General features: G+C 65.3%; 48 protein-coding genes (1 of these 48 running past the window's edge). 28 read left to right on the plus strand and 20 right to left on the minus strand.

The window, feature by feature from the left end:
• Nucleotides 1–341 precede the first annotated feature (341 nt).
• On the minus strand, nucleotides 342–2024 hold the full coding sequence (locus ACZ60G_RS21830; RefSeq protein ID WP_465811876.1) for an FAD-dependent monooxygenase: 1683 nt from the start codon (nucleotides 2022–2024) through the stop codon (nucleotides 342–344).
• 107 nt (nucleotides 2025–2131) lie between these two features.
• The gene (lon, locus tag ACZ60G_RS21835; RefSeq protein WP_465812136.1) at nucleotides 2132–4474 is read right to left on the minus strand and encodes an endopeptidase La; all 2343 of its coding nucleotides are present in this window, start codon (nucleotides 4472–4474) and stop codon (nucleotides 2132–2134) included.
• Nucleotides 4475–4658: 184 nt separating this feature from the next.
• On the opposite strand from lon, the gene ACZ60G_RS21840 reads away from it, so the two are divergent.
• From ACZ60G_RS21840 to ACZ60G_RS21880, 9 genes are all read left to right on the plus strand, one after another.
• Complete coding sequence (locus tag ACZ60G_RS21840) at nucleotides 4659–5108, plus strand: MerR family transcriptional regulator (protein ID WP_465811877.1); 450 nt, start codon at nucleotides 4659–4661, stop codon at nucleotides 5106–5108.
• Between the two features lie 115 nt (nucleotides 5109–5223).
• Nucleotides 5224–5751: a hypothetical protein gene (locus tag ACZ60G_RS21845; RefSeq protein WP_465811878.1), complete on the plus strand. Its 528-nt coding sequence runs from the start codon at nucleotides 5224–5226 to the stop codon at nucleotides 5749–5751.
• Nucleotides 5748–6770: a PrsW family intramembrane metalloprotease gene (locus tag ACZ60G_RS21850; RefSeq protein WP_465811879.1), complete on the plus strand. Its 1023-nt coding sequence runs from the start codon at nucleotides 5748–5750 to the stop codon at nucleotides 6768–6770. Before ACZ60G_RS21845 ends, ACZ60G_RS21850 begins: the two co-directional genes overlap by 4 nt.
• Before the next feature lie 84 nt (nucleotides 6771–6854).
• A complete protein-coding gene (locus tag ACZ60G_RS21855; protein ID WP_465811880.1) occupies nucleotides 6855–8210 on the plus strand; it encodes a hypothetical protein in 1356 nt (451 codons plus the stop codon).
• Between the two features lie 130 nt (nucleotides 8211–8340).
• Nucleotides 8341–9126 carry a TIGR03084 family metal-binding protein gene (locus tag ACZ60G_RS21860; protein WP_465811881.1) on the plus strand — a complete coding sequence of 262 codons (786 nt, stop codon included), beginning with the start codon at nucleotides 8341–8343 and terminating at the stop codon, nucleotides 9124–9126.
• A 340-nt stretch (nucleotides 9127–9466) separates the two neighbouring features.
• Nucleotides 9467–10174 carry a hypothetical protein gene (locus ACZ60G_RS21865; protein ID WP_465811882.1) on the plus strand — a complete coding sequence of 236 codons (708 nt, stop codon included), beginning with the start codon at nucleotides 9467–9469 and terminating at the stop codon, nucleotides 10172–10174.
• A gap of 19 nt (nucleotides 10175–10193) precedes the next feature.
• Nucleotides 10194–11372 (plus strand): L-2-hydroxyglutarate oxidase, encoded by a 1179-nt coding sequence (gene lhgO, locus ACZ60G_RS21870; protein ID WP_465811883.1) that lies wholly within the window; start codon nucleotides 10194–10196, stop codon nucleotides 11370–11372.
• 151 nt (nucleotides 11373–11523) lie between these two features.
• Nucleotides 11524–11994 carry an SRPBCC family protein gene (locus tag ACZ60G_RS21875; RefSeq protein ID WP_465811884.1) on the plus strand — a complete coding sequence of 157 codons (471 nt, stop codon included), beginning with the start codon at nucleotides 11524–11526 and terminating at the stop codon, nucleotides 11992–11994.
• Between the two features lie 10 nt (nucleotides 11995–12004).
• Nucleotides 12005–12583, plus strand: a complete 579-nt coding sequence (locus ACZ60G_RS21880; RefSeq protein ID WP_397043029.1) for a ribonuclease H — start codon at nucleotides 12005–12007, stop codon at nucleotides 12581–12583.
• Between the two features lie 103 nt (nucleotides 12584–12686).
• On the opposite strand, the gene ACZ60G_RS21885 is transcribed toward ACZ60G_RS21880, so the two are convergent.
• The 9 genes from ACZ60G_RS21885 to ACZ60G_RS21925 form a co-directional block, all read right to left on the minus strand.
• On the minus strand, nucleotides 12687–13430 hold the full coding sequence (locus ACZ60G_RS21885; RefSeq protein ID WP_465811885.1) for a hypothetical protein: 744 nt from the start codon (nucleotides 13428–13430) through the stop codon (nucleotides 12687–12689).
• Between the two features lie 183 nt (nucleotides 13431–13613).
• Nucleotides 13614–14792 carry an MlaD family protein gene (locus ACZ60G_RS21890; RefSeq protein ID WP_465811886.1) on the minus strand — a complete coding sequence of 393 codons (1179 nt, stop codon included), beginning with the start codon at nucleotides 14790–14792 and terminating at the stop codon, nucleotides 13614–13616.
• Nucleotides 14789–15895, minus strand: coding sequence for an MCE family protein (locus tag ACZ60G_RS21895; RefSeq protein WP_465811887.1), 1107 nt, complete (start codon nucleotides 15893–15895; stop codon nucleotides 14789–14791). Before ACZ60G_RS21895 ends, ACZ60G_RS21890 begins: the two co-directional genes overlap by 4 nt.
• Nucleotides 15892–17004 carry an MlaD family protein gene (locus ACZ60G_RS21900; protein ID WP_465811888.1) on the minus strand — a complete coding sequence of 371 codons (1113 nt, stop codon included), beginning with the start codon at nucleotides 17002–17004 and terminating at the stop codon, nucleotides 15892–15894. The genes ACZ60G_RS21895 and ACZ60G_RS21900 overlap by 4 nt, the downstream gene beginning before the upstream one ends.
• Before the next feature lie 5 nt (nucleotides 17005–17009).
• Entirely contained in the window at nucleotides 17010–18005 is a 996-nt protein-coding gene (locus ACZ60G_RS21905) for an MCE family protein (RefSeq protein ID WP_465812138.1), read from the minus strand.
• A complete protein-coding gene (locus ACZ60G_RS21910; RefSeq protein ID WP_465811889.1) occupies nucleotides 18005–19048 on the minus strand; it encodes an MCE family protein in 1044 nt (347 codons plus the stop codon). Before ACZ60G_RS21910 ends, ACZ60G_RS21905 begins: the two co-directional genes overlap by 1 nt.
• Nucleotides 19045–20538, minus strand: a complete 1494-nt coding sequence (locus ACZ60G_RS21915) for an MCE family protein (protein WP_465811890.1) — start codon at nucleotides 20536–20538, stop codon at nucleotides 19045–19047. The genes ACZ60G_RS21910 and ACZ60G_RS21915 overlap by 4 nt, the downstream gene beginning before the upstream one ends.
• Nucleotides 20539–20544: 6 nt before the next feature.
• Nucleotides 20545–21408, minus strand: coding sequence for an ABC transporter permease (locus tag ACZ60G_RS21920; RefSeq protein WP_465811891.1), 864 nt, complete (start codon nucleotides 21406–21408; stop codon nucleotides 20545–20547).
• A gap of 4 nt (nucleotides 21409–21412) precedes the next feature.
• Nucleotides 21413–22231, minus strand: coding sequence for an MlaE family ABC transporter permease (locus ACZ60G_RS21925; RefSeq protein WP_174566228.1), 819 nt, complete (start codon nucleotides 22229–22231; stop codon nucleotides 21413–21415).
• Between the two features lie 600 nt (nucleotides 22232–22831).
• On the opposite strand from ACZ60G_RS21925, the gene ACZ60G_RS21930 reads away from it, so the two are divergent.
• Nucleotides 22832–23503: a S1 family peptidase gene (locus tag ACZ60G_RS21930; RefSeq protein ID WP_465811892.1), complete on the plus strand. Its 672-nt coding sequence runs from the start codon at nucleotides 22832–22834 to the stop codon at nucleotides 23501–23503.
• Nucleotides 23504–23546: 43 nt separating this feature from the next.
• Here the strand turns inward: ACZ60G_RS21930 and ACZ60G_RS21935 are convergent, their stop codons facing one another.
• Together ACZ60G_RS21935 and lppU are read right to left on the minus strand one after the other, a co-directional pair.
• Complete coding sequence (locus tag ACZ60G_RS21935; RefSeq protein WP_465811893.1) at nucleotides 23547–24995, minus strand: MFS transporter; 1449 nt, start codon at nucleotides 24993–24995, stop codon at nucleotides 23547–23549.
• Between the two features lie 38 nt (nucleotides 24996–25033).
• A complete protein-coding gene (gene lppU, locus ACZ60G_RS21940; protein WP_465812139.1) occupies nucleotides 25034–25669 on the minus strand; it encodes an LppU family putative lipoprotein in 636 nt (211 codons plus the stop codon).
• Between the two features lie 273 nt (nucleotides 25670–25942).
• Between lppU and ACZ60G_RS21945 the strand changes: the two genes are divergently transcribed.
• The 8 genes from ACZ60G_RS21945 (at nucleotide 25943) to ACZ60G_RS21980 (ending at nucleotide 35054) form a co-directional block, all read left to right on the plus strand.
• Entirely contained in the window at nucleotides 25943–26497 is a 555-nt protein-coding gene (locus ACZ60G_RS21945) for a DUF6764 family protein (protein WP_465811894.1), read from the plus strand.
• A 37-nt stretch (nucleotides 26498–26534) separates the two neighbouring features.
• Nucleotides 26535–27809, plus strand: a complete 1275-nt coding sequence (locus ACZ60G_RS21950) for a serine hydrolase domain-containing protein (protein WP_465811895.1) — start codon at nucleotides 26535–26537, stop codon at nucleotides 27807–27809.
• A 16-nt stretch (nucleotides 27810–27825) separates the two neighbouring features.
• Nucleotides 27826–29217, plus strand: a complete 1392-nt coding sequence (locus ACZ60G_RS21955; protein WP_465811896.1) for a cytochrome P450 — start codon at nucleotides 27826–27828, stop codon at nucleotides 29215–29217.
• Between the two features lie 385 nt (nucleotides 29218–29602).
• On the plus strand, nucleotides 29603–30508 hold the full coding sequence (locus ACZ60G_RS21960) for a L,D-transpeptidase (RefSeq protein WP_465811897.1): 906 nt from the start codon (nucleotides 29603–29605) through the stop codon (nucleotides 30506–30508).
• A gap of 175 nt (nucleotides 30509–30683) precedes the next feature.
• On the plus strand, nucleotides 30684–31613 hold the full coding sequence (locus tag ACZ60G_RS21965) for a carbohydrate ABC transporter permease (RefSeq protein ID WP_465811898.1): 930 nt from the start codon (nucleotides 30684–30686) through the stop codon (nucleotides 31611–31613).
• A 144-nt stretch (nucleotides 31614–31757) separates the two neighbouring features.
• Nucleotides 31758–32549 (plus strand): carbohydrate ABC transporter permease, encoded by a 792-nt coding sequence (locus tag ACZ60G_RS21970; protein WP_465812141.1) that lies wholly within the window; start codon nucleotides 31758–31760, stop codon nucleotides 32547–32549.
• Nucleotides 32550–32619: 70 nt separating this feature from the next.
• Nucleotides 32620–33948, plus strand: a complete 1329-nt coding sequence (locus ACZ60G_RS21975; RefSeq protein ID WP_465811899.1) for an ABC transporter substrate-binding protein — start codon at nucleotides 32620–32622, stop codon at nucleotides 33946–33948.
• A gap of 26 nt (nucleotides 33949–33974) precedes the next feature.
• Nucleotides 33975–35054 carry an ABC transporter ATP-binding protein gene (locus tag ACZ60G_RS21980; RefSeq protein WP_465811900.1) on the plus strand — a complete coding sequence of 360 codons (1080 nt, stop codon included), beginning with the start codon at nucleotides 33975–33977 and terminating at the stop codon, nucleotides 35052–35054.
• A gap of 29 nt (nucleotides 35055–35083) precedes the next feature.
• On the opposite strand, the gene ACZ60G_RS21985 is transcribed toward ACZ60G_RS21980, so the two are convergent.
• The 3 genes from ACZ60G_RS21985 to ACZ60G_RS21995 form a co-directional block, all read right to left on the minus strand.
• Nucleotides 35084–37102, minus strand: coding sequence for a M13 family metallopeptidase (locus ACZ60G_RS21985; protein WP_465811901.1), 2019 nt, complete (start codon nucleotides 37100–37102; stop codon nucleotides 35084–35086).
• Between the two features lie 79 nt (nucleotides 37103–37181).
• On the minus strand, nucleotides 37182–37559 hold the full coding sequence (locus ACZ60G_RS21990; RefSeq protein ID WP_040697841.1) for a DUF397 domain-containing protein: 378 nt from the start codon (nucleotides 37557–37559) through the stop codon (nucleotides 37182–37184).
• Between the two features lie 10 nt (nucleotides 37560–37569).
• Entirely contained in the window at nucleotides 37570–38421 is an 852-nt protein-coding gene (locus ACZ60G_RS21995; RefSeq protein ID WP_387287026.1) for a Scr1 family TA system antitoxin-like transcriptional regulator, read from the minus strand.
• A 132-nt stretch (nucleotides 38422–38553) separates the two neighbouring features.
• Between ACZ60G_RS21995 and ACZ60G_RS22000 the strand changes: the two genes are divergently transcribed.
• Nucleotides 38554–39105, plus strand: a complete 552-nt coding sequence (locus ACZ60G_RS22000) for a hypothetical protein (protein WP_465811902.1) — start codon at nucleotides 38554–38556, stop codon at nucleotides 39103–39105.
• Here ACZ60G_RS22000 and ACZ60G_RS22005 read toward each other — a convergent pair.
• Entirely contained in the window at nucleotides 39083–39562 is a 480-nt protein-coding gene (locus ACZ60G_RS22005; RefSeq protein ID WP_465811903.1) for a DUF4190 domain-containing protein, read from the minus strand. The genes ACZ60G_RS22000 and ACZ60G_RS22005 overlap by 23 nt on opposite strands.
• Before the next feature lie 73 nt (nucleotides 39563–39635).
• Nucleotides 39636–40418: a pirin family protein gene (locus ACZ60G_RS22010; RefSeq protein ID WP_465812143.1), complete on the minus strand. Its 783-nt coding sequence runs from the start codon at nucleotides 40416–40418 to the stop codon at nucleotides 39636–39638.
• Between the two features lie 294 nt (nucleotides 40419–40712).
• Here ACZ60G_RS22010 and ACZ60G_RS22015 point away from each other — a divergent pair, with 294 nt between their 5' ends.
• On the plus strand, nucleotides 40713–41180 hold the full coding sequence (locus tag ACZ60G_RS22015) for an NUDIX domain-containing protein (RefSeq protein WP_465811904.1): 468 nt from the start codon (nucleotides 40713–40715) through the stop codon (nucleotides 41178–41180).
• Between the two features lie 35 nt (nucleotides 41181–41215).
• Entirely contained in the window at nucleotides 41216–42568 is a 1353-nt protein-coding gene (locus ACZ60G_RS22020) for an MFS transporter (RefSeq protein WP_465811905.1), read from the plus strand.
• Here the strand turns inward: ACZ60G_RS22020 and ACZ60G_RS22025 are convergent.
• Nucleotides 42558–43088 carry a hypothetical protein gene (locus ACZ60G_RS22025; protein WP_465811906.1) on the minus strand — a complete coding sequence of 177 codons (531 nt, stop codon included), beginning with the start codon at nucleotides 43086–43088 and terminating at the stop codon, nucleotides 42558–42560. The two genes, ACZ60G_RS22020 and ACZ60G_RS22025, sit on opposite strands and share 11 nt — an antisense overlap.
• Nucleotides 43089–43165: 77 nt before the next feature.
• On the opposite strand from ACZ60G_RS22025, the gene ACZ60G_RS22030 reads away from it, so the two are divergent.
• The 4 genes from ACZ60G_RS22030 (at nucleotide 43166) to ACZ60G_RS22045 (ending at nucleotide 50346) form a co-directional block, all read left to right on the plus strand.
• Complete coding sequence (locus tag ACZ60G_RS22030) at nucleotides 43166–44761, plus strand: DUF4185 domain-containing protein (protein ID WP_465811907.1); 1596 nt, start codon at nucleotides 43166–43168, stop codon at nucleotides 44759–44761.
• A 76-nt stretch (nucleotides 44762–44837) separates the two neighbouring features.
• Entirely contained in the window at nucleotides 44838–48431 is a 3594-nt protein-coding gene (locus ACZ60G_RS22035) for a hydantoinase B/oxoprolinase family protein (protein WP_465811908.1), read from the plus strand.
• 94 nt (nucleotides 48432–48525) lie between these two features.
• Nucleotides 48526–49440 carry an NAD-dependent epimerase/dehydratase family protein gene (locus ACZ60G_RS22040; RefSeq protein ID WP_465811909.1) on the plus strand — a complete coding sequence of 305 codons (915 nt, stop codon included), beginning with the start codon at nucleotides 48526–48528 and terminating at the stop codon, nucleotides 49438–49440.
• 90 nt (nucleotides 49441–49530) lie between these two features.
• Complete coding sequence (locus ACZ60G_RS22045; protein ID WP_465811910.1) at nucleotides 49531–50346, plus strand: hypothetical protein; 816 nt, start codon at nucleotides 49531–49533, stop codon at nucleotides 50344–50346.
• 19 nt (nucleotides 50347–50365) lie between these two features.
• Here ACZ60G_RS22045 and ACZ60G_RS22050 read toward each other — a convergent pair whose 3' ends face one another.
• Nucleotides 50366–51796, minus strand: coding sequence for a CCA tRNA nucleotidyltransferase (locus ACZ60G_RS22050; protein ID WP_465811911.1), 1431 nt, complete (start codon nucleotides 51794–51796; stop codon nucleotides 50366–50368).
• A gap of 427 nt (nucleotides 51797–52223) precedes the next feature.
• Between ACZ60G_RS22050 and ACZ60G_RS22055 the strand changes: the two genes are divergently transcribed.
• From ACZ60G_RS22055 to ACZ60G_RS22065, 3 genes are all read left to right on the plus strand, one after another.
• The gene (locus tag ACZ60G_RS22055; protein ID WP_062981726.1) at nucleotides 52224–52760 is read left to right on the plus strand and encodes an NUDIX hydrolase; all 537 of its coding nucleotides are present in this window, start codon (nucleotides 52224–52226) and stop codon (nucleotides 52758–52760) included.
• Nucleotides 52757–55441: a DUF6049 family protein gene (locus ACZ60G_RS22060; RefSeq protein ID WP_465811912.1), complete on the plus strand. Its 2685-nt coding sequence runs from the start codon at nucleotides 52757–52759 to the stop codon at nucleotides 55439–55441. The genes ACZ60G_RS22055 and ACZ60G_RS22060 overlap by 4 nt, the downstream gene beginning before the upstream one ends.
• A 184-nt stretch (nucleotides 55442–55625) precedes the next feature.
• Nucleotides 55626–57671, plus strand: partial view of a murein biosynthesis integral membrane protein MurJ gene (locus ACZ60G_RS22065; RefSeq protein WP_465811913.1) — the 5' portion only. Its footprint extends 2394 nt past the window's final position; the window shows 2046 of its 4440 coding nt (coding positions 1–2046); the start codon lies at nucleotides 55626–55628; the stop codon falls past the right edge of the window.

Genomic DNA, 57671 nt, shown 5'->3' on the forward strand with positions numbered 1-57671 from the left:
ATCCCTCGCCGACTACCTCGTCAAAATCAACCTGCCAGCCCCCAAAACAAAACAGTAACTTACTGGCCCAATTTCAGGCGCGACACACTAGTGCCGCGTCCAGCTGGCTTCTGAGGTATCGAGATCCGTCGAGCGCAGTCATATGGCGGTGCCGCGGGCCGTGTCGTGCCGCGTTTCGACTGCGCTCAGCGAGCTGGCCGGACCGGATGTCGCGGCAACCTATCCGGACGGGGCGCTAGCAACGGCTTTACCCTCACCTACCTGCGGTCCGCCGCCGGGCCCCGGCTGCGCGGCGAGGGCACCGTCCCTACGGTCGACAGGGCCGTCGTCGCGTGCGAAATCTATGCCGGGCGCCCGGACACCGAACCGGTGCTGTGCGCGGTCGCCCAGGGCAATGCGCGATCGGTCGAGCGTGAACTCGGCAGCTGAGCATCCGCCGACCAACCCATGAGCGAACGCAACGTCGTGACCAGCGACCGGGGATACATACCCGCATCGGAGCGCGCGGCCACATGTCCGTCCGGACGCACCAGTAGCGCACCGCCCTCCGGCAGATCGGTGCGGGCACGCCATTCGCCACCCAAGCCGTGCACCGCGATCTCGATACCGGTCTCGCGCTGCGCATCGGCCGCGGCATCGCGCCAGGCAGCCGACTTTCCGGCGATCAGTATCGCGTAACCGGGTCCACAGAGATCCAAGGTCGAGGTGGTGTGCTCGGCGTCGAGCCACAGGTGCGGCAGTCGCGTTCCGACCTGCCCGGTCAGCCGATCGACATGCGGCTCGACCCATTCGACGCAATCCGCGGGTTTGCGCGATACCGCGATCGACGCGTACCGGAACCGCGACATGACCGCTCCGAAATCCAACCGACGCGACAAAATCTCCGCGTTGTCCGGGGTTTCGATGCCGTAGCGGGTTTCGAAGTCGTCTCCCAGATTGGCCTGTTCGGCGGCGATGATCGCACGTGACCACCGTTCGGCCTGATAGGAATCGAGCAATGCGGGCCCGCCGGTACCCGACAGCACGGCGGCCAACTTCCAGACCAGATTATGTGCGTCGGCGACACCGGTATTGCCGCCGAAACCACCCCACGGCGCGTGCCGGTGGGCGGCGTCACCGGCGAGGAAGACCCGGCCGCGCCGATACTCGTCGGCCACGAAACTTCCGGTGTCCCAAGCACTTCGCGCCAGCACCTCGACCTCGATATCGGGCGCGCCGATCGCGGCGCGGACCAGATCGATGCAGCGTTCGTCCGGATAGTCCGCGACCGTCTCACGGGTCGGATCGTATTCGAGCTGGAAGGACCATTCGTCGGTGTTGTTCTTGGACAACACGAGTCCGCGGACGGTGTCATTGCTGATCTCGCATTGGCTGAAGGTACGACCGCCGAGCACCCCCGTAAGATCCGTCCGCGCAAAGACATTGATGTAGTGGCGCGTCGGCGGCAGCTCCCAGCCGGCGATACCCAATGCCCCACGGATCGGACTGGCCGCACCGTCGGCCGCGATGAGGTAGTCGGCCCGGATAACCGAGCTGCGACCCGACTCGTCACGCAGGGTTGCGGTGACCCCCGCGTCATCGGCCTCGAAATCGATGAGCTCGACTCCGAATCGGAGATCACCACCGCGTTCGCGGGCCTGCTCCGCAAGCACCGGCTCGAGCAGCACCTGGGGCAGGAAGCAGAACTGCGACGGGCTGGGATCGGCCGCCGCCATCGCCGCCCGCAAGTGACTCAGGTCGAGCGCCTCAGCCGTGATCAGGCTGGTGCCCCGGCTCGCGCCGCCGAAGCTGCCCGCCCGCAATGCGGTCTCGGAGGCCTGGCGGACCCGCCCCTCGACGCCGACCTGACGGAACAGCTCGGTGGTCCTGGTGTGCAAGCCGCGAGCCTTCGGCAACGCCGATGCCTTGGTTCGTTTATCGACGAGAACATAAGGGACATCGTGATATTCGAGGAACAGCGCGGCCGATAGCCCGACCAGGCCGCCGCCGACAACGAGAACGGGAATCCGCTGCGTAGGTGTCATGCCACGATCGTGTGCGCACGAGCTTGCACCGCCCTTGCGTCGCGGTCACGGCGACCATGCATACGAAACGGGCCGTACCCGCGGGTACGGCCCGTTCGAGGCGAATATCAGGCGCTCGCCGCGAAAGCGTGGGCGTCCACGACCGGTTCGGCGACCGGCTCGATGGCGTAGGCCAGGATGTCGGCCACATCGGCGACCGGGCGCACATCCAGGGCGGCCAGCACTTCCGCGGGCACGTCGTCCAGGTCCGGCTCGTTGCGAGCCGGGATGAACACCGTCTTCAGACCCGCACGCTGCGCGGCCATCAGCTTCTGCTTGACCCCGCCGATCGGCAGCACCCGGCCGTTCAGCGTGACCTCACCGGTCATGCCGACATCCGCGCGCACCTGCCGGCCGAGTGCCAGCGACACCAGGGCGGTGACCATGGTGACACCCGCCGACGGCCCGTCCTTCGGCACCGCACCCGCCGGGAAGTGGATGTGGATATTGCGATCCAGCACGGACGGTTCGATGCCGATCTCCGCCAAGTGCGAGCGCACGTAGGTGAGGGCGATCTGTGCCGACTCCTTCATGACATCACCCAGCTGGCCGGTCAGGGTGAGCGCGCGCTCGCCCTCGGCGCCATTGGCCTCGATGTAGAGGACATCGCCGCCGAGACCGGTGACCGCCAAACCCGTTGCCACACCGGGGACCGCGGTGCGTTCCACCGAATCCGGGGTGAAGCGCGGGCGACCCAGGTAGTCCTTCAGGTTCTCCAGATCGATGGTCAACGACTCCAGCGCGTCGTAACCCAACTCGGCGTCGTAACCCAGCGACACCACGTTGTCGGCCGAACCGGTTCCGTCCTCGGACAGCCGAGTCGCGGCCTTGCGCAATGCCTTCGCGATCAACCGCTCCATCTGCCGCACACCGGCTTCCCGGGTGTAGTTGGCCGCCACCTCGCGCAATGCCTCGTCGGTGATCGAAACCTCCTCGGCGGTAAGCGCGTTGCGTTCCAGCTGCCGTGGCACCAGGAAGTCGCGGGCGATGGCCACCTTGTCGTCCTCGGTGTAACCGTCGACGCTGATCATTTCCATGCGGTCCAGCAGCGGGCCGGGAATGGTCTCCAGGACATTCGCGGTCGCGATGAACAGCACGTCGGACAAGTCCAGATCCAGATCCAGATAGTGGTCGCGGAATGTGTGGTTCTGCGCCGGATCCAGCACCTCGAGCAGTGCCGCGGCCGGATCGCCGCGGAAGTCCGAGCCGACCTTGTCGATTTCGTCCAGCAGGACAACGGGATTCATCGATCCCGCCTCCTTGATGGCACGCACGATCCGGCCCGGCAGCGCACCGACGTAGGTGCGCCGGTGACCGCGGATCTCCGCCTCGTCGCGCACACCACCGAGGGCGACGCGAACGAACTTGCGGCCCATGGCCCGTGCCACCGACTCACCGAGCGAGGTCTTGCCGACGCCGGGCGGGCCGACCAGCGCGAGCACGGCGCCGGAACCACGTCCGCCGACGACCTCGAGTCCGCGCGCCGCCCGGCGGGAGCGCACGGCCAGATACTCGACCATGCGATCCTTGACCTCGTCCAGGCCGTGGTGATCGGCGTCCAGCACCGCGCGGGCGGCCGAAACATCGGTGCTGTCGGTGGTTTTCACGGTCCACGGCAGGTCGAGGACGGTATCCAGCCAGGTCCGGATCCAGCCGGATTCCGGGCTCTGATCGCTGGCCCGCTCCAGTCGACCGACCTCGCGCAATGCCTCGGCGCGCACGTCATCGGGCAGATCGGCCTGCTCGACCCGGGTGCGGTAGTCGTCGGCGCCGTCGGGCTCGTCCTCGCCGAGTTCCTTGCGAATGGCATTGAGCTGCTGGCGCAGCAGGAATTCGCGCTGACTCTTCTCCATGCCCTCGCGGACATCTTCGCTGATCTTCTCGGTGACCTCCGCCTCGGCGATATGCGCCTTGGTCCACTCGATCAGCTTGGTCAAACGCTGTGCGGTATCGGGGGTTTCGAGCAGCTCACGCTTCTCGTCGGCGGTCAGGTACGGCGCGTAGCCCGCGGTATCGGCTATCGCCGACGGATCGGTCAGCTGATTGACCGCATCGATGATCTGCCAGGCCTCGCGGCGCTGCAGCACCGAGACGACCAGCTTCTTGTATTCGGCGGCAAGCTCTTTGGTGCGACCGTCGGCGGCTGGCGTCTCTACCGGTTCGGCCTCGACCCACAGCGCGGCGCCCGGCCCGGTGACCCCGTGGCCGATCTTGGCGCGCCGTTCGGCCTTCAGCACCGCGGCGGGCGCGCCACCGCGCATCCGGCCGACCTGTTCGATGGTGGCGACGACGCCGTAGGAGGCGTAGCCCTCGGTCAATCGGGGCGCGAGCAGCACCGCGTCGGTATTCGCGGCGCGCGCGGCGTCGATGGCGGCCTGCGCCGATTCGTCCAGTTCGATGGGCACGACCATGCCCGGCAGCACGATCGGATCGGTCAGGAACAGCACCGGCAGGTTCTGTGGTGTAGTCACGTGTTCGACCCTTCCAAAGGTTGAGCGATGTCCAGTCAACCCCGGGCCTTCCACGTTTGTTCCACACCGCTGCCCACGTTCGCTCAGAGCGATCAGCGTTCGACGCGGCACTAGAATTCAGAGCGTGTTCGAAGTCGATGCGCGGCCGGTATCTGGACCTGTTCGCTGCGACAATCCGGACGGGCTGAGTATTGGCGAGACCGCGCGTCTCACCGGGGTCAGCGTGCACACTCTGCGCTACTACGAACGCGCCGGCCTGGTCATCACCCCCGTCGACCGCACCGCCGGCGGGCGGCGGCGCTACCACCAGCTCGACCTGGACTGGATCTACGTATGCACCAGGCTGCGAGCCACCGGAATGCCCATCCAGACCATGCGTCGCTACGCCGAACTCGTGGCCGCCGGAAAGGGCAACGAGCCGGAACGCATCGCGCTGATGGAGGCGCATCGCGGCGAGGTGGTCGCCAAACTCGCCGAGATACAGGAGAATCTCGCGCTCATCGACCGCAAGCTCGATATCTATCGAGGTCGAATCGCGATCGGCGACCGCGATTTCACTGCACACCCGGGCTGATACGTCCGTCGGCAATGGCATACGTGTTGCGGCGGTGAGAACGGCGGGACCGCCCTATTGTTGGGCGGACCGTGCCGGTGTTCGCTGAGCCGCTGCATCCGAGAGGAGCACGTGGGTGTTCGGGCAGGACTGGAAGCAAGCGGGGGCGGTGCTCGTCGTTGTGGGGGCGCTGATCGGTATTCCGCCCGTACTCGCCGCGATTGTTCCGCTGCGGGAGACGGCGGTGGCGGAGGGAGCCGAGGTCGAGTTGACCGCGCCGGGGGAGAAGCCCGATACGGTCGAATTCTCGGGGGTTTCCGGTTGGGAGCGCAGCCCGACGGGGGATGCGGCTACCGCGGTGTTGGAGAGTCCGCGTGGCTCGCGACTGGTGGCGGCGGTGGTCGACGGGGTCACCGATTTCCGTGATGCGGCCGAGTGGCAGCTGAAGGTGTTGCGGGTACAGGGCTTCGACGCGGTTTTCGACGGCGGCGAGGTACACAACGCGAACGGCTTCGGCGGATTCACCTGCCGTCGGCCGACCGAGCCCGGGGTCTGCGCGATCGTCGGCAAGGACAATCTCGCGGTCACACTGATTCTCGGCGGGGACGATCCGCGGCTGAGCGAATTGCAGCCGATTCTGGATTCGCTACAGGTGACCTCGTGAGGTGGTGGCAGCCGAAATCGGCGCTGTTCTGGGTGTATTGCGCGACACTGGTCGCCGGTGCGTTCGGGCTGGCCGTGCAGATCGCCCCGGTGCTCAGCCTGACCTGGAGTGATGTGCTGGTCGGTTTGCCGTTCACGGTGGCGACGCTGGTCATCTTCGGGTGGGTCATCCTGCAGCTGGACCGGTTGCGCGCCCGGCACCGGATTCGGACGCCGCTGGTCATGGGGTTCCTGTGGGGTGCGCTGGCCGGACCGGGCATCGCCATGTGGGCCAACGACCACAACATGCGCGTTATCCAGAACCTGGCCGGTGACCCCTTCGCCCGCAACTGGCAGGCCCCGATCTCCGCGGCGATCGTCGAGGAGGGCATCAAGGGTGCGGGTGTATTCACCGTGGCTTGGCTGAGTCGCGCGCTCCTGCGACGGCCGATGCACGGACTGCTGCTCGGCGCATTCGTCGGCCTGGGCTTCCAGGTGCTCGAAGACCTGACATACGAGGCCAACTCGGGATTGCTGTCGGCACAGGGGGATGCGTCCTACGCGGTGCTGGTGGGCATCGTCCGGTTGATCACCGGCATCACCTCACACTGGCTGCTCACCGCCATCGCAGGGATCGGCATTGTGCTGGCCGTTGCTCGATCGGACTGGTCGTGGGCACACCGCGCCCGCATCTTCGCCACCTTCTATCTGCTCGGCTGCGCACTGCACTTCGGTTGGGACGCACCGGATCCGGCGAATGTGCCGATCGTCGGCACCACCGCACGCACCGTCTTCTACCTGCTGGTATTCGCAGTTGTCTACGCCTGGGTGCTGCGCAGTGAACGGCATTGGTTCCGAAGGACGATCGCCCGCCCTGAGGCAACGGCCATCGCAGCACCCGCCGAACTGCACAGTCTGATTACGCGCCGCACCCGACGCCATGCTCGTAGAGAAATGCATGTGCACGGCCGCCGCAACCGCCGTCTGCTGGAACGCAGGCAACGCATGCTGCTGGATGCGGTGCAAGATCTCGGGGCTTAGTCCCGCATTGACACCCCGTCGGAGCCAATGAGAATGTTGGCAGCTAGATATCTCACACCTGGGCGGCATTAGGGGGACCCGACGATGACGACACTCACCTCCGGAGTGTTCATCGATTGGGAAGAGCTGACCGGCCTGTCCAAGTTCTGCGTCGATCTGATCACCTTTCCGATCTTCAGTGCGCTCGCTGGTTGGCTCACCAACTGGACCGGGGTGCTGATGTTGTTCTGGCCGGTCATTTTTCGCGGAATCCGGATTCCTGGCCTCCAGGTGTTGTATCCGTATTTTCCGCGCCGGGTCCAGGTGCTGCCGACATTCTCCGGTGACGGCCGCCGTCTCGGATTCCAGGGATTCATTCCGGCGCGCGCGGAGAAGATGGCGAGCATTTGCGTCGACAAGGCACTGATGCGCATCGGCAGTCCGCGGGATTTCATCCACGAACTGGATCTGGAGAGTATTGCCGATTACATCGCGATACTCGCGAGCAAACAGGTCAAACCGCTCGTCGACGAGGTGATGTACCGGGAGAATCCGGACCTGTGGCGCGGGGTACCGAAGGCGATGAAACAGGTCATCTATCAGCGGGTGGACCGGGAATTGCCCGGATTGACCAGGCGGGCCTTCGAATCGCTCGGCGACAATGTCGACCAGCTGATCGATATCAAAACCTTCGTCATCCGGTATCTGCAGGAAAACCCGTACATCCTCAAGGATCTGACGACCACCATCGCCGCCCCCGAATTGCGTTTCATGGTGCGCATCGGCCTGCTCGGTGCGCCGTTCGGCCTGCTGCTCGCGCTGTATATGCATGTGCACCACACCATTCCGGTGTTCGGCTGGGTGCCGGGTTGGGTGATCGTGCTGCTGGCCTCGGCGGCGATCGGCGTGATCGTGAATGTCATCGCGGTCAAAATGGTGTTCGAACCGGGTGATCCGCAGCCGCGTTACAAGTATTTGTGGAAGCAGGCGCTGCTGGCCAAGCGGCAGCCGCAGGCGGCGACCGATCTCGCGCATATCCTGGCCTACCAGGTGCTGACGCTGCCGAATCTGTCCAAGGAACTGCTCGACGGTCCGAACGGCGATAAGACCAGGCAGCTGATCGAGCGGCTGGTCTCCGATGAGATCCATCGCCAACTCGGCCCCACCACCTCGATCGTGCGCGTCGCTTTCGGCCGCCGCCAGTTCGACAATCTCAAGGTCGGCGCCGCGGGCGCTGCGGTCGGGCTGGCTCCCCGCCTGGTCGAGGACGAGGCGTTCACCCTCGAGCAGGCCAAGAAGATCGATGAGTTCGCCGCCCGCAAGCTCCAAGACCTCACTCCGGGGGAGTTCATGGAGATGTTCTACGCCTCGGTCGAACAGGATGCCTGGCTGTTGTATCTACACGGCGCGCTGCTCGGCCTCGTGGTCGGCGCCGCCCACCTGACGATTTTCGGCTGGTAACCGGCCCGAATCCGGTCAGCGTCGAGCCCGCGCCAAATACAAGCACGCATGCTTGCATTTTTTTCGGCCCACTGCGATGCTGGACCGCGACGGTGTACGAAGCAGTGCGCCTGGACGGGACAGGGATCTGATGGCCGACCTAGACGCGCTCCTGCGCGATTTCGCCGACGACTGCGCGGAACTGGAACGAATCGTCGCCCCGCTGGCGGACTGGTCCGCGCCGACACCGGCGCCCGGCTGGAGTATCGCCCATCAGATCGGCCATCTAACCTGGACCGACGAGGTCGCCGCGCTGGCCGCCACCGACCCGGATGGTTTCGCGAAGCTGGTCGAGGAGGCGGGCCCGAAGGCGTTCACCTTCGTCGACGAGGCTGCCGAGGAAGCGGCCACCGCATCCACCGCCGAACTGCTCGACCGATGGCGTCGCGGCCGTGCCGGTCTGATCGAGGCGCTGCGCGCGCTGCCCTCCGGCACCAAACTGCCGTGGTTCGGACCGCCGATGAGCCCGGCGTCCATGGTAAGCGCGCGCATGATGGAGACCTTCGCACACGGCCAGGACATCGCCGACGCACTCGGTTTGACCAGGACACCGACCGCCCGGCTGCGCACGGTCGCCCATATCGGCGTGCGAACCAGGAACTTCGCCTACACCGTGCGCGGTAAGACCGTGCCGGCCGAGGAATTCCGCGTCGAACTCACCGCACCGGACGACAGCGTGTGGTCCTGGGGTCCCGAGGATGCCGGGCAGAAAGTGACCGGTCAGGCACTCGACTTCTGCCTGCTGGTGACACAGCGACGGCACCGTGACGATCTCGCGCTGAAAACAATTGGCGCGGACGCCGCCGAATGGCTCACCATCGCACAGGCTTTCGCGGGACCGACGGGTGACGGGCGGTCGGCGGGCCAGTTCGCCTGACCCGCCGCATCCGAACCACCGCGGAATTCTTAGGTGCGGGCGAGCGCCACACTTGGGTGCGCCGTTCGTGTCGGCCGGACGCCGTTGGCCGGGTGTCTCGATGTGGCAGTCGAGAATGGCGCTCGCCAGCTAAGTGTATTTACCCGCTCGTCAGCTTGTAGAAACATTGACGACGCCATTCGGCTCGAGTTCGGTATCGCGGATATAACCCGGCTTTGTGATGCTGATCTCCCTCATGCGGTGCCACCTGCGGCCGCCCCTGTAACCTGGACAAGCGTACGGCTTTCAACGATGCGGGCCGCGCGGTGAGGGGATCAGGGGCGGACGGAAGGAACGCATCGTGGCATATAAGCCTGCCCAGATCGCTCGGCATACCGCCATCGTGCTCGCGGGCGCCGCCAGCCTCAGTCTCACCGTTACCGCGGGGGCCTACATCGTCCACCAGATGGCCGACACTCAGCACGCCACCAACGAGGTGGCCGGACCACCTGCGGTGCGGATTCCGGATGTCGACACCGATTACGGACCCGTGCTCTCCGATGCCATATCGACCGGTGGAACTCGCGACCTGCCCGCGCTATTCGGCCGCTTCCCCGCGGAATCCAGCGACGGCACCGTGAAAATCTCTCAGGCCCATACCGATTCGCCTGCCTCCGCCGGAATCAGCGGCAAACTGCGCCTCGGCACCGCCTATCTCGGCGCGCAGGTGGCACCGGGCCGCGCGAATTGCGTCGCCTTCACGGTGGATACCAATGCGCTAACGGCACTGACGGACTTCCTGCTCGCCGAACCGGTTCGGGACCGGCTCGGCATCCACGCCGATCCGGGCGGGGTCACCCAGTTGCGCACCGAGGTCGATACGCACAACGGCGAACTGACGCTCACCTTCTCGGATCCGACCCTCGGTGAACACCGCCTGCGGCTCGATCGCAGTCCCACGCCGAGCACCGAACATGTTGCGACCGTAGAAGATTCGGCTACGTCAGAAGCCGTCGATGCGACCCCGAATCCGACCGTGACGACGGCGAACCACACCGTCGCGGTCTAGTCCGCCTACGCTGCGTCCCATGTACGACTTCTGTGTCATCGGGGGCGGGATCGTCGGAGTCGCGACGGCGCATCGGATTCTGCGACGTCATCCGGGTGCGAGCCTGGTGCTCGTCGACAAGGCCGACGCACTCGCGACCCATCAGACCGGACACAACAGCGGCGTCATCCATTCCGGCATCTACTACCCGCCGGACAGTCTGAAGGCGCGGCTGTGCCGAAAGGGCGCCGCCTGGACGAAGGAATTCGCCGCGGCACAGGGCATTCCGTTCGAGGTATGCGGAAAACTGCTGGTGGCCACCGATGCCGCCGAATACCGCCGGATGGTCGCGCTGCACGAACGCTCGGTCGCCAACGGGGTCGATGTCGAACTCATCGACACTGCCGAACTAACTCGCCGCGAACCGCATGTGACCGGTGTCGGCGCACTGTTCGTGCCCGCCACCGGCATCATCGACTTCACCCGCGTCACCAACGCACTCGCCGAGGAGGTCCGGGCCGCGGGCGGTGAAATCGTGCTGAATGCCGAGGTCACCGCACTCACCGAAACCGCCGATGCGGTCACCGCGGCGGGTCCCGCGGGTTCTTGGACGGCGCGCACCCTGGTGGTCTGTGCAGGTCTGCAGGCCGACCGGATGGCCACGCTCGCGGGTCTGCCAACCGATTTCCGCATCGTGCCTTTCCGCGGCGAGTACTACCAATTACCGCCCAGCCGATCCGGACTGGTGCGCACACTAATCTATCCGATTCCCGATCCGAATCTGCCCTTCCTCGGGGTACATCTGAGCCCGATGATCGACGGCACCCTGACCGTCGGCCCCAATGCGGTACTCGGCCTGGCCAGGGAGGGCTACCGCAAGGGCAGCTTCGACGCTCGCGACGCCCGTGCGGTGCTCGGTTTTCCCGGCTTCCACCGAGTGGCCCGTGCCCATGTGCGCACCGGACTGCGCGAGTTGCGCAACTCCCTGTTCAAACGCGGTTATCTGGCCGAATGCCGAAGGTACTGCCCGGAGCTCACGATCGGCGATCTGCGACCACGCGAGGCGGGCATCCGTGCGCAAGCGGTACTGCGCGACGGCACTCTGGTACACGACTTCCTGATCGAACGCACACCCCGCTCGATTCACGTGCTCAACGCACCGTCACCGGCGGCGACCTCCGCCATGCCGATCGCCGAATACATCGTCGACCAACTGTGATCCCGCCGAGTTAGCTGGATCGCGCGTTCCAGCAAACCAAGCGACCACCCGGTCATCAATGTGGTAAGCCCGCCAACCAAATTCCCGGCAACCGCTCGAATAAAGAGGAGAGCTGTAGTACTTTTAGCGGCAGCCAACAGGGAGGGGCCCTATGGGCCACATCAAGTACGCGAGCGACGTCGGAGCCCCGGTCGAGGTGGCCTTCACCTATACGGACAACCATCAGTTCGTGCCGGATTGGATGTTCGCCGTCGCCGCGTTCGAGCCGAAAGACGAGCTCGACCAGGGTCTCGGTGCGGTCTTCACGACGCGGATCAGACTGGGACTGTGGCGGCCGACCATCGAATGCGAGATCACCGAATACCGGCGCAATGTGGTGATCGGCTACACATTGCGGGGCCAGTTATCAGGGACTTTGACGCTGCGCTTCGACCCGCTCGGCTACGGACGCTCGGTGCTGACCTCGCAGGCGGAGTACGCTCCACCGGGTGGGCTGTTCGGTCGACTGTGCCTGCGCCTGGTGGATTCCGCCGTGCGCTCGGCACTGCGCCGCACCGAATCCCAGTTGCGAAGGGAGATAGAGGAATTCCACGGTACCGATCTTGTCGGTCGGATTGCGTAGGGTGCCATCCATGATCATCGTGAGCACCGACGGATCCTGCCTCCGTAATCCCGGCGGCGCCATCGGCTGGGCTTGGGTCAATCATCAGGGCGGTTCACGCAGCGGGGGAGCCGCCACCGGAACCAATCAGGTCGCGGAGTTACGCGCGCTTTTGGAGGCGGTACTCGCCCATCCCGGCGAGGAACCGCTGTTCATCGAGAGCGATTCGCTATACGCGATCAAATGCGCGTCGGAGTGGATCTTCGGCTGGCGGACCAACGGCTGGCGCACCGCCAGCGGCGGCGCGGTGAAGAACGTGGAACTCATCAAACAGATCGACCGGGCCATTGCCTCCCGGCCGGGACCGGTCCGGTTCCGTTGGGTGCGTGGACACGTCGGCAATTACTTCAACGAAATGGCCGATACCCTCGCGGGCGAGGCGGCCAGACAGGCCGCGGCTTCCGCGGCGGCCGGTGAGGTCCCGACCGCGGAACTCCCCGAGCTGCAGCCGGTGCTCGAGGACTCCTCCGACAAGACCACAAAATCCGCCCGGCCGCGGTCAGCGGGGAAGCCGGTCGCACCAGCACCTCAGGCATTGACCCTGTTCTGAGTCCGCCAGGCGCGACCGGGCGCAAGACCGCCGGAAAAGACCTCCGGGCGGGTGGTGCCATTCCCACCCGCCCGGAGGCGCTTTTTGCTTGTAGTTGATCCGATCAGTTGCCCATCTGCTTCAGGATGGGCAGATCGAACTTGTCGACGAGCCACTTGTCGCCGACCTTCTTCAGACCGGCCACCACGACGAGCTCCACCTTGCTCGGCGGCTTGTTCGCGGCGGCGATATTCACATTGGTGGTGGTCTGACCGATCACCACCAGCACATTCGCGTGCTCGGTATCGCCGGACTGGAAGCCGCACTGCATGTCGTAGGTGGACGAGGTGGCCTTGGCGTCGATGACGACACCCTTGAGGTCCTGGCCGAGCTTGGCGAACTGATCCTTCCAGTCACCGGTCGACGCGGCATCCACCTTCTTCAGGTACTCGTCGATGGTCTGCGGATCGTAGGTGGAGATCAGCTTGCCGTATTCGCACGCCGCCGCGGTGGCCGCCTCGTGCGCGTCCAGCTCATCGCCGCGATTACTCGCCTGCCGGTAGAAGACGACAACGGCGGTCACCGCCGCGACGAGCAGCACGCCGGCGACGAATGCGGCGACGACAGGCACCAGCGCGCCGCGATCCTTGCCGCCATTCTGCGGTACCGGCTGCGCCGCGCCCTTGGCCGACGTGTCCGCCGCCTGCTTCGGCTCGGACTTCGGGGCTGCCGGGGTCGGCGCTGCGGCTACCGCATCACCCGACTTCCCGATCTCGACGGTCTTGTCCTCGGCGGGCGCGTCGGCCTTGGCGTCCTCTTTCGGCGCATCCGAGTTCTGGTTCTCGGCGCCGACATCATCAGTGGACATCGATACAATCCTGCACTTTCCCGGCGCACCCGAGCGCACCGATATTGCCTTGTCGGTCCGCATCAGACGAACCGTTCGCACTCTGCGGGGGAGTATTCCCGGCCCGGGATCGCACGCCCGGGCCGGGGTAACTCACCGTCGAATACGTACCGCTCGCTGTGTCAACTCACCGCAGTGTTCGGTTCACCGCAGCGGCGGCGGGGTCATTTCATTCGGATCCGCGCCCGGCGGCATTTGCGCGCCATTGTCCGGAACATTCGGGCGCGGCGCATTCGCCGAACCGCGCACCTGCAGTCCGGGCGGCGGGTTCTCGCAGTAGTTCCACTTGGGCAGCGAACCGTCCTGGATCACCTCATTGCGGATCGGCGTGTGCTTGTACTGGCAGATCGGCCGAACCCAAATATCCGCGACAGCGTGGAATTCGTTGTCGTGCGCCGGCACACCAGCGGCGGACAACCCGATGTTCAGGGACGGGAACAGCGCTTGCAGCGCCGGAATCCGCAGCTGCGCGGCCCGGGTCATCGCCGCGAAGTTGGCAGCGAGACTGGTGATCGGATCGGCCGTTTTGTCCAGCACCGCACCGAGACTGGTCAGCTGTCCCGGCGCCTTCTCCAGCACCGCCTGCAGTTCACCGTTCGCATTGTTGAACTGGTCGAACAGCTGACCCGAATTGTGGGTCAGCGTCGCGAGATCGGGCTGCGCCATCGAGGTGGTGTTCGCGATGGTGCGCAGGTTGGTGATCAGATTCTGGGTCTGCGGCAGCAGATTGTCGAAACCGGCCATGGCCAGGCTGATGCCGTTCACCATGCCGCGCAACTGATCCGGGCCGCCGCTGAGCGCGGTGTCCAGGTTGGCCAGGATGACGCTGAACTTATCCGGATCGACCTGGGCGATCAGCGCGCTGGAGTTGTCGAGCACCGACCAGATCGGGGTCGGGGTCTTGATCTTCTCGGCATCGAACTCGATGACCGAACCGTCCTTCAGGAACGGCGCCTGCTCGGTATTCGGCCGGAAGTCGATGTACTGCTCACCGGCACCGGAGAGCGCGCCCACCGAGATCTTGGTGTCGGACGGAATCTTGTACTTGCTGTCGATTTCGGCCGTCGCGGCGATGGATTGTCCGCGATCGACCAACTCGATCGAGGTCACCTTGCCGATGCGATAGCCCCGCAGGGTCACATCGTTGCCGGGCTGCAGACCACCGGAGCGGTCCAGATCCACGGTGACGGCGTAGGTCGACTTCAGCGGATTCACCCGCATCACGCTCACCAGCAGATAACTGGCCCCGACGACGAACACCAGCACCAGGCCGATAGTGGACAGCAGCATCTTGCGCTGCATCAATTTGCCGAGCCAACTCATCGGTGACCCCCCTGCAGTCGTCCTTGAATCGCCTGCAGGACGGTGATCAGGCTGCCCGCGAAGTCGCTGAGGTCGCGGCCGTCGAAGAACTTGCCCTGCGCCGGATCCGACAACAGGCTGAAGTTGTGAATGTTGGTGACGGTGGCGTAGACCGCGAGGCTGTTACCGCGGAAGGACGCATCGAGCGGGCCGCGTATTTCGTGCAGCGCATCCAATGCGGGACCGAAGTTCTGCTCGGTCTGCGACAGCGCGTTCATCAGCTTGTGCACGTTGTCGAGTAGGTCGCCCAGTTGGTCGCCTGAGGTGTTGGCATAGTCGCCGAGTGCCGCGCTGGTCACCGAAATCTTCTGCAACAGATCGCCGATGGCCCGGTTGTTCTCCGCGATGGCACCGATCATCTGCGGCAACGAATCGGCGACCTGCCCCAATTCCGAGCGCCTGCCCTCGATGGTGTTGGCCAGGGAGCTGAACTGGGCGAGCACGCTGTCCACCCGGGCGCTGTTGTCGTTCAAACTGCCTACCACGCCGGTCATTTCATTGATCAGATGCGCTATCTGATCGCCGCGACCACCGACGATGGAATCCATCTCCGAGGTCAGCTTGGTCAGCGCGGCCACGCCACCGCCGTTGAACAACATGGAGACCGAGATCAACAGCTCCTCGACGGTGGCACCCGCCGAGGTCTTGTCCAGGCCAAGCGTGTCGCCGTCGTGCAGGACCGGCGAACCCGGATCCGCCTTGGCCTTGGACACCGCGATGAACACATCGCCGAGCGGGGTGGCTTGGCGCAGTTCCGCCGTACTGCCGACCGGAAGTTCGATGTCCTTGCTGATCTTCAGATCGACAATGGCTTCGAAGTTCTTGGTCTGGATATTGGAGACCACACCGACATCCGAGCCACCGATCTTCACCTTCGCCTGATCGGGCAGATTCAGCGCGTTCTCGAATTTCGCGTGCACGGTGTAGGTTTCACCGGCCAAGCCCGGTTTGGGCAGCGGCAGCTTCTCCACCGTGAAACCACAGCCGGAGGTGATGGCCACCCCGGATGCCGCCGCCAACGCGATCAGCGTGCGGCGGGCCTTCATCGTGAACCGGTCGCTCATTTGGTCATCCCCAGCAGTGCCGCCGTCATACCGAGGTCCGGACCGAGATCCTCGAGCTTGCCGGTGCGGCAGCCATCCGAACGCATCTGAATCCGTTCACAGAACACGCTCAGCAGTTCACCGTTGAGGAAGGTCGGCAAGTTGCCGTGCAGCCGGACGTAACCCAACTCGCGGTTCATCGACCGGTCCAGGTTCTGCATGAGCAGCGGCGCGATGTCGACGACCTCGGTGAGGCCGCGGGCATTGGCCCGCAACTGACCGGTCACCTTGGTCAGACCCTCCAGCGAACTGCCCAGCTGATCCTGGTACTGCACGAAGACCGAACTCGTATTGGCCAGGAAGTCGTTGAGCTGCTTCAGCGTGGCCTCCAGCCCGGGGGCCTGATCGCTGAGCAGTCCGGTCATCTGCGTCATCCGATTGCTGAAATCGCGTACGGATTGGTCGTTTTCGGCCAGCATCGTGGTCAGCTCGTTCAATTTGACGATGATGCTGGAGACCGCGTCCTTATTGTCGACGCCTACCTTCAGTGCGCTGGAGAGCGCGTTGAGGGTGTCACGCATCTTCTCGCCGTTGCCGTTCAACATCGGATAGAGCACCCGCCCCGACAGCGGACCGATGCCCTCGGTACCCGGTTCCGGCTTTAGCGCGGCGGCGAACTGATCGATGGTCTTGAGCATCGTGTCCAGCTCGACCGGTGTCTTGGTCTTCGCCTTCGGCAGATGCGCGCCATTGGACATGGTCTCGCCCTGGGTATAGGCCGGGGTCAGTTCGACGTGGCGGTCGGTGACGATGGACGGCGAAATGATCGCGGCCATCGCATCTTTCGGGATCTTGACGTCCTTGTCGATCGTCATATGCACTTCGACAAGGGTGCCCTTGGGAATGACCTTGTCGATCTTGCCGACTTGCAGGCCGAGCACCGTAACCGGATTGCCCTCGAAGACACCCGCGATGTTCTCGAAGTCCGCGGTGATCGTCATCGTGTTCCCCAGTGCGCTGTTCACCGAACTCGGCACCAGCGAGCAACTGCCGATGGCCAGGGCCGCGGCGCTGATCATCAGTGGTTTGGCCACCCGCCGCAGATTCGGCAGGCGCAGGTTGATTCGCATCAGTCTCATCCCTTGCAGCCCTCGATCATGTGGGCGAAGCACAACCAGTTGTCGGGGAAGAGCCAGGGGAGGCCGACCTCACCATACGGACCGTTGCCGAACGCGTTGTTGAAAGTGCGCACCGACACCGGCATGATCTGCAGCATCCGGTCGAGGTTGTCCTTGTTCTTCTGCAGGCCCTCCGCCATGGTGTTCAGCTGCGCGATGGTCGGGCCGAGCTGGTTGTTATTGGCCGCACCGATCTCCTGCAGCTGGCGGCTCAGCGTCGCCACGTTGTCGAGCAGCTGGCGCAGCAGGCTCTGGCGTTCCATCACCCGGTTGGCGATGGCCTCGCCCTGGGTGATCACCAACAGCACGCTATTGCGGTTGTCGCCGAGAATCCTGGTGACCCGGTCGAGATCCTTGAGCAGGCTGTCGACTTCCTGCTTGCGCGAATCCATCACCTTCGCCAGCGCGCCGACGCTGTCCAGCGCCTGTGCCGTCAGCGCGGGCGAATCGCCGATCTGCTTGTTGATCAGATCGAGCGAGGTGGCCAACTGCTTGGTGTCGAGCGCCTCGAACTTCGGCGTGCCGTACTCGACCACATCGGCCAGGTTGTACGGAACCGAGGTGTTGGACAACGGAATTCGGCTGTCCTTCAGTCCCGACCCATCACCGGGGTCCAGATCGACATAGCGTGCGCCGAGCAGCGTCGCCATCTTGATCGAGGCCCTGGCATCCGGCCCGAGCTTGACATCGTTGTCCACGCTGAGGGTGAGCAGGACATGCCCGTTCTCCAGCTTGGCACCGGCCACATGGCCGCTCGGGACACCGGCCACATTGACCTTGTCGCCGACCTTGACCCCAGCGGTCTGCACGAACTCGGCCTTGACCGTCTTCTCACCGACGCCGATCAGCTTGTAAGCGCTCGAGCCGATCAGCAGCACGATGATGAGGACGCCACCGAGAACACCCAGCCAGAAGTACCGATTGCTGTTGAACCTGTCCTTGATCTTGGTCATCATGGGCGGCACACCGCCGACTGTCCGTTGCCACCGATCTGTGGGAGCAGACCGCGGGGGAGCAGGATGCCGTATAGCGAGACGTCCAGCTTGCAGAAGTACGCATTCGCGTAGGCGCCGTCCTGAGTGAACTTGCCGATGGCGGACAGCGCCGCGGGCAAATCGATCGCGGCTTGGTCGAGCTTGGCGCCGTTGGCGATCAACAGTGTCAGCGCTGCGCTCGTCGAATCCTGTGCGGTGGCCAGCTTCGGCTGGATCTTGCCCATCATGTCGACCAGTCCGCTGGTCGCGTCCGCGATCTGCACCGTGGACGCTTGCAGCGACTGCCCCTGGTCGTACAGGCCGCCGATCAGTGCCCGGGTCTGGGTAACCAGGGTCTCCAATTCATCACCTCGCTTGGCCAACCCGGACATGACGCCGCTGAGGTTGGTGATCACATCGCTGAGAATCGCGTCTCGGCGCTGGAAATCCGTGGCCAGGGTAGCGGCCTGAGTGATGAACGCGCTCAACGAAACCCGGTCACCCTGCAATGCCTGGATGAAGGTCTCCGAGAGCCGGTTCACCTGCTCGGGCTGCAACACCTGGAACAGCGGCTGGAATCCGTTGAGCAGTCCGGACACATCGAAGGACGGTTCGGTGCGCTCGAGCGGAATGGTGGCCTTGTTCTTCAATGCCGCCGGGCTCGCCGCCTTGCCCGGGGCCAGGGCGACATAGCGCTGGCCGATCAGGTTCTGGTAGCGCACCAGCGCCTTGGTGTCGTCGTACACCGTCTGGTTGCGCTGCACGATGAATGTCACGTTGGCGACGGACTTCTTGGTCTTCGAATCGCGGGTGACTTCGATCTTTTCGACCTTGCCGACCCGCACGCCCGCCATCCGGACGTCATCGCCCTCGCGCAGGCCGAGCACATCGCTGAAGGTCGCGGTGTAGGTGTTGGTGTCACCCTCCACGACCCGCGCCAGCGTATTCCAGACGACAACGGTGACCAGGATCGAGACGATCGCGAAGAGGCCGAAGCCGATCAGTGGTTTACGAACGCTCATTCGGCGGCACCGCCGACCTGCAAAGAGCCTCCGCGCATTGCCGAACTGAGCAGCAGATATTCGGCCGCTGTCGGCCGACGACCGAGCAGGGCCACGATCGCGGCATCTCCTTCGTACGAAATTGGACCGGCGGTCACTGGCGCACTGGCCGGTTGGGCGGGCACGGCCGGGGCCGCGGGCTGATCGGAGGAGGGCTGAGCACCCGGTGCGGGCGGCGCCAGATTCGGGAACAAACCCTCCAGCGGGGTGCCGGCGAACGGGCTGGCCGGCTTCGGCTCACTCGAGCTCGTCGCGAGCGGATCACCCGGCGAGGTCAGACCCGGGATCTCCGGGAAGCCCGCGGGCAGTGGCAGTTTCGCCAAACCCTGCGCCGTTTCCAGCGAACGCGGCTGCATCGACGGTGGCAGGTAGCCGGGATCGGAGACCGCGGGTGCGGTGGCACAGCTCGGGCCGGCCAGGTTGCCGTAGCGCGGGCAGTCCGCCTGCTCGTACGGCCGATACGGGGTGAGCGTCGCACCGGCATTCCAGATCATCTGCCGCTGCGGACCCCAGTGGAAGGTCGTACTCAACTTGCGCAGCGAGTTGTTCAGCGAGGCTATGGTGTCCGGGATCGAATTCGCGTCCGCAGCAAGCGCGCCGAACATATCGCTGGTCCCCGCCGTGATCTGCTTACCGATGTCACCGTTGCGGGCGAACAGGCCGTTGACCGTATCCACCGTGCCCGCCGTGCCACTGATCAACGCGACCAAGGCGGTGCGGTGATCGGCGATGGTCTGCGCGGTCTTCACCGAACTGCCGAGCACATCGAGCAATTCAGGCGCGGACTCGTTGAGCGCGCGGGCCGAGGCCGAGAAATCATCTAGCAGCACACCGAGATTCGGGATGGACTCGTCCACCGAGGTGAGCCACCTGTCCAGCCGCTCGATGGTGGAGCCCGGCATCCGGCCGCTGCCGTCCAGCGCCTGGGAGAGCGTGCCGAGCACCCGGCCGAACTGCACCGGATCGAGCTTGGTGAGGATGGTCCGCACGGTGGTGAGGGTGTCCTGCAGCGCGATGGTGCCCTGGCTGCGGTCCTCCTCGATGGTCGAACCCTCGTGCAGGTACTTGTCCGCCGGACCGTTGAAGACCAGCTCCACCGAGGTGACAGCGAACAGGTTGCTCGGCACCACGCGGGCGGTCACGTTCGACGGGATATCACCGGCGAACTCCGGTTTCAGGTCGATCTGCACCTTCTGCAGCTCGCCCTTAGCGGCGACCTCGACATCCTTGACCGCACCGACCAGCACCCCGCGGAACTTCACGTCGGCCTCGCTGGGCAGCCCGTCACCGGTGGTGGTCAGATTGGCGACCACATGCACCTTCGGCACGAAATAGCCTTGGTATCTTGCCATCAGGAAGCCGAGGATCAGCGCGAAGACGACGAGTCCGCATATGCCGGCGACCAACAGTTGTCGCATGGTGGGGCCACGCCCACTGGGATCGATGATCATCTCGTCCTACCCCGAGATCCGGATGCCGGGATTGACGCCCCAGATCGCCAATGTCATGAACAGGTCCGCGAAAACCACGATGATGATGCACATCTTGATGGCCCGACCGGCCGCGACACCCACACCCTCCGGACCGCCCGAGGCGAAAAAGCCGTAGTAGCACTGGATGAATGTGGTGATCGCGACGAACACCATCGCCTTGGCCAGTGAGTAGAGCACGTCTGTCGGTATCAGGAACTGATAGAAGTAGTGCGCGTAGGTACCGCTGGAGGTGTTGCCGATCAGCTGCACCGTGAGCGAGCAGGAAATGTAGGCCATGGCCAGGCCCAGGCAGTAGAGCGGAACGATGGCGATCATCGCCGCGAACATCCTGGTGCTCACCAGATACGGCAGCGGCCGGATCGCGATCGACTCGAGTGCGTCGATCTCCTCGGAGATCCGCATCGCGCCGAGCTGAGCGGTGAATCGACAGCCGGCCTGTGCGGCGAAGGCGAGTGCCGCGAGCAGCGGCCCCAACTCCCTGGTGGTCGCGAATGCGGAGATGGCGCCGGTGATCGGGCTCAGGCCGAGCAGATTCAGCGAGGTGTAGCCCTGGATGCCGACCGTCATCCCGCCGAACGCGCTGAGGATGAGGATGACGCCGATGGTGCCCCCACCGACGACCAGACTGCCGTTGCCCCAGGTGACATCCGAAAGCAGCCGCCAGACTTCCTTCGGATAGTGCCGCAGCGCCAACGGGATCGAGCCCACCGACCGCAGGAAGAAGAACACCTGGTGCCCCAGGCGGGCAACCATATCCACCGGGACCTGCGCGGACTTCTTTATTTGCCGAAGTGGCCGCAGCAGCGGCGGTATATAGGTTGTTGACACCGGCTCAGACCACCTGTGGGGGGAGGAGAACGTTGTAGATCTGGGTGATGATCAAGTTCACGCCGAACAACATGATGGCGGAACTGACCACCGCGGAGTTCACCGAGTTGGCGACTCCGCCCGGACCGCCCCGGGTATTGAGCCCGGTATCACAGGCGATGATCGCAGCGAGCAACCCGAAGATCAACGATTTCACCAGTGCGACAAGCAGATCGATGGTGACGGCGAACGAGGAGAAGGTGCCGATATAAGAACCCGGGGTGCCGTTCTGCGCGAAAATATTGAAAATGTAGCCAGTCAAAAATCCGACGAATACGACAAAGCCACACAGCAATACGCTGACCAGCATCGCCGCACCGAGCCGGGGCGCGACCAGACGACGCAGCGGATCCACCCCCATCACCCGCATCGCGTCGATCTCTTCTCGGATGGTGCGCGAACCGAGATCGGCGGTGATCGCCGAACCGACCGCACCCGCGATCATCAGCGAGGTGACCAGCGGCGCACCCTGCTGAATGATGCCGAGACCGTTCGCCGCACCGATGAAAGAGGTCGCACCCACCTGGCTGGCGACCGCGCCGACCTGGATGGAAACGATCACGCCGATCGGGATGGCGACCAGCAGCGTCGGTGCCGCGGCGACACTGGACATGAACGCGCACTGACGGATGAACTCACGATAAGGAAAGCGGCGTCGGAATATCGCGATGAACAACTCCGCGACCGCCGCGAACCCCATCGTGATCTGCCTGCCGAAGGTCTCCAAGGAGCGTTTCGGATGGTCTTCCCAGTAGGCCTTCGTCCAATCGACCGCGTCACTCATCCGTGACTGCGCTGGTGGACTCTTGGTCGACTGCACTGGCTAACCCCTCTCGACGCCGGTAACCAAACCCCGACGACTTGTTTGCTTGACGCACCTTACTACGGAGTAGTGCGGAACACACCATCACCGTGTGATTGCAGTCATAGATTGGAGTCACCATAGGGAAAACGCTATGAGCAGTGGCCCGACGCTTGGGATCGGTCCCAAAGTTAACGGTGATACTTCTAGAACACGTTACAGTTCCACCAGCTCCGATCAGCCCCGCATATGGCCTGCTCGACTATTTGCGCGGATAATATTCATGCAAAATATGCGCGCGATTCGAATGGCTTCTACGGTACCGATCAACATACAACCGAAACACAATCGGTCACTTTGTGATGATTGCAGTAATAGACTTTCGCTATCGCGAGAAAATGAGACGCTGCATCCAAAATGTCGAAAAGTGCGGTCTTCGCCGACGCGTTCGACATCGGACAGCAGACCGTTTCGAGCGACCCGCAAGTGATCGCTACGGATAGAGGACGCGCCCGGAGCCGAATACTGACACGATGGGTGCGACAGATTGATATCGTGCGGACTTCCGACGTCTGGAGGGACATGTTCAGCAAACTCGCCAAGGTGGCCAACGCTGCCTTCGCCGTAGCTCTTGGTGCGGCACTGGTCGCGACGGGGGCCGGGACCGCGGAGGCCGCGGGGCCACCCGTCATCGGCGGTGGGTCGGGAATCATTATCGATAATCAGTTCGAATGCACTGTCACGACGGTCGGTTACGACGGCGGGGGCCGGTTGGTCGGCCTGACCGCGGGACACTGCGGCGACCCGGGCGCTCAGGTGTACGCCGAACTCGACCGCGGCGCAGGCGTGATCGGCCGGTTCGTCTACTCCAACCACGATCTCGACTACGCCATCATCCAATTCGATCCGGCCAAGGTCGCCCCGGTGAACCGGGTCGGCAATGTCACCATCACCGGGATCGGCGGCCCCGCCCAGTTCCCGATGATCGTCTGCAAGGAGGGCCGCACCACCGGCAATACCTGCGGCATCGCCTACGGTGACCTGTTCGGCACCAATATGGAGACCTGGTCGCAGATGTGTGTGGTGGAGGGCGATTCCGGGGCACCGGTCGTCGTCGGCACGACACTGGTCGGGATGGTGAACGCGTATCTCGCCATCGCCTGCTTCGGGCCCGAGGTCGGCACCAATATGAGCTCGATCATGGGCGATATCAATGCCCGTGGCAGCGTCGGGGCGGGCTTCAACCCGATCTAGCCAGGATCAGTCGAATACCGAATGAGCGGGTCGAATGACCCGCTCATTCTGTTTTGTGCAACGGCGCCAGCGCCGGACCCGCCACCCCGCACTGCGGCATGCAGTCGACATTGTCCAGCGTCGCGGCGCGTCGCGGCGCGCGCAGCAGTACAGCCGCGATCAGCGCACCGGCCACCAGCAGGCCGACGCAGATCCACATCGCGACGCCGAAGCCGCGGTCGAATTCCACTGGGTCGCCGAGCGATCCGGAGATGCCTGCGAGGCCGGGCAGCGCGGCGACCGCGAGCAGCTGGGCGGTACGGGCCACGGCATTGTTCACCCCGGAGGCGATACCGGCCTCACTGGCGGGCACCGCGCCGAGTACCGCACCGGTGAGTGGCGCGACCAATACCGACAGGCCGAGACCGAAGACCAGTACGCCAGGGAGTACATCGGTCAGATAGGTGGTATCGGGTCCGATGCGCAGCAGCAATACCAAGCCGAGCGCGGCGAGCAGCGGACCGACCGTCATCGGAATGCGCGCACCGTGCACCTGCGCCCAACGACCCGCGGGCGCGGAAAGCACCAGCATGATCAATGTGACCGGAACGGTGGCCACCCCCGACATCAGCGGCGTGTATTTCGCCACCAGTTGCAGCTGCATGACCAGAAGGAAGAAGACACCGCCGAGCGCGGCATAGACCGCGAGGGTGACCAGATTCGCGGCGGTGAAGACCCGAGAGGCGAACAGCGAAGGCGGCACCAGCGAGTGGTCGCTGCGCATTTCGATCACCACGAAGACCGTGAGCAGCAGCACACCGACGACCACCAGCACCGGCATCGCATCGATCAGACCGAAGGTCAGCGCGCCGAGGGCCACCGCGACCACCACCGCACCGGGAATATCCAGTCGCGCCGAGGCATTCGGGTCGTGGCTCTCCGGCACATGCCGCAGCGTGACGAGTACGACGACCACCGCGAGCGGCACATTGATGAAGAAGATGGACTGCCAGCCGGCCAACTCGATCAGCCAGCCGCCGAGGAACGGACCGAGTGCACCCGCGACGCCACCGAAGCCGGACCACAGGCCGATCGCCGCACCCTGATCGCGTTGATCGATGGATGAGGAGATCAGCGCCAGGCTGCCCGGGGTGAGCATCGCCCCCGCCACCCCCTGCAGGATACGGGCGACGACGAGCATCTCGATATTCACCGCGGCACCGCAGAGCAGCGAGGCCAGCGCGAAACCGATGACACCCACGACGAATACCTTGCGGCGGCCGAGATGATCGCCGAGCGAGCCGCCGAGCAGAATGAACGAGGCCAGGGTCAGTGTGTAGCCGTTGAGCGTCCACTGCAGGCCCGCGACATCGGTGTCGAGGGATTCGCCGATGCGCGGCAACGCGATATTGACGACGGTGGCATCCAGTGAGGCCACCGACGAACCGAGGATAGTGGCCAGCAGGATCCAGCGGCCGGTAGCCGAACCCAGCCGGGGTAACTCAGCACTCACGTACCAAACGTAGCCGCTACCGGCCGGTTTCGTGGGCGTCAGAGATTTTGGACGCAGACCACGAAGCGCCGCGTCGGGTACTCGAAGCCGCTGCTGCTGCCGCAGACGCTGGCATCGTCGGCACCCTGCTGGATATTGGTCACCTTCACGCCCTGGCTGACGCGTTCGGTGCAGTCGATGCGCTTGGGATCCTCGCCGCTGATATCCATGCAGCCACCGACGACCCAGTCGATATCCAGGCAGATCGCGCCCTGCTGCACGCCGTTCAGGGTTTCGAAGTAGGCGGAGTCGCGGTCGGCGACGCACTGCGAACTGGTCGCCGCCTTGCCGATGACCTTGTAATTCGAGGCCCGGCTGCCACAGGAGGCCTTGGCGATGGTGGCGTTATCGGTGGTGCCGCCGAGCGTCACGCAGTCACCGACATTGGCCTGGAAATCGGTGCTGCCGCCCTTGGTCGCCGAGGTGGTCGCCGTCGGCTTACCGGAGGACGGGCGGGCGCTGGTGGTGGGCCTGGCCCCTGAGGTTTTCGGCGTGTTGGTGGACGAGACCGCATCGATGGTCCCGTTTATGGCGGGCTGGGCATTGCCGCTGATTTTATTGCCGCAGCCCGCTAGCGAGAGCGCGGCGACGACGGAGACCGCGGCGACGGCCGCCGTCGCGAGGCGACCCGAGATCGGTTGACGAGACACTTACAGTCCTCCCGGCTGTAACGCTCCGAACTCATACCCCCGTCGGAATCCGAAGTGATCTAGCAAAGCGTGAAATACCACGCCATGCATACACCACCGAGCGCAGGTGCGTCGAGTCGGCAGCAACCGCATCGGAGAAGCACAGTGACGGCCCAAATGTCGGTTCGATCACTGTGGCACCGCGGCGTACCAGCGGAATCGGTGTCGCAGCAACCGATCTGAGTATGGTGGGGTTTCCGGTGTGAGAGGAGTTCGTCTGTGAAGCTGATCAGCGCGATCACTTGCACCGCCGCCGCGTTCGTCGCCGCGCTGATCCTCCCCGCAGTGGCCTCGGCAGCCGATGTGCACTGCGCTTCCGACGGCGGGACGGATGTCACCGTGATCGACGGAAGCACCGCATGCCGGGCCACGGCCGAATCCCTCGGCCGGGCACGGGCGGCCGGATATGACGGAGTCGGCTATGCCCGTGCCGGCCTGGGTGCCGCGGCGCTCGGCATCGGTGCGGCGGGCGGTGTGGGCGCGAGTGACGGAGTCGGTGGAATTCCGATCGCGCTCGGCTACGGCGCCGATGCCGTCGCGCTGACCTCGATCGTCGCTCCGGCAACGGATTTCGAGACCGACCAACCGAGCCCGCCCACCCCGCTGTTCGCGGTATCGATCGCCTTCGACGGCTCGCGTGCACAGGTCGTGACCGCCGACAGCGCGGTGGTGTGCCTGGGCACGGCAGCCTTCGCGTGGAATTCGGCAACCGGTGCGACCTGTCTGACCACGCCTTTCGGTCGCTGGCAAACGCCACGATCCGAGTTAGGCTGAGAATTCGGCCCCAGCCAGCCAGCAGGAGGTGTGACCCATGGTTTCAGCCTTCCCCGCACCGGACCGATGGCCAGCCGCGCCACTGGAGATGCTCGTCGATCCGAGATTCGTCCGCCTCGCGGATCATTTCTTCGGCATGTTCGTCCAGCCGACGCGTGGCGGCGGTGCGCTCGCGATCTATCTCGATGGTCGACCGGTCGTCGATATCTGGGCGGGCTGGGCGGCCAAGGATCGACGTTGGAACGGCGAGAATGTCGCACTCACCTTCTCCACCGGCAAGGGCGTCGCCGCGACCGTGGTGCACCGGCTGGCCGAGCGCGGGCAGATCGAATACGAAGCCCCGGTCGCCACCTACTGGCCGGAGTTCGGCGCACACGGCAAGGACGACATAACGGTGCGCGACGTGCTCTCGCACCGCGCCGGACTGCATCGGGTGCGCGGCCTGGTCCCCGGCCGGGAGGGCATCCTCGATTACGACGCCGTGGTGACGGCGCTGGCCGAGAGCCCCGCCGACCCGCGGCGCATCCGCACATCGGGCTATCACGCGATCACCTTCGGCTGGCTGGTGGCCGAGATCGTGCAGCGCGTCACCGGTGATCCGTTCACCGATGTGGTGCGGCGCGAGATCGCGGAACCACTCGGCTATGACGAATTCTGGTTCCGGGTACCGGAATCCGAGCGCTATCGGATCGCCAAGATCTTTCCGCATTTGAATCCACCCGGAATCCGTTGGAATACCGCGTCATCGGTGCTGTCCTGGGTGCGGCCGGTGCGCGGACTCGCCGAGGCGGGGATGCCGGAGAGCTTCGACGAACTCGTCCGCGATCCGCGCGTGCACGATGCGGTGATGCCGGGCTGGAACGGTGTCTTCTCGGCGCGCGCACTGGCCAGAATGTATGGGGCCCTTGCGAATAAAGGGCGGGTCGAGGCGCTGGATCCCGAACGCGGTGGTCACGCCATCGACGCGGTGCAGTTCCTGCGACCGGAGACGATCGCGATCATCAATGAGACGCAGCGGGCCGACAGCCGCGACTATGTGCTCGGGGTGCCGCTGAAATTCACCCTCGGCTATCACCGTCCGGTCGTGATGTCCAAGCAGCAGCCGCGAAAAGCCTTCGGCCACTATGGACTCGGCGGTTCGGGCGCCTATGCCGATCCGGAACTTGGCATGTCGATCGCCTTCGTCACCAACCGGCTCGGCAATGCGGTGACCGCGCTGGGGGACGCCCGGCTCGCGCGCTTGGCCGCCCTCGCCGAGAATACGGTGCGCAGGGGGCGCCCGAAGGGGGCGGTCGAACCGGGACCGGCGTGAGTTCGTAGATATAGATATGGAGCAGGCGGGCGCATCCGAGGAAACGGCGCTGGACGCCGCGTCTTCGACGCCGCGCGCACCGAGAATGGTGGTTGCGCACGCGTTGGCGGCGGGCATCGATTTCGAGCGGTACTTCCGTTGGCGACGCGAACGCGAGGGCGATCCGTTCTACGTGCGGTTTCCCGGTTTCGGCGCGGCGCTGTTCACCGGCACGGCCGACGGTGCCCGCGAATTCTTCCGCGCGCCGATCGATCTGCTCGAACCGCCGCGACCGAATCCGATCGAACCGCTGGTCGGCTGCGCGTCGCTCATCCTGACCGCGGGCGAACGACATCGGCGCGATCGGGCATTGCTCGCACCCGCGTTCCACGGTGCGCGGATCCGCGCCTACGGCGAACTCATCCGCGAGTCCACCATCGCCGAAATATCCGGCAGCACAGGCGAATCCCGCCCGGCCTGGACACCGGGCACGCGCATCGACTCGCGGGCGGCAGCCAGGGCGATCACTTTGCGGGTGATTCTGGAGGCGGTATTCGGGGTGGACAGCCGCGAGCGCCGCGCCGAATACACCGCCGCGGTCGCGGAATTCCTCACCGCGTACTCCGGACCGCTGATGCTGGTGCCCGCACTGCGCCACGGGCTGTTCGGCCGGGCGCCGTGGGATCGGTTCGTGGCCGCGCGCGAGCGGCTCGACGAGCTGATCCTGACCGATATCGCGCGGCGTCGGGCCGTCGGCTCGGGCGGCGCCGACATTCTCGGTCTCCTGCTCGCGACCAGCTATGACGACGGCACCTCGATCACCGATGACGATCTGTGCGACCAACTGCGCACCCTGCTCGTCGCCGGACACGAGACCACCGCGACCAGTCTGGTGTGGGCGCTGTTCCATCTGCATCGAGAACCCGAGGCGTTGCAGCGCCTGCGCACCGAACTGGACGCGGCCGGCCCCGACGCCTCCCCGCTCGAGCTGGCCGGGCTGCCGTTCCTGGACGCGGTGTGCCAGGAGACACTGCGGCTGCATCCCGCGGTGCCGATCGTGCTGCGCAGGCTGACCGCGCCGTTCGTGCTGCGCGGTGTCGAGCTCGCGGCGGGCGACACTATCGGCATCGCGCTGCCGCTGCTGCATTCCGATCCAGCCGTGTGGACGGATCCGCAGCTCTTCCAGCCGCAGCGGTTCATCGAGCGCAAGTATCGGCCGTACGAGTTCGCGCCCTTCGGCGGCGGACATCGACGGTGTGTCGGGGCATCGCTGGCCGACTACGAACTGCGAATCGTGCTCGCGACCATTCTCGGTCGACGGCGGCTGCTATTGCCACCGCGGCATGCGCGCGGGCGGGCGCCGCTATCGGTGCCGCACAACATCGCGACGGGTCCGCATCGGTCGATCCCATTCGATGTCATTTCGTGATTTATCTCACGAAGGAGTTTGGCTCATCTGGGGGTTGGACGACTTGACGGCCGTCCTGAGCCATCGAGGCTCACCCGATCTGACCGGCCGATTTCACGAATGATCATGACCCCCAACGGCATATGTGTTGCTCGCCACATTATGCGATCAGCACGAATCAATCCGAAACGCCACTGGCCACGGATGGCCCTGGACGGTAGGAAGGACGCCAGGGTCGGGTGCGTCATATACCCGTGGGGTGCTTCGTGTGCCCCGCGCCGTTTTTCCGTGGGCGTTCGCACGGAATCCACGAAGAGTTTTCGTGAAACCGCCCTGCGAGCTCCACACCGATGAGAGATCTCGCTGCGCCACGGCGTAGGCGAGAGATGGATTGGACGAGAAACTTATGCATGCCGCTTTGCACACCGGGACGTCGACTGCTCCTCGTCGGGGAGCGCTAGCCCGCCGACTCCGGCAGGGCATCCTATTGTCGGCGGCGATCGCCGCGGTCGGCATCACCGCCGTCGCGCCGGCTCAGGCCGATCCGGCATTGCCGGGTGTCGGCACCGGCTCCGCTAACTCGACCGCCACCGATCCGGGTGCCACGGCGAACTTCGCGCCGCCGAGTATCAGCCCTGGTGACGGCGAGACCGTCGGCGTCGCGCAGCCGGTCATCATCAACTTCAGGGATCCGGTGACCGATCACGCCACCGCCGAGCAGGCCATCAGGATCACCTCCTCGAATCCGGCGCCGGGTCACTTCTACTGGTTCGGCGACAAGCAGGTGCGCTGGCGGCCGAACGAGTTCTGGCCGGCCGATACCGATGTGACCGTCGAGGCGGGCGGCACCCGCACCGCATACCGGATCGGTGACGCCTTCATCACCACCGCCGACGACGACACCCACACCATCACGATCACTCGCAACGGCGAGGAGATCATGACGATGCCGACCTCGATGGGTAAGACCAAGCACGAGACACCGAACGGCACCTACTTCGTCGGCGAGCAGCTGCGCAAGATGACCATGGATTCGTCCACCTACGGTGTGCCGACCACCGATCCCGAGGGCTACAAGGTCGAGGTCGAGTACGCCACCCGGATCTCCAACAGCGGCATCTTCGTCCACGCGGCCCCGTGGTCGGTTGCGCAGCAAGGTGTTTCGAATGCCAGCCACGGCTGCCTGAACGTCAGCACCGAGAACGCCAAGTGGTTCTTCGAGAACGCCAAGAAGGGCGACCCGGTCATCGTTCAGAACACCAAGGGCGGGACCCTGAACGCCCGCGACGGCTACGGCGACTGGAACGACTGAACTAGCTCCCACCCCGTAGCGACGGGGTAATCGAAAGCCGAACATTACGACCGAATTGGACGAAAGTCCGGTCGTGGTGCTCGGCTTTTGTTTCACTTGCCCGATGCGCGAGAAGTTCAGCGTATCGGCGTTCGGCCTTAACCGATCGTTTGCTGCGCGCCGTAAGGCTTCGGCCGTGCGAACCAGACCGGAACGAGTACTGCCGCAACCGCGCGGGCGTGGCCTGCGCAATCGGCCGTGGCAGGACTATGCGCTGTTCCTGGTGTTGCTCGGGCCGAATCTGGTGCTGCTGACGCTGTTCGTCTACCGCCCGCTGGCCGACAATATCCGGCTCTCGTTCACCGACTTCAATATCTCCGACAACTTCGTGACCTACATCGGGTTCGCGAACTACCGGGAGTGGTGGGGCCGCGACGACTCCTGGCAGATCGTCACCAATACGGTGGTGTTCACCCTGGCCGCGGTGGTCGGCAGCATGGTGCTCGGCTTGGCGCTGGCCCTGCTGCTGGACCGTAAGCTGTTCGGCCGCAATGTGGTTCGCTCGGCCATCTTCGCGCCGTTCGTCATCTCCGGCGCGGCCATCGGCGTTGCCTTCCAGTTCATCTTCGATCCTAGCTTCGGGCTCATCCAGGATGTGCTGCACCGCATCGGCGTCGACAAGGTGCCGGACTTCTACCAGGACCCGCACTGGGCGCTGTTCATGGTGACGGTCACCTATATCTGGAAGAACCTCGGCTACACCTTCGTCATCTACCTGGCCGCGCTGCAGGGCACCCGCGCCGATCTCATGGAAGCGGCCGAGATGGACGGTGCGAGCCGCTGGACGACTTTCACCAAAGTGCTACTGCCGCAACTGCGCCCGACCACCTTCTTCCTGTCCATTACGGTGCTGCTGAACTCGCTGCAGGTCTTCGACATCATCAACGTGATGACGCGCGGCGGGCCACTCGGCACCGGCACCACGACCATGGTCTACCAGGTCTACGAAGAGTCCTTCCGCAACTTCCGGGCCGGCTACGGCGCGACGGTCGCCACCATCATGTTCCTCGTGCTGCTGGTCGTCACGCTGGTCCAGGTGCGCATCATGGATCGGGGCGAGCAGTGAAACACGCGCGGCCGGAGCGACCGGCGCGGAGGAGGCAGCATGCGTAACCATGTAGCGACCCGCGCAGGCCGCCGTGGAAACAGCGTAGAGACTCTTTCGTATCAGCGCAGGCAGCGGGCGGTGACGGTGCTCGGATACGCCGCGATGGTGTGCGTGCTGATCATCGTCGGCGTTCCACTGTTCTGGATCTTCATCACCTCGTTCAAGGCACGTCCGGATATCTACACCCAGCCCGCGGTGTACTGGCCGCACAGTTGGCATCCGGCGAACTACGAGGACGCCACCACGACGCTGCCGTTCTGGACCTTCCTGCGCAATTCGCTGACCATCACCGGGATCATCGCGCTGGTGAAATTCGTGCTCGGCGTGTTCAGCGCATACGGCCTGGTGTTCCTGCGGTTTCCGGGCAAGACCCTGGTGTTCCTGGTGATCATCGCGGCGCTGATGGTGCCCAACCAGATCACGGTGATCTCCAACTACGCGCTGATCGCCCAGTTGGGTTGGCGAAATACCCTCCAGGGCATCATCATTCCGCTCTGCGGGGTGGCCTTCGGCACCTTCCTGATGCGCAACCACTTCCTCTCACTGCCCTCGGAGGTCATCGAGGCGGCCCGGATGGACGGCGCCAACTGGTGGCGCCTGCTCACCCGGGTGGTGCTGCCGATGTCCGGACCGACAATGGTGGCCTTCGCGGTGGTCACGCTGGTCAACGAGTGGAACGAATACCTCTGGCCGTTCCTGATGGCCGACGACACCAGGGTCGCCACGCTGCCGGTCGGCCTGACCCTGCTGCAGAACACCGAGAATCCGAGCGTCACCAACTGGGGACCGGTGATGGCGGGGACGCTGCTGACCATGCTGCCGATCCTCGTCGTCTTCCTGCTGCTACAGCGCCACATGATCAAGGGCCTCACCTCAGGTGCGGTCAAGGGTTAAGCCCACCCGCCGCCCGACCACCACCCCTCGAGGAATCGCTACGCGATGCAAACCCTGATAGGAGAAACGAGTGTCCACTTCACAATTCCCGGCACTGTCGCGGCGCGGATTCATCGGCCTGGCCGGTGCGCTTGCGGCGGGTACCGCACTGACCGCATGTGCGGGGAGCGGCGGTGGCGGCAAGCAGTCCGGTGACGCCAACACCATCACCTTCTGGTCGAATCACCCTGGCACCTCGAAGGAACTCGAGGCCGAGCTGATCAACCGGTTCCAGGCGAAGTATCCGGATCTGAAGGTCAATCTGGTCGACGCGGGTAAGAACTACGAGGAGGTGTCGCAGAAGTTCAATGCGGCGCTATCCGGCGGTGAGCTGCCCGATGTCGTTGTGCTGTCGGATGTCTGGTGGTTCAACTACGCGCTCAACGGCACCATCGAACCGCTCGATTCGCACTTCGCCGACGCGGGGGTCAAGCTCGATGACTACGTCGATTCGCTGGCCGCCGACTACGTCTTCAACGGTAAGCACTACGCGCTGCCGTACGCGCGTTCGACGCCGCTGTTCTACTACAACAAGGATGTATGGGCGAAGGCCGGTCTGCCCGACCGCGGCCCGCAGAGCTGGCAGGAATTCGACGAATGGGGTCCGAAGATCCAGTCGGTGGTCGGCGACGGCAAGCTCGCGCACGGCTGGGGTGACGCCAAGAACTACCTGGCCTGGACCTTCCAGGGCCCGAACTGGACCTTCGGCGGCGCCTACTCGGACCAGTGGACGCTGAAGTTCACCGACCCCAAAACCATTGCGGCGGGCCAATTCCTGCGCGATATGATCCACACCAAGAAGTACGCGGGCATCAAACCGCAGATCGCCGTCGACTTCGGCACCGGCGTCATCGCCTCCACCATCGCCTCCACCGGTGATCTGCGGGGCATCCAGAAGAATGCCGAGGGCAAACTGCAATTCGGGACCGCATTCCTGCCGCATCCCAACGGCCCCGGTGTCACCACCGGCGGTGCCGGGCTGGCGATACCGTCGCGGATCTCGGATCAGCGGAAGGTGAACGCGCTGAAGTTCATCGAGTTCATCACCAATGGCGCGAATACCGCTTACTTCTCGCAGGGCACCGGTTACATGCCGGTGCGCAAGTCCGCGGTGACCGATCCGAGCGAGGTCGACTTCCTGGCGAAGAATCCGAATGCGAAGGTCGCCATCGAGCAGCTCGCGGTGACCAAATCGCAGGATTACGCGCGGGTCTTCGTGCCCGGCGGTGACCAGATCATCGGCACCGGACTGGAGCAGATCGGTCTGCAGAATGCCGATCCGGCAACGGCTTTCGCGAATGTCGCCAGTCAGCTGCAGACCATTATCGACCGGCAGATCACGCCGAAGCTGCCCAAGTAGTACCGACTAAGAGGGAGATCGACGCCGTGGCAACAGTGCACTTCGACGGGGTGACGCATCTGTATCCCGGTGCGCAGGCGCCCGCCGTCGACAACCTGGAGCTCGATATCGCCGACGGGGAATTCATCGTCCTCGTCGGCCCATCGGGTTGCGGCAAATCGACCAGTCTGCGGATGCTGGCCGGATTGGAATCCGTCGCGGCGGGTCGCATCCTGATCGGCGGTAAGGACGTCACCGGACTGCCGCCGCGTGCCCGCGATGTGGCGATGGTATTCCAGAGCTACGCGCTCTATCCGAATATGACGGTCGCGCAGAATATGGGCTTCGCACTGCGCAATGCCGGAATGAACAAGGCGGACACCGCGGTTCGGGTGCAGGAGGCGGCCAAGATGCTCGAACTCGAGCATCTGCTCGACCGCAAACCGGCGAAACTTTCCGGCGGACAACGCCAGCGCGTCGCGATGGGGCGCGCCATCGTGCGCCGACCCCAGGTCTTCTGCATGGACGAACCCCTGTCCAACCTGGATGCGAAACTGCGGGTGAGCACCCGCTCCCAGATCGCCGCGCTGCAGAAGCGTCTCGGCACCACCACCGTCTACGTCACCCACGACCAGGTCGAGGCCATGACAATGGGCGATCGGGTCGCGGTGCTGCGCGAAGGGAAACTCCAGCAGATCGCCAAACCCCGTGAGCTCTACGACGATCCGGTCAATACTTTCGTCGCGGGGTTCATCGGCTCACCCGGCATGAATCTGCTCGACGCCCCGGTTCGCGACGGTGCCGCCGTCCTTGGCGACCTGCGAATTCCCTTGCCCCGCACAGTAACCGGTGAGCGGGTCATTGTCGGTATCCGTCCGGAATCCTGGGAAACCACCACCGAGACCGATAACGGCCTCGCCGTGGCCGCGGAACTGCTCGAGGAACTCGGCGCCGAATCCTTCATCTACAGCCACGGCGTCACCGATGAATGGAACAGTCGCTCCGGCAAGGTGGTGGCCCGGGTGGACCGCCGCTTCCAAGTGGCACTCGGCGATCGCCTGCGCCTGCGCCCGAAACTCGACGAGATCTTCTTCTTCGACGGCGAAACCGAGGAACGCCTGCGCTGAGTGCCCGGCGTCCTCGGCTCGCCGCGTGCTCACCAGATCTTGACGCGCTGTGCGGGTTCCAGATACAGCTCGTCGCCCGGCTGCACATCGAAGGCCTCGTGGAAGCTGTCGATATTGCGAACCACCGCATTGCAACGGAACTCCGGCGGCGAATGCGGATCGGTGGCCAGGCGGCGAATGGCCTCCTCATTGCGGGCCTTGGTCCGCCACACCTGCGCCCAACCGTAGAAGACGCGCTGCAGACCGCTCAGTCCGTCGATGACCGGCGGCTCTTCGCCGCCGAGCGAGATCCGGTAGGCGGCCAGGGCAATGGACAGTCCACCCAGGTCACCGATGTTCTCGCCGATGGTGAATTCGCCGTTGACGGTGTGGTCGTCGGCCAGCGCCTTGGGTGAGAGCACGTTGTACTGGTCGATCAAAGCCTTTGTGCGCTTACCGAATTCGGTGCGATCGGCATCGGTCCACCAATCGATCATATTGCCGTCGCCGTCGTACTTGGCGCCCTGATCGTCGAAACCGTGGCCGATCTCGTGACCGATCACCGCGCCGATGCCCCCGTAGTTGGCGGCGTCGTCGGCGTGCATATCGAAGAACGGCGGCTGCAGAATGGCCGCGGGGAAGACGATTTCGTTCATGCCCGGGTTGTAGTAGGCGTTCACCGTCTGCGGGGTCATGAACCATTCGCCGCGATCGACCGGACCGCCGAGCTTGTTCAGATCGCGATCGTGTTCGGCGGCATAGCCGCGTCGGTAGTTGCCGACCAGATCGGACGGGACGATGACGATGGCGGAGTAGTCGCGCCACTTGTCCGGATAGCCGATCTTGGGGGTGAACTTCTCCAGTTTGGCCAGCGCGGCCGACCTGGTATCCGGCCCCATCCAGTCCAGCTCGGCGATATTGCGGCGGTATGCCTCCTGCAGATTGGCGACCAGCTCGACCATCCGCGCCTTGGCCTCCGGCGGAAAGTGTTCGCCGACATACAGTTTGCCGACCGCCTCACCGAGTAGATCCTGCACCAGCGAAACACCGCGCTTCCAGCGTTCCCGATTCTCCTGCGCGCCGGTCAGGGTGCGACCGTAGAAGTCGAAGTTCTCCTCGACGAGCGGATCGGTGAGATAGGCCGCCCGCGAACGCAACAGCCGCCAGATCGCCCACGCCTGCCAGTCGGCGAGCGGTTCGGCCGCCCAGGTCTGCGCGAAGGTGCGCACGTAATCCGGCTGGCGCACAACCACTTCGGCGAACAGTTCGGGACCCGACTTCGAGATACCCTCGGCGAGCGCGGCAGTCCAGGCGTGCCAATCGAATTCCGGATGCTCGGCGACCAGCGCGTCGTAGGTGGTGAGGTTGTAGCTCAACTCGGCATCGCGGCGGCGCACCACATCCCAATGCCCGGCCGCGAGCTTGCGCTCCAATTCGAAGATCCGCTGTCCGACCGTCGCCAGGTCGGCGGGCAGCAGCGCGGCGATCTGCGGTTCGGCGGCGGCCAGCGCGAACATCCGGCCGATGTGCTCGACATATCGGTCCCGGATCTCGGCGAATTCGTCCTGCCGGTAGTAGGACTCGTCGGGCAGCCCGATCCCGGACTGGGTGGCGTGCACCAGATACCGGTTGGAGTTCTTGTCGTCGGTGTCGACATAGAAACCGAGCGCGCCACCGACGCCGGTGCGCTGCAGGCGACCCAGTAGTGCGGCGAAGGCACTGCGATCGGCGACCTCGTGGATCTCGGTGAGTTCCCCCGCGATGGGCGCCAGCCCGAGCGAGGCCACCGTATCGGTGTCCATGAAGCTCGAGTAGAGATCGCCGATCTTGCGCGCATCACTGCCGTGCGGCGGCGCCGAGTCCGCGGCCTGCCGGATGATCGTCTGCACATCCAGCTCCGCCTGGTCGTACAGCGTCCGGAAGGCGCCGTCGACCGCACGATCCGCCGGTATCTCATAGGTATCCAGCCACGCGCCGTTGACATGGGCGAACAGATCGTCCTGAACGCGCACGGCGTGGTCGAGGTGGGAGAGATCGATACCGGAGGGACTGCTCAGATCGGAAGTCACGATGTCCAGTATGCAGAGATGGGGCGGAGGCTGCCGTCGCCGAGGTTGGCCCCGGCCGCGTCACGGCCGGGGCAGGCGGTCAGGCGGGCAGGATGATGCGATCGAACTCGCCGTCGCGCGCGCCGGCGATGAACGCATCCCACTCTTCGGGGGTGTAGGAGAGGGTGATATCGCCGTGGCGCAGGGTAGCGCTGCCGTCGGCGCAAGTTTGTGCGATCAACTCGTTATGCGATCGGCCGCTGTTGAGAAGGTTGATGAACGAGGTCCAGAGGCTCGCGGTGACGGTGATGATGGGCTCTTCAGCGGGGCGGTTGGCCGGGTTGCGGCGGTATTTGCTGTCACGGATGAGCACCGCGTCACCATCGAACCGGACTTCGACGCATTGATTGCCGTTGTTCGATCGACTCGACGTGAACCAGTCAGTGAAAACCGACCGGAGGGTAGCGGTGGTGGCCATGGGCAGGATTTTACACTCGTGCATACCTGCTGATCAGGGCCAATGATGCTGCACGATTCAACGATTGTTCCAGTGCGCGAACGTAAGCGAAGCTCAAATCGCGCACCTGTTCCGGATCGTCGACCGCGCCACCGAAGACCGCGCTCTCGGCCCACGCGAAGGTCGGCAGTTGTTCACCGGCGAAGTCGATCAGGTGGAAACTGGACCCGCCGAGCACCGCGCCCGCCCGAGCCGCGAACGGGATGACGCGCACCTCGATATTGTCGAGCTGCTCGATCGTCTTCGCCAGATACTCCAACTGTCCGCGCAGCACCTCCGGCCCACCGGTCTGCTGCAGCAGGGTGCCCTCGCCGATGACCGCGGTCAGTTCCACCCGGCCCTTGCCGCGCAACCGCTCTTGCCGCCGCATCCGAATGGCTACCAATTGCTCGACCTGAACCGGCCGGATCATCACATCGGCACTGATGAGCGCCCGCGCGTAGTCCTCGGACTGCAGCAGACCCGGGAAAACCAAGCTGTCATAACTGCGAATGCTCTGCGCGCCGAACTCCATGCCGTACAGCCGCTGCAGTTCCGGCCCGATCAGGGCCGACGATTTGGCCCACCAGCCGCGCTGCTTACTCGCCTCGAGCAGCGTCAGCAACTCCCCGCGTTCCTCGGCATCCACCTCGAGCAGTTCCAGTACCGGGCCGATGGTGTTCGTGGTGAGTACGCGTCGCCCCTTCTCGACGTGCGACCAGTTCGCCGGGGTGAAGCCGACCCGCTTGGCGAAGGTGGCCGAATCGAAGCCGCGCTGTTCGCGCAATTCGCGCAGGCGCAGCACCAGCTCCCAGCGAGCAACGGTCGGGGAAACGGGCGCCATGGCCCGAGATCGTACGCCGGAAATTTACCCGGCGTGTGACTATTGTCAAGGAACTTGTGCGGGTCTAGTGTCGATTTCAGCGGCAACTTCGGTTTTTACGTCGATCCACTCAAAGTCGAGGCGAGGTTCGTCATGAGTACGTCGCGAATGGAATCGGGTAGCTACCTGGCAGCCCAGGATTTCGCGGCGGCCCAGGACGCCTTGGCGCGATGTCGCCGCTATCGCAAGGACAACGGTCTCTACGGGGTCGTCGATCCGGGACTCGGGCGAATTCTGTTGGAAGTCGGCGCCGTCGGCGCGGTCGTCATGCCCGCCGTACTCGGCAAGCGGGTGCGCGCCTACCTGCTGGCCAATTACGGGCGGACCGGACCGATCATCGCGCATCCGCGCTCCAGCCGTTGGTCCTTCCTGACCGGTCCGACCGATAGCTCGTACCTGGATATGACGCTGTTCCCGGAGTTGTTCCGGGTCTGCGCCTCGGTGGCGCTGCCGGGCACCCGGATCGTGCTGCCCTCACCGACCGATGAGCTCAGCGGCTACCGGATCTGGATCGCACCACCCGAGGGCGACTACCGCCCCGAACTCGGCGATGTCATCGCCGCCACCCGGACGTGCGCGAACAGCAGCGGCCGGTCGGTCGTCAAGGGCATCAAGGGTGTCGTCACGGGGTCGGGCGCGGAGTGAGCGTCACGCTGAAGCTCTGCTCGATGCTGTGCTCCCATTTGTCCCGGCACTCGTTTTGTTTGGTCTGATCGTCGCCCGCCTTCTGAAGACAGTCCAGATAGTCCTTGCCGCCGGAGTCGACGAAGAAGCTCCAGCCGACGATGCTGAGCACGACCGCGGCGACCAGCGCGAGCACACCCAGGATCAATCCGGTGACCGCCATGCCGGTGCCGCCCGCACTGCCGGAACGAATCTTGACCAGCGCGATGATGCCGAAGATCAGCGCGAAGAAGCCGAACAGATAACCGCCGATCAGCGTCCAGAAGCTCAGGAAGCCGAGGATGCCGAGCACCAGTGCGGTGATCGCCATACCCTTGCGCTTGGGAGATTCCTGCCAATAGTTCGGCTGCCCCTGACCCGGTGGCGGCGGGTACTGACCCGGTGGCGGATATTGACCGGGCGGCGGATATTGCGCCATGGACTTCCTCTCAGCCGGTGCGCTTGCGCTGCAGTCGCCTTCTGATCGCACTCCCTCGGATGATGCCGAGGGGTTATTCCGAGCCGAGCCGCGCGTGCATCTCCCAGACCAGGATCTCCGCCGGCCCGTGGGCGGTCACCAGCTGCCCACCCGATCTGGTCAGGCGCACGGCGTCACCCGCGTACAACGGACCGACGCCCTCCATCTCCACCTCGCCCCTTGCGACGAACAGATGCAGGTACGGCGCGTCGGGTAGGTCGATCGCCTGCTCGGTTTCCCCGCTGTCCGCCAACCGCGCCACATGCATCGCCGAATGGCTGCTACCGATGGCGATCGCGGTCCGATCGCGATAGCGCGGCAGGCCGGAGGCCACGGTCACCAGGCCGCCGCGGGCCAATTCGTCGTCGATCTCGAGCTGCTGATATCCGGGCTCCGAGCCCGGTTCGTCCGGCACCACCCACATCTGCACGAAATGGACCGGCTGGTCATGTTCGGTGCCGTGGTCCAGCCGCCAGGAGTCGTTCTTCTCCGAATGCAGAATTCCGGTGCCCGCGCTCATCCGCTGTGCCAGGCCGGGATAGATGACGCCGCTGTGCCCGAGCGAATCCTGGTGCACCAGCGAGCCGCCGAGCACCCAGGTCACGATCTCCATATCCCGGTGCGGATGGGTTTCGAAGCCCTGACCAGGGGAAACAATATCTTCGTTATTGACGAGCAGCAGCCCGTGATGGGTGTTGTCGGGATCGTAGTGCTCCCCGAAGGAGAACGAGTGCTTCGAATCCAGCCAGGACACGCGCGTTTTCATGCGATCGCCGCCGCGATGGACATCGATGTGTGGTGTCGTGAGTGTGGACATCATGGTCCTCCTCTCGGGACCGTGCACCGATCACCTTTCAGGGTAGGAGCACTTACGACGTGGTACTCCGAATTCCTAGTAAATTGTCCTGCACTCGGCATTTTACGCGAGCTGATCTTCGCGAGTGACGTGCAAGGAGTCACTCGCGGCTGCGGGTGAACGGCAGGTGAGCAGTACCGACCGGTTAGTCGTGTCGCCGGTCGGCACGGCCCGCCAGCACCCGACGGGGGCTGTACGCGCGCACGGCGGATTCGTAACATCATGTGCCACAACGAAATCGGAGGTGACGAACGGATGCGAACCGAGGTGCTCGCACGCATCGAGCAGCAACTCCGCGATGCGGCAGAGCGCGACGGGATCAGCGATTTCGTCGTCGGTGTCGCGGTATTCCGCGATCGCAAACTCCTGGTAGTGCGCCGCGTACCCGACGATTACCACGGCGGCATGTACGAACTGCCCGGTGGCGGAGTCGAATCCGGGGAGACCCTGGCCGAATGCGTGGTACGGGAACTGTTCGAGGAGACCGGGCTGCGGGTGCGCGCCATCACCGAGTTCCTCGGCGACTTCGACTACGCCACCAGGACCAAGCCCCGAGTGCGCAAGTACAGCTTCATCGTCGAGGTGGAGCCCGGCGAGGTCGCGCTGGCCCCGGGCGAACACGACGCCTTCGCCTGGATCGATGCCGCGACATTGGCGGATCTGCCGATGGCGCCCGATATGCGCGAGGCGGTCAGTGCACTGATCGCGGACGGGATTCACTGATCGAGCGATGGCCGCGGGGCAGGTAGCCTCTGGGCGTGTCTACTGGTCGCCCCGACGGCAACACTCCCGCGGACGCGCGGCCGGTTTCGCTACAGACGGCGCTGCGCGAGAGTCCCGGCGTGTTGCGTTTGGCGCTGATCCGCTTTACCGGTCAGTTCGGTGACGGCATGTTCCAGGCGGCGCTGTCCGGCGCCATTCTTTTCAACCCGGAACGAGAGACCGATCCGCTCGCCATCGCGGCCGCGTTCGCGGTACTGCTGCTGCCGTACTCGCTGATCGGGCCGTATGCCGGTGCGCTGCTGGACCGCTGGGATCGGCGAGCGGTGCTGCTGGTCGCCAACATGCTGCGGGCGGTGCTGATCGGTGCGGTGAGCGTCGGGCTGTTGACGGGCAGCAGTGAGACGCCGTTGTTGTTGCTCGCACTTGCCGTGGTCGGGGTCAGCAGGTTCGTGCTCTCGGGCGTGTCGGCTGCGTTGCCCCGAGTGCTCGACCAACACTGGCTGGTGCCCGCGAATTCGGTGCTGGCCACGGTGGCGTCCGGATGTGCCGGTATCGGCGCCGCGGCGGCGGTCGCGATCATCGGTTTGATCGGCGCGGGCGATTTTGCCTCGGCGGTCGCGGTGGCGATCAGTGCCGTGTGGTCGGTCTGCGGTGCGGTATTCGCGGCCGGATTCGGGGCCGGAGTGCTCGGTCCGGAGCCGGGGACCGCGACGCGCGACAGTGCGGTGCGAGCGATCGCGACCGGTCTGCGTCACGGTGCGGCCGCGGTCTGGGGAGCGGTTCAGGTCACCACCGCGATGATCGGCATCGGCACACATCGGATCGTATTCGGCACCAATACGCTGATCATGGTGCTGGTGCTGCGGCAGGCGCCCGTCGACGGCGGCGGCGCGAATACCGGACTGACCCGGTTCGGGCTCGCCATCGGCTGTACCGCCGCCGGGATGTTGGTGGCGGCAGTCGTCGCACCGGTATTGATTCCGCGGCTCGGCCGCTCGCGCACGGTGGTCCTCGGGCTGTTGACCGCGACCGTGGTGCAGTTGGCGCTGGTCACCCCGACCGCGATCGCGACGGCGGGGACCGCGGCGCATCGGGCGCATCAATTGCTGCTGGCCGCGGCATTCCTGTTCGGGCTCGCGGGGCAGACCATCAAACTGACCGGCGACGCGACCATGCAGATCGATATCGATGACACCAGGCGCGGTCAGGTATTCGCACTGCAGGACACCGTATTCAATATCGCGTTCGTGCTGGCGATCGCACTCACCGCGTCGGTGATACCGGCGGATGGGCGCTCTATCGGCGTGGTGCTGGCGGGCGCCGGAATCTATTGCGCCGGAATAGTGGCCATTGCCGTCAACAGTCGGCGGGTGCCGGTTACTCGTTGAACGGCATTGCCAGAGAGGTGGATTCATCGCCCGACCAGGTCCGGTGATCCCGAAGCGCGGCGACATGTTCGAACGGAGCTTGCGGATCGAACCAGCGCGAATCCCGCGTCGGCTCATCGTGATTCGACAAGCCCGCGCCGAATTGGTCGGCGGCGAGATGATCCGGCTCGGGCTCGGTCCGCTCGATCCAGGCCAGGTGTTCGCTGTCCGCATCGGCCGGGCTGCCGGTGATCTGGTGATTCCAGGTGCCGTTGCCGGTCGGATCGGTGAAGAAATGGTCGAGTACGCCGTCGTCGTCGAGATCCAGCCCGGCCACATCGGCAATGCCGGTGCCGTGCGAATCCCACAGCACGTCATCGACCAGGCCGTCGCCGTCGAAGTCGAGTCCCACCGCATCGCCGATGCCCGACCCGGATAGATCCAGATCCGTCTGGCTGGTCCAGACGTGCACCGTGCCGTCACCGGTTCCGAACACGTACTCGATCTCGTTCATATCTGGTTGGACGCGAGTGCGCCCCATCCGGTTCCACCGTTCGCGCGATTCGGTCGGGTAAGTTGATCTCCTATCGACCCGAATCGACAGGGAGTCAACAACGGATGGGATTTCGGCCGAGCTGTGCGCCCACAATCCTCGGCGCGCTGCTCGCCGGAGCGCTGACCGTACCGACGCCCGTCGCGCAGGCCGCGCAGCATCCGTGGGCCCCGCCGCCGGTGAACAGTTGTGGCGAGATCGGATTCGACCCGTTGAACCGGGCGCCGGACCCGAACGCACCGCCGCCTCCGCCGCTGCCCCCTTTGCCGCCGCAGATCGATATCCCGGTACCGGTTCCCGAGATCACGCCGGTTCCGGTCCCTGATCCGCCGCCGGACAACACTCGGATCGATCCGGAACCGCTGCCCGCCGACCCGTGCCGCAACCCGTGCCCGGATATTCGGGACACACCGAAGCCGTCGGATCCCGCCACCGATCCGGAACCGGAAGGCGCGCCCGGCACCGGGTCCAGCTCCGGTTCCGGACCCGGCTCGAGCTCCGGTTCGAGTTCGGGTTCCGGCTCGATCCGCCTGCCGCGCATAGAGTTCCGTCCGGAGATCGAACCCATTCCGATCCCGGTGCCCGGCCCCGACGGAATCGAACCGCAACCCGCGCCGCCGCCGATCGTGCACCCGGCCGAACCCGGACCGCTGACCGCCGCCATCGCCCCGCCGCTGGTGGAATCGGTGGATCTGGTCGGTCAGGTGACCGGGCACGGTTCGGCGAACCGCACCGATATGCGCTGGCAGGTCGACGGCACCGATCTCGGCATCATGTGGGAGACCAAACCGGGCGAGATCGCCGTGGCCTTCGGCGACACCTTCGGCGACGGCTGGACCAGTGGCGGGGTGGGCGGGCCCGACTGGCGCAGCAATGTGCTCGGCTACAGCACCGACCACGATCTCGCCGACGGACTCGGCATCGACACCATGGTGCAGGACAGCCGCTGTCACGCCACCGAACTGCTGCCCAGCCGCAAGATCAAGAACTGGGAGACGACCACCATCCCGACCTCCGGGTTCGCGATCGGGCAGCGCCAGTTCATGAGCTATATGTCGGTGAACCACTGGAGCCGCATCCCCGGCCTGTGGTCGACCAATTACGGCGGACTCGCGTACTCCGACGACAACGGCCGCACCTGGGTCAAGGATCAGCATGCCCGATGGGACAACTTCTTCGGACTCGGCCGGTTCCAGGTGGCGGCCATGGTGCCGCAGGGCGATTACGTCTATATGTTCGGCACGCCCAACGGGCGGGTCGGCATGATCGGCCTGGCCAGGGTGCCGAAGACCGAGGTGCTGAACAAATCGGCCTACCAGTACTGGGTGGGCGGCACCTGGGCACCTGCGGCCGAAAACCAGGCCACGCCTTTGGTTCTCGGTATGGCAAGCGAGCTGTCGGTGCGCTTCGACAAGGACACCGAACAGTGGCAGATGGTCTATCTGGATTCGGCGCGCGGTGCGATCGTGGTGCGCACCGCGGCGAGCCCGCAGGGCGCCTGGACCGATGGTGTCGGGCTGGTATCAACCGACGACTATCCGAAGGCCTACGGCGGTTTCATCCATCCGTGGTCGACCAGCGAGGATCTGTACTTCACCATCTCGGCGTGGGATACCTACAACGTGTACCTCATGCACGCGAAACTCGATCCGCCGCACTGATCGCGCTCGGATCCGCGCCGACGGTGATTCGGTATGGTGCGCATGTGATCGACCAGCGCATACGTATTTCGCACGGATGGCTCCGGTGACGAGCGAGACACCGGGCTGGCAGTTCTGGATCGATCGGGGCGGCACATTTACCGATGTGGTGGCCCGTCGACCAGACGGCAAACTCGTCACGCACAAGCTGCTCTCGGAGAATCCGGCGCGCTATGCCGACTCCGCGGTGGCGGGCATTCGCGAAATCCTCGCCGACGCGGGCGGCGCCGCCGATATAGACGCCGTCCGGATGGGCACAACGGTCGCGACCAACGCACTGCTCGAGCGCAAGGGCGAACGGACCGTGCTGGTCATCACCCGCGGCTTCCGCGACGCACTGCGCATCGCCTATCAGAATCGGCCGCAGATCTTCGCGCGCGAGATCGTGCTGCCGGAGTTGTTGCACGAGCATGTGATCGAGGTGGACGAGCGCGTCACGGCGGATGGGACGGTGCTGACTCCGCCGGATCTCGACGCACTGGCAGCTGAACTGAAGCCGTTGTACGACAGCGGTATCCGCGCCGTCGCCGTCGTCTGCATGCATTCGCATCTGTATCCCGAACACGAAAAGGTGATCGGCCGGGTCGCCCGCGAGATCGGATTTCCGCAGATCTCGCTGTCCAGCGAGGTGAGCCCGCTGATGAAGCTGGTGCCGCGCGGGGACACCACGGTGGTGGATGCCTATCTCTCACCGGTGCTGCGCCGCTACGTCCAGCAGGTCGCCGACCAGCTCACCGGTGTGCGGCTGATGTTCATGCAGTCCAATGGCGGACTCACCGAGGCCGGACAGTTCCGCGGTAAGGACGCCATTCTGTCCGGTCCGGCGGGCGGCATCGTGGGCATGGTGCGGATGTCCGAACTCGCCGGATTCGACCGGGTCATCGGCTTCGATATGGGTGGAACCTCCACGGACGTATCACATTTCGCGGGCGAGTACGAGCGGGTGTTCATCACGCAGATCGCCGGTGTCCGGTTGCGCGCGCCGATGCTCGATATCCATACCGTGGCGGCGGGTGGCGGTTCGATCCTGCACTTCGACGGCAGCCGCTACCGCGTCGGACCCGATTCCGCGGGTGCGGCACCCGGACCGGCCTGTTATCGCGGCGGCGGGCCGCTGACGGTCACCGATGCCAATGTGATGCTCGGCCGCATCCAATCCGAGCATTTCCCAAGGGTTTTCGGGCCGGATGGCAACGAACCGCTCGATGATGCGCTGGTGCGCAGCCGATTCGCGGAACTGGCCGCCGAAATCGCGGAGCGCACCGGTGACGATCGCACACCGGAGCAGGTCGCCGAGGGATATCTCGAAATCGCGGTCGCCAATATCGCCGCCGCCATCAAGCGGATCTCGGTGCAGAAGGGCCACGATGTGACCCGCTACGCGCTGACCACCTTCGGCGGCGCGGGCGGCCAACTCGCCTGCAAGGTGGCCGATTCCCTCGGCATTCGCACCGTTGTGGTGCCGCCGATGGCCGGTGTGCTCTCGGCCCTCGGTATCGGTCTCGCCGATACCACTGCGATGCGCGAGCGTTCGGTGGAGTTGCCGCTGCACGAGGAGTCGATGGACCGCGTCGGTGAGATCGCCGACGATCTGGAGGCCGTCGCTCGCGCCGAACTTCTCGGTGAGGACGTACCCGTGCACCGGGTGCGTATCGCGCGGCGCGCCCAGCTGCGCTACGACGGCACCGACACCACGCTCACCGTCGAACTCACCGAACCGGCGCAGATGGCAACGGATTTCGTCGAACGTCACCGCGGCACCTACTCCTTCGTGCTGGACCGCCCGATCGTGATCGAGGCGCTTTCGGTCGAGGCGACCGGGCTCACCGAACCACCCGATCTCGCCGACCTGGCCGGGCCGCGCGTAGCCACCAGCGAGCCGGAGTCGGTACAACTGCACACCGGTGGCGCTCGGCGTGAGGTATTCCTTTATAAGCGTGCGGAATTGGTGCCGAAGAAGGCGGTGCTCGGGCCCGCGATCATCACCGAGGCCAATTCCACCACGGTCGTCGACGACGGCTGGCAGGCCGTGGTGAACGACCTCGGACATCTGATCATGGAACGGGTCGCGGCGGTGGCCGGGCCAGAGGCGGGCACCGAAGCGGATCCGGTGCTGCTGGAGGTCTTCAACAATCTGTTCATGTCCATCGCCGAGCAGATGGGCGCGCGGCTGGAGTCGACCGCACAGTCGGTCAATATCAAAGAGCGCCTGGACTTCTCGTGCGCGCTCTTCGATCCCAACGGCAATCTCGTCGCCAATGCGCCGCATATTCCGGTCCATCTCGGATCGATGGGCACCAGCGTCAAGGAAGTCATCCGGCGCAGGCAGGCCGGGGGCATGCGCCCCGGCGACACCTATGCCGTCAACGATCCCTACCACGGCGGCACCCATCTGCCAGACGTCACGGTGATCACGCCGGTATTCGACACCGCGGGCGCCGAGATCCTCTTCTATGTCGCCTCGCGCGGCCACCACGCCGAGATCGGTGGTATCGCGCCCGGTTCGATGCCGGCGAACAGCCGTCGCATCGAGGAGGAGGGGGTCATCTTCGACAACTGGCTGCTCGTCGAGGACGGCCGGTTCCGCGAGGACGAGACGCTGCGCTTGCTCACCGATGCGCCGTACCCGTCCCGCAATCCGGCCACCAATCTCGCCGATCTGCGCGCCCAGATCGCCGCCAATGCCAAGGGCGTCGATGAAGTCCGGAAGATGATCGAGCACTTCGGGCTCGATGTCGTCGAGGCGTATATGCGGCATGTGCAAGACAATGCGGAGGAATCGGTGCGGCGCGTCATCGATGCGCTAGACGACGGCGACTACTCTTATGCGACCGATCTGGGGGCGACCATTCGCGTTCGGGTCACGGTGGATCGGGAAAACCGCAGCGCCACCATCGATTTCAGTGGTACATCGGGGCAGCTCGACGGTAACTTCAACGCGCCCTATGCCGTTGCGAACGCGGCCGTCCTGTATGTGTTCCGGACGCTGGTCGCCGACGATATCCCGCTCAACGACGGCTGCCTGCGACCATTGCGAATCATCGTGCCGCCCGGTTCGATGCTCGCACCCGAACCGCCCGCCGCGGTCGTCGCGGGCAATGTGGAAACCTCCCAGGCGATTACCGGCGCGCTGTACGCGGCGCTCGGGGTGCAGGCCGAGGGGTCGGGCACGATGAACAACATCACCTTCGGCAATGATCGCAGCCAGTACTACGAGACGATCGGATCCGGATCGGGCGCAGGCGACGGTTTCGACGGCGCTCCGGTGGTCCAGACCCATATGACCAACTCCCGGCTCACCGATCCGGAGGTACTGGAGTGGCGGCTGCCGGTGCTGCTCGAGGAGTTCTCGGTACGCGCGGGGAGCGGAGGCACCGGTCGGTGGCGCGGTGGCGACGGTGCGGTGCGTCGGCTGCGATTCACCGAACCGGTGACGGTCTCGACGCTGTCGAGTCATCGCCGGGTGCCGCCGTACGGCATGGCGGGCGGCGCGCCCGGAGCCCTCGGCCGAAACCGGATCGAGCGTGCCGATGGCACGGTGCAGGACCTGAGCGGGGCGGATTCGGCGCATCTCGACCCCGGAGATGTGCTGGTCATCGAGACGCCCGGCGGCGGCGGGTACGGGAACTGATCACGTCCGGCGCGGTGCCCTGGCATGCTTTCGATAGTGAGGTGGATCACATTCGAATGTGTCACGTCGGAGTGGGGTCAGCTGTCTGATGGCCATGAACGACACCAAGAACGTATTGCTGGCCGGGGCGAGCGGAGTGCTGGGCAGCCACATCACCACCGCGCTCCGGCAGTCCGGCTATACCGTCATTTCGCTGTCCCGCGGCGCCGGGGCCGATGTCCAGGCCGATCTGATGAATCGCGACCAGCTGCTGCGCGCGGTCGAGGGCCGCACCGTCGACACCGTGGTGCACGCGGCGACGGCGCTGCGCAAGGCGCCGATGCGGCACAAGGATATGTACGCGACCAATGCGCTGCGGATCACCGGCACCGCCAACCTGCTGGAGGCCGCACGCGCCGTCGGTGCCCGGCGGGTCATCGCCGAATCCGTGGTCTTCGGTTACGGCTACGGCGATTTCGGCGATCACGTGCTCACCGAGGACAACGCCTTCGCGCCGACCGGCGACAAGGCGGTGGAACCCCACCTCGAAGGCATGCGGGTCAAGGAAGAGCTGATGCTGAATGCCGATGGGCTCGAAGGCATCTCATTGCGCTACGGGCTGTTCTACGGCGCGGGCGGCACGGAGACCATAGTCGAGATGCTGCGCAAGCGGCAGCTACCCGTGGTGAACGATCACGGACGGGTGCTGCCGTGGATCAATCTGGCCGATGCGGGTGCGGCGGTGGCCCTGGCCGTCGAAGGCGGAAAGCCCGGTGCCGCATACAACATCGTGGACGACGCCCCGCTCAGCTTCAGCGGACACGTCCGGCTGGTCGCCGAAACCTTCGGCACACCAAAGCCGTTCACGCTGCCCGCCTGGATGATGCGGCCCATGTCGTACGCCTACCGCATGACACAGGCCGATATGCGAGTGTCCAACGCCAAGGCGAAGGCGGAACTCGGTTGGCAGCCCCGCTACCCATCCTGCGCGGACGGCCTGCGTGCCTTGGCCGCCGACCAGCAGGTATAGAACCCTGATCTGAATACGCACAATTTGCCCACTTCGTCACACCCGCGAACGTGGTCGGGTGCGCCGACGCCAAGTACGCTCGGAGCAATCATGGCCACGTACTTCGATCCGACGTCATGGTCACCGATGCGGGCCGTCGACATGGGTAAACGCCTCTTCGATCAATCATTGCTCGAGCAATGGCTCGCCTACACCACCGCGTGGGTGGATCCATTGGCCGACTTCGGCGCGGGCACGGTGACCGCGCTCATGCCGGACGTGCTGATGACCGTGCTCAGCGAGGGCATTCTCAGCCGGTTCGGCGGCCAGGAGGTCAGCGCGACCCTGCTCGGCCACGATCTGCACGCGACCCTGCAGGTGCTGAAGGTGCGCAGACGCGGCGCGCATTTCCAGACCAAGACCGTGCTGTCCCGGCTGCGCTGGGACGACTACCCGATCGAACAGGTCACCGTGATCGCGCACGGCGTCCGGCTGGTGCCCGGCGTGCCGACGAAGGCGCGGGTGCAGCAGCTGGATCTGAACGGAACCCTCACCACCGAGGCGCTCGTCGGCTGGCTCGATACCCAGCAGCGCGACTGGAAACTCGACGTCGACGCGAGCGGATTGATCCGGGCGAAGAATCGAAAACGCCGAATCAGCGCGCTGGTGGAGGCGCAGGTCAGCGACAATCTGCTGACCGTCGATATCCACCGGGCGAACTGGCTGGGCATCCGGATCCCGCGCAAGCTGGTCACCGCGCCGGCGATCCTGCTGGATCGGCTACCGAACGACGCACGCATCGTGCACGCCACCCGCGAGGGCGATCTGGTCCGGTTCCGGGTGGAGCTGCCGGGGATCACCGGATCGTTCGATCTGGCACAGATCCGCTCGGCCATCGTGGCGGGCACCACGCTGATCATCTTCTGATCGACCGGCGAATTCCCTTTCAGACCTGGGCTTTCCACCATTCCAGCAGCGCCGCCTCGGCCTCGTCCCGGCCGAGCGGTCCGCGATCCAGGCGCAACTCCTTCAGGAACCGCCACGCCTTACCGACCTCCGGACCCGCGGGAATGCCGAGCAGTTCCATGATTGCGTTACCGTCCAGGTCCGGACGCACCCGATCCAGATCCTCCTGCTCCTGCAGTCTGGCGATCCGCGTCTCCAGCTCGTCATAGGTGCCCCGCAGCGCGGCGGCGCGGCGCTTATTGCGGGTGGTGCAGTCGGCGCGGACCAGTTTGTGCAGCCGAGGTAACAGGTCATCGGCATCGGTGACGTAGCGGCGCACCGCCGAATCGGTCCACTGTCCCTTGCCGTAGCCGTGAAAACGCAAGTGCAGGAACACCAGTCGCGCCACATCCTCGGTGAACTGCTTGGGGTACTTGAGCGCGCGCATCCGCTTGCGCACCATCTTCGCGCCGACCACCTCGTGGTGATGGAAGCTGACGCCGCCGCCCGGTTCATTGCGCTTGGTCTCGGGCTTGCCGATGTCGTGCAGCAGCGCCGCCCAGCGCAACACCAGATCCGGGTCGCCCTCTTCCAGGTCGATGGCCTGCTGTAACACGGTCAGCGAATGCCAGTAGACATCCTTGTGCTGGTGGTGCTCGTCGATCTCCAGCTTCATCGCGGGCACCTCGGGCAGCACCAGCTGGGCCAGGCCCGTCTCGCACATGACATTGATGCCGTCGATCGGATGCGCGGAGGCGATGAGCTTATCCAGCTCGGTGCGCACCCGCTCCGCGGTGATTCGCTCGATCTCACCCGCCATCGCGACGATCGCCACGCGCACCCGCGGCTCCAGTTCGAAGCCGAGCTGCGCGACGAAACGCGCCGCCCGTAGCATGCGCAACGGATCGTCGTTGAACGAATCCTCCGGCGCCGCAGGCGTATCCAGCACTCCGGCGAGCAGCGCGTCCATGCCGCCGAGCGGATCGACGAACTCCAGCGACCCGTCGGCCCCGATCTTCACCGCCATCGCATTGACCGTGAAATCGCGTCGCACCAGATCACCCTCGAGCGAATCACCGAAGGTGACCTCGGGATTGCGCGACACCCGGTCATAGGTATCGCTGCGGAAGGTGGTGATCTCCAATTGCTGATCGGCCTTCGACGCACTCACCGTGCCGAACGCCAACCCGCCGGTATCCCACAGATGATCGGCCCACCCACGCAACAACTCCTGCACCTGCTCGGGCCTGGCATCGGTGGTGAAATCCAGATCCGTCCCCAACCGCCCGAGCACCGCATCGCGCACACTGCCCCCGACCAGGTACAACTCATACCCCCGCGCGGCGAACAACTCGCCAAGCGGCGTCAACACATCGGACAACCGCCCCAGCGTGACCGCGGCCGCAGCCAGCAATCGGGTACGTCGATCCAACGCTGCATCCTCGGACTTGGGCGAAACCACGAAGTAGCAGCTTACCGAGCCCGCACAACCGATATTCCAGCGCAACCCGCGCAGCCGGACGGCCTGCGCATCTACCTCCGGACGACCAGCGCACCTGCCCTTATCCTGCGCACCTGCCTATATAGGGAAAGGCGTGAGCACAAGCCGAGCTGACAGCCCACGCAACCACAACGGAGCGAGTCTTACGAGCGACCCGTTCGCGGCCCGTCTCTCGGCCCCGAAGGCGCGGCCGTCGGACACAGCCGAGGCGTCGAAGTGCATACGACGTAGTCGTATGTCTCGACGGCTCGGACGCGAGACACCAGGGGGCCGCGAACACGCGGCGCCGAAGGCGTCGCCAAAAACAGAGCACACGCCGCGCCGGAGGGGCGGCAATTCAGCACAGTAGGATTGCGTGGTGTCTCCGGCCGATCGCGCGAACAGTCGACGCCGCCAGCCCCGGCGCCGCGGTTCGGCCGCCAACGCGGCGAAACCGCGCATGCGCACGGTACGGGAAACCTCGGCGGGTGGACTCGTCGTCGACGGGTTGGACGGGCCGAGCGATAAACGCAGTGCGGCGCTGATCGGGCGGACCGATCGGCGTGGCAGACTGCTCTGGTCGCTGCCCAAGGGACATATCGAAGAGGGGGAGACGCCCGAGCAGACCGCGATCCGAGAGGTCGCCGAGGAGACCGGAATCAATGGGATAGTGGTCGCCGAACTCGGCAGCATCGATTACTGGTTCGTCACCGAGGGTCGCCGGGTACACAAAACCGTGCATCATTATCTGCTGCGCTCCATCGGTGGTGAGCTCTCCGATGCCGACGTCGAGGTCACGCAGGTGGCGTGGGTTCCGTTGAGCGAATTGGATTCTCGGCTCGCCTATGCCGATGAGCGGCGCCTCGCCGAAGTGGCGAACCGGATGATCGACCGGATGGAGACCGGCAAGAGATGACCCAGACTTTCCGGCATCGCGCAGCGATTCCGTGGGGGGTGGTGGTCGGGCGACGGGCGGCCCTGTTCCGGATCATCGCGGCGGTCCTGACCATTCTCGGCTCGGCGACGGCGGTTCCGGTATTGCTCGCCCAGCCCGCTGCCGCCCAGCCGACGACGCCGAATAGTTCGTCGTCGCCGAAATTCCTGAAGCTGACCCTGGATTCGGTGAATCCGTCCGCGGTGACCACCACCAGCGATCCGACGCTGACGGTCGCGGGCACCGTCACCAATATCGGCGATCGGGTGGTCGAGGACATCAGTGTCCGCGTCCAACGCGCCGCCGCGGTGTCGGCACCGAGCGCGCTGCGCTCGACTCTGCGCTTGGACCAGGTCAACTACGACGTGACCGGTCCGTTCGAAGATGTCGCCGATCGTTTGAGTCCCGGCCAGCGCAAACAGTTCACGATCAGCATCGCCTTGCGCTCCGGCGGCGGTACGGCCGCGCTCGATATCACCAAGCCCGGCGTTTATCCGCTGCTGCTGAATGTCAACGGGGAACCGGCCTACGGCACCCAGGCCCGCCTCGACGACGCACGGTTCCTGCTCCCGGTGCTGGGTGTGCCGCCCGCGGTCGATATCAGCTCGCCGGTGCCCGCCGCGCCCGATACCCCGGTGGCGACGACGCTGCTGTGGCCGCTGGCCGACCGCCCTCGGCTGGTCGCCGGTGTCACCGGCCCGCTCAACGGAAAGGCCGAGCTCACCGACGACGAACTGGCCGCATCGCTGGGTAAGGGCGGGCGTCTGGACCAATTGCTCGGCGCCTTGGAATCGGTGCTGGGCACCAACCCGGCCAGTCGCGATCGCACGCTGAACTCGGCGGTCTGCATCGCGATCGATCCCGATCTGCTGATCACCGCACAGGTGATGACCAAGGGTTATCGCGTACTGGCCAGCCCATCCGATCCGGACGGTGCGACCAGGGCAGGCACCGGTGCCGATCAGGCCCAGACCTGGCTGGACCGGTTGCGCGCGGTCGCCGCATCGACCTGCACGGTCGCACTGCCGTTCGCACAGGTCGATATCACGGCACTGGCCGCGGTCAACGATGCCGAACTGTCCACGCGAGCGTTGAACGACCCCGCCGATATCGTCGATTCGATTCTGGCCACCAAATCGGTGCGCGGGGTCAGCGTGCCGGATTCCGGCAGTATCGATGAGAGCGCGGGAATGTTGTTGCGCGGCCACGGTTTCGGGACCGCGGTACTGGCCGATAACGCCGCCGTACCGCTCGGCACTGCCGGTACCTCGACGGATTCGCAGCCGATCACCACCGGACGCGGCGGCGCCGGTAATCAGAGCACCGCCAACCAGACCACCTCGAGTCAGCCGCTGCCGGAGACGAGCACGCCGGATGTGGTCCGGCTGGCCGAGATCGCCCCGGTGCCCGTCACGCCGGAACCGACACCGGAACCGCAGATCAGCGCCACACCGACCACCTCCGCCACCAGCACGTCGGCCCCAACGACGAGTGCGGCGCCCTCCGGCGCCCAGACCCCGCCCGCCGATCCGGCACTGCACGCGGCGACCTTCGATATCTGGTCCGCGACCGCCCTCGCCGCCGTCGGCTCCAACCCGCCCACCCCGTCGTTCACCCCCGCACGCGTCCGCTACGACGTCACCAACGACTCCCGGATGGCCCGCCTGCAGGATGCGCTCGGCGCCATCACCTGGTCCGCGCTGAACCCGGACCCGAGCCGCCCGCGCTCACTGCTGCTGGTGCCGCCGCAGCAGTGGAGCGCGAACCGGGATGAAGCCACCGCGATCCTGAAGCAGGTCGACCTGCTACTGCACAACAACCTCGCGACCCCGCGCGCGCTCGCCGAACTGGTCGCCGAATCGCCCGACGCGCAGCCCCACGAACCCGACTATCTGCCGCAGGCCGCCCATGACGCGGTTCCGGACCGCTTCGTGCTCCCGGTCCGCGACCAGGGCCGCCGGATCACCGATCTCATGCGTTCGCTCGTCGAGGTGCCCGAGACGGAGCCAACGCCGAACCAATATCTGACCCCGCTTCGCGACGATCTGCTGCGTGTCCTGACCCTCTCGGACCGGCGCTCCGGTGATTCCGCACAGCCGGACACCTATGCCCAGCGCCGACTCGACCAGACGACACGCACACTGGACCGGCTCTACGGTTCGGTCACCGTGCTGCCGCCCGGCGGGGTGTACACCTTGGCCTCCGAACAGAGCCCGTTGCTATTGGTCGCACGCAACGATCTGCCGGTCGCTATCCGGGTCCGGTTCCGGATCGAGGCGCCGACCGAGACGAAGATCACCGATCCGGGCGAGGAGACGCTGCCGCCCACCGGAAGCCGATCGTTCCAGATCCCGACCGAGGTCACCGATAGCCGTAACCTGGTCATTCCGATCTCCCTTACCACGTCCGACGGTGTCCCACTCGGCAATCCCACCTCGGTCTCGGTGCGTTCGAACGCTTACGGTCAGACCTTGGCAATAATTACGGCGTGTGCCGGAATACTGCTGTTCCTGTTGGCCGGGCGGCGGTTGCTGCGTCGGTTCCGCGGACAGCCGGATCCGGCCGACGAGGGTTTCGATCCGGGCACCCGACGCCGGGTGAACAGGTACCGACGGGCGCGCAGGCGCGTATTACAGCAGCAGGAGCAGCAGGAGGCGGGATGAGGACGAGGACACCTCGCTCGTGCTCGGCTGTCATCGCTGTGTTGATTCGACCGACCTGCAAGCAGTCGGTCGCCTCTGATCGGTACCCGACCCCGCACCACTCATGGCATCGTGGAGGACAATCGCGTAACACCCTGGGCGTCATCGGCCCGGCGGCGGGGGATGGCATGGCGCAGGAGGCACGATGAGCGACGATGATCTATCCGCTCATCGGCAACCACCTGTTGATCGGCCCGACGGACCCCAGGCCCGCCGGGCGCCTTCGGCACCCTGGGAACGGCAACTGGCGCAGCCACCGGCAGAACCGGAGGACGCGGAGATGACACCCGACGAACGTTTCGGCAATTCGCCGCGCGTACCGCAGGTGAGTCGGCCGGGTCCGCCGCAGCGACCGGTGCCGCCACCGCGCCCGGCACCCCGTGCCTCGCGGCCGCCGACCGGGCCGATGGCACCGCCCTCGGGCGCATTGCCCAGGCAACCCCGGCCGGTACCCCGTCCTCCGCAATATCCGGAACCACAGCAATACCCCGAACCCCGGCCGCATCCGGGTCAGCAGGCACATCCGGGGCAGCGGCAATACCCGGCGCCGCCACAGCAGCCCGGTCCGGCCCGTCCGCGTCCGATGCCGCCCGGTCAACAGATACCGCCCGGTCAACAGATGCCGCCCGGTCAACCGGTACCGGGACCGCCGGGCGCACCGCCTCGTGTCCCGCCCCAGCGTTTCGCGCCGCCGCCGAACTACCAGCCGCCGCGACCGAGCTATCAGACTCCACCGCCCCAGCCCCCGGCGACGCGGCAGCCGCCGATCGAACAACAGCAACCTGTCGATCGCCGGCCACCTGTCGAACGGCGGCAACCGGTGGAACAGCCGCAACGTCCCGCTCCCAGGGAAGCGGCCAGGCCACGGACCCAGGAATGGCCCGCCGCACCCGCATCGGGCCCGGTAGCCACCGAAACCAAACAGAACGCGAGCTCGCGTCTGCTGCGCGACTCCGGATCGATCGCGATCGCCACCCTGATCAGCCGCGTCACCGGCTTCGGCAAACAGCTGCTGTTGCTGACCGCGCTCGGCCCGGCCGTCGCGAGTGCCTACACCTCGGCCAACCTGATCCCGAACATGATCACCGAGCTCGTCCTCGGCGCGGTCTTGACCGCGATGGTGGTGCCGACGCTGGTGCGCGCCGAACAGGAGGACGACGACGGGGGCGTCGCATTCGTCCGCAGGCTGGTCACCGCCGCCTTCGCGGTGCTCGCCGCCGCCACGCTCTTCGCCGCGGCGGCGACGCCGCTGCTGGCGACCCGGGTCTTCGTCTCCTCGGACGGCAAGGTCAATACCGAACTGACCACGGCGCTGACCTATCTATTGGTGCCCGCCATCCTGTTCTACGGCATGTCGGCGCTGCTCACGGCGATCCTCAATACCCGCCAGAACTTCAAACCCGGGGCCTGGGCACCGGTGCTGAACAACCTCGTCGTGCTGGTCGTGCTCGGTCTCTACGCCCTGACGCCGGGCGAGATCACCCTGGATCCGGTCCGGATGAGCGATCCGAAGCTGCTGGTCCTCGGCGGCGGCATCACCCTCGGTGTGGCCACCCAGGCGCTGAGCCTGCTGCCCGCGATCAAGCGCAATCAGATCGATCTGCGGCCGCTCTGGGGTGTCGACGCGCGACTCAAGCAGTTCGGCAAGATGGGTTCGGCCATCATCCTGTACGTGGTGATCAGCCAGATCGGTCTGATCGTCTCGAACCACATCGCCTCGACGGCCGATGAGGCAGGCCCGGCGATCTATACCAATGCCTGGCTGCTGCTCCAGCTGCCCTACGGCGTACTCGGTGTCACGCTGCTCACCGCGATCATGCCGCGGCTGAGCCGCAACGCGGCGGCCGATGACACCCCCGCCGTCGTGGACGATCTGTCCGTCGCGACCCGCTTGACGATGATCGCCCTTGTTCCGGTGGTCACCTTCCTGACGCTGGCCGGCCCGCAGGTCGGCGAGGCGCTGTTCGGCTATGCGCGGTTCACCGGCGACGCCGCGCGCCTCGGCGAGGCGGTGAGCTGGTCGGCCTTCACACTGATTCCGTACTCCCTGGTGCTCATCCATCTGCGCGTTTTCTACGCGAGGGAGCAGGCGTGGACGCCGACCTGGATCATCCTCGCCATCACGACGATCAAGATCCTGTTCTCGGCACTGGCACCCGCGCTGGCGAGCGACAGCGGTCAGGTCGTGAAG

The sequence above is a fragment of the Nocardia sp. NPDC102475 genome (assembly GCF_055584605.1).

What these genes read in the sequence shown, in the direction of transcription:
- lon (WP_465812136.1), bottom strand. Translation starts at nt 4,474, where the DNA reads ATGGTCGTGCCCATCGAACTGGACGAATCGGCGCAGGCCGCCATCGAC.
- ACZ60G_RS21885 (WP_465811885.1), bottom strand. Translation starts at nt 13,430, where the DNA reads ATGTCCACTGATGATGTCGGCGCCGAGAACCAGAACTCGGATGCGCCG.
- ACZ60G_RS22040 (WP_465811909.1), top strand. Translation starts at nt 48,526, where the DNA reads ATGAACGACACCAAGAACGTATTGCTGGCCGGGGCGAGCGGAGTGCTG.
- ACZ60G_RS21990 (WP_040697841.1), bottom strand. Translation starts at nt 37,559, where the DNA reads ATGGCCACCACCGCTACCCTCCGGTCGGTTTTCACTGACTGGTTCACG.
- ACZ60G_RS21905 (WP_465812138.1), bottom strand. Translation starts at nt 18,005, where the DNA reads ATGACCAAGATCAAGGACAGGTTCAACAGCAATCGGTACTTCTGGCTG.
- ACZ60G_RS22005 (WP_465811903.1), bottom strand. Translation starts at nt 39,562, where the DNA reads ATGGCGCAATATCCGCCGCCCGGTCAATATCCGCCACCGGGTCAGTAC.
- ACZ60G_RS21995 (WP_387287026.1), bottom strand. Translation starts at nt 38,421, where the DNA reads ATGGCGCCCGTTTCCCCGACCGTTGCTCGCTGGGAGCTGGTGCTGCGC.
- ACZ60G_RS21900 (WP_465811888.1), bottom strand. Translation starts at nt 17,004, where the DNA reads ATGCGAATCAACCTGCGCCTGCCGAATCTGCGGCGGGTGGCCAAACCA.
- ACZ60G_RS21880 (WP_397043029.1), top strand. Translation starts at nt 12,005, where the DNA reads ATGATCATCGTGAGCACCGACGGATCCTGCCTCCGTAATCCCGGCGGC.
- ACZ60G_RS21830 (WP_465811876.1), bottom strand. Translation starts at nt 2,024, where the DNA reads ATGACACCTACGCAGCGGATTCCCGTTCTCGTTGTCGGCGGCGGCCTG.
- ACZ60G_RS21875 (WP_465811884.1), top strand. Translation starts at nt 11,524, where the DNA reads ATGGGCCACATCAAGTACGCGAGCGACGTCGGAGCCCCGGTCGAGGTG.
- ACZ60G_RS22035 (WP_465811908.1), top strand. Translation starts at nt 44,838, where the DNA reads ATGGCTCCGGTGACGAGCGAGACACCGGGCTGGCAGTTCTGGATCGAT.
- ACZ60G_RS21855 (WP_465811880.1), top strand. Translation starts at nt 6,855, where the DNA reads ATGACGACACTCACCTCCGGAGTGTTCATCGATTGGGAAGAGCTGACC.
- ACZ60G_RS21895 (WP_465811887.1), bottom strand. Translation starts at nt 15,895, where the DNA reads ATGAGCGACCGGTTCACGATGAAGGCCCGCCGCACGCTGATCGCGTTG.
- ACZ60G_RS22045 (WP_465811910.1), top strand. Translation starts at nt 49,531, where the DNA reads ATGGCCACGTACTTCGATCCGACGTCATGGTCACCGATGCGGGCCGTC.
- ACZ60G_RS22000 (WP_465811902.1), top strand. Translation starts at nt 38,554, where the DNA reads ATGAGTACGTCGCGAATGGAATCGGGTAGCTACCTGGCAGCCCAGGAT.
- ACZ60G_RS21950 (WP_465811895.1), top strand. Translation starts at nt 26,535, where the DNA reads ATGGTTTCAGCCTTCCCCGCACCGGACCGATGGCCAGCCGCGCCACTG.
- ACZ60G_RS21970 (WP_465812141.1), top strand. Translation starts at nt 31,758, where the DNA reads ATGGTGTGCGTGCTGATCATCGTCGGCGTTCCACTGTTCTGGATCTTC.
- ACZ60G_RS22010 (WP_465812143.1), bottom strand. Translation starts at nt 40,418, where the DNA reads ATGTCCACACTCACGACACCACACATCGATGTCCATCGCGGCGGCGAT.
- ACZ60G_RS21860 (WP_465811881.1), top strand. Translation starts at nt 8,341, where the DNA reads ATGGCCGACCTAGACGCGCTCCTGCGCGATTTCGCCGACGACTGCGCG.
- ACZ60G_RS21910 (WP_465811889.1), bottom strand. Translation starts at nt 19,048, where the DNA reads ATGAGCGTTCGTAAACCACTGATCGGCTTCGGCCTCTTCGCGATCGTC.
- ACZ60G_RS21960 (WP_465811897.1), top strand. Translation starts at nt 29,603, where the DNA reads ATGCATGCCGCTTTGCACACCGGGACGTCGACTGCTCCTCGTCGGGGA.
- ACZ60G_RS21925 (WP_174566228.1), bottom strand. Translation starts at nt 22,231, where the DNA reads ATGAGTGACGCGGTCGATTGGACGAAGGCCTACTGGGAAGACCATCCG.
- ACZ60G_RS21955 (WP_465811896.1), top strand. Translation starts at nt 27,826, where the DNA reads ATGGAGCAGGCGGGCGCATCCGAGGAAACGGCGCTGGACGCCGCGTCT.
- ACZ60G_RS21890 (WP_465811886.1), bottom strand. Translation starts at nt 14,792, where the DNA reads ATGAGTTGGCTCGGCAAATTGATGCAGCGCAAGATGCTGCTGTCCACT.
- ACZ60G_RS21930 (WP_465811892.1), top strand. Translation starts at nt 22,832, where the DNA reads ATGTTCAGCAAACTCGCCAAGGTGGCCAACGCTGCCTTCGCCGTAGCT.
- ACZ60G_RS22015 (WP_465811904.1), top strand. Translation starts at nt 40,713, where the DNA reads ATGCGAACCGAGGTGCTCGCACGCATCGAGCAGCAACTCCGCGATGCG.
- ACZ60G_RS21915 (WP_465811890.1), bottom strand. Translation starts at nt 20,538, where the DNA reads ATGATCATCGATCCCAGTGGGCGTGGCCCCACCATGCGACAACTGTTG.
- ACZ60G_RS22025 (WP_465811906.1), bottom strand. Translation starts at nt 43,088, where the DNA reads ATGGGGCGCACTCGCGTCCAACCAGATATGAACGAGATCGAGTACGTG.
- lhgO (WP_465811883.1), top strand. Translation starts at nt 10,194, where the DNA reads ATGTACGACTTCTGTGTCATCGGGGGCGGGATCGTCGGAGTCGCGACG.
- ACZ60G_RS22030 (WP_465811907.1), top strand. Translation starts at nt 43,166, where the DNA reads ATGGGATTTCGGCCGAGCTGTGCGCCCACAATCCTCGGCGCGCTGCTC.
- ACZ60G_RS22060 (WP_465811912.1), top strand. Translation starts at nt 52,757, where the DNA reads ATGACCCAGACTTTCCGGCATCGCGCAGCGATTCCGTGGGGGGTGGTG.